Annotated in this window: 43 protein-coding genes (2 of these 43 running past the window's edge); 23 read left to right on the forward strand and 20 right to left on the reverse strand. The window is 67.3% G+C overall.

Features of this window, described 5'->3' with window-relative positions:
- The 5 genes from E8L99_RS00270 to E8L99_RS00290 all read right to left on the reverse strand — a co-directional run.
- Window positions 1-321 carry the beginning of a ribose-phosphate pyrophosphokinase gene (locus tag E8L99_RS00270; RefSeq protein ID WP_137097675.1) on the reverse strand. 630 nt of this gene lie to the left of the window's left edge, so the window shows 321 of its 951 coding nt (coding positions 1-321); its start codon is at window positions 319-321; its stop codon lies off the left edge, out of view.
- Between the two features lie 136 nt (window positions 322-457).
- The gene (locus tag E8L99_RS00275) at window positions 458-1099 is read right to left on the reverse strand and encodes a hypothetical protein (protein WP_137097676.1); all 642 of its coding nucleotides are present in this window, start codon (window positions 1097-1099) and stop codon (window positions 458-460) included.
- A gap of 266 nt (window positions 1100-1365) precedes the next feature.
- On the reverse strand, window positions 1366-2136 hold the full coding sequence (pgeF, locus tag E8L99_RS00280; protein ID WP_137097677.1) for a peptidoglycan editing factor PgeF: 771 nt from the start codon (window positions 2134-2136) through the stop codon (window positions 1366-1368).
- A gap of 78 nt (window positions 2137-2214) precedes the next feature.
- On the reverse strand, window positions 2215-3147 hold the full coding sequence (locus tag E8L99_RS00285) for an N-carbamoyl-D-amino-acid hydrolase (RefSeq protein ID WP_137097678.1): 933 nt from the start codon (window positions 3145-3147) through the stop codon (window positions 2215-2217).
- The gene (locus E8L99_RS00290) at window positions 3144-4292 is read right to left on the reverse strand and encodes a diaminopropionate ammonia-lyase (protein WP_137097679.1); all 1149 of its coding nucleotides are present in this window, start codon (window positions 4290-4292) and stop codon (window positions 3144-3146) included. The genes E8L99_RS00285 and E8L99_RS00290 overlap by 4 nt, the downstream gene beginning before the upstream one ends.
- A 135-nt stretch (window positions 4293-4427) precedes the next feature.
- Between E8L99_RS00290 and E8L99_RS00295 the strand changes: the two genes are divergently transcribed.
- The 6 genes from E8L99_RS00295 to E8L99_RS00320 all read left to right on the forward strand — a co-directional run bounded on the left by E8L99_RS00295 (window position 4428) and on the right by E8L99_RS00320 (window position 10862).
- Window positions 4428-5897 carry a M81 family metallopeptidase gene (locus tag E8L99_RS00295; protein ID WP_137097680.1) on the forward strand — a complete coding sequence of 490 codons (1470 nt, stop codon included), beginning with the start codon at window positions 4428-4430 and terminating at the stop codon, window positions 5895-5897.
- A 172-nt stretch (window positions 5898-6069) separates the two neighbouring features.
- The gene (locus E8L99_RS00300; protein WP_137097681.1) at window positions 6070-7452 is read left to right on the forward strand and encodes a CmpA/NrtA family ABC transporter substrate-binding protein; all 1383 of its coding nucleotides are present in this window, start codon (window positions 6070-6072) and stop codon (window positions 7450-7452) included.
- A gap of 10 nt (window positions 7453-7462) precedes the next feature.
- Window positions 7463-8308, forward strand: a complete 846-nt coding sequence (gene ntrB, locus E8L99_RS00305; RefSeq protein WP_137097682.1) for a nitrate ABC transporter permease — start codon at window positions 7463-7465, stop codon at window positions 8306-8308.
- 4 nt (window positions 8309-8312) lie between these two features.
- The gene (locus tag E8L99_RS00310) at window positions 8313-9200 is read left to right on the forward strand and encodes an ABC transporter ATP-binding protein (RefSeq protein ID WP_137097683.1); all 888 of its coding nucleotides are present in this window, start codon (window positions 8313-8315) and stop codon (window positions 9198-9200) included.
- Window positions 9201-9244: 44 nt separating this feature from the next.
- Window positions 9245-9727, forward strand: coding sequence for a cyanase (cynS, locus tag E8L99_RS00315; RefSeq protein WP_137097684.1), 483 nt, complete (start codon window positions 9245-9247; stop codon window positions 9725-9727).
- 328 nt (window positions 9728-10055) lie between these two features.
- Complete coding sequence (locus E8L99_RS00320; RefSeq protein ID WP_137097685.1) at window positions 10056-10862, forward strand: alpha/beta hydrolase family esterase; 807 nt, start codon at window positions 10056-10058, stop codon at window positions 10860-10862.
- A 2-nt stretch (window positions 10863-10864) separates the two neighbouring features.
- Here the strand turns inward: E8L99_RS00320 and E8L99_RS00325 are convergent, their stop codons facing one another.
- The 7 genes from E8L99_RS00325 to E8L99_RS00355 form a co-directional block, all read right to left on the reverse strand.
- Window positions 10865-11653, reverse strand: coding sequence for an ABC transporter ATP-binding protein (locus tag E8L99_RS00325; protein ID WP_137097686.1), 789 nt, complete (start codon window positions 11651-11653; stop codon window positions 10865-10867).
- Window positions 11650-12423: an ABC transporter permease gene (locus E8L99_RS00330; RefSeq protein ID WP_137097687.1), complete on the reverse strand. Its 774-nt coding sequence runs from the start codon at window positions 12421-12423 to the stop codon at window positions 11650-11652. Before E8L99_RS00330 ends, E8L99_RS00325 begins: the two co-directional genes overlap by 4 nt.
- 153 nt (window positions 12424-12576) lie before the next feature.
- Complete coding sequence (locus tag E8L99_RS00335) at window positions 12577-13539, reverse strand: ABC transporter substrate-binding protein (protein ID WP_137097688.1); 963 nt, start codon at window positions 13537-13539, stop codon at window positions 12577-12579.
- 177 nt (window positions 13540-13716) lie between these two features.
- The gene (gene hydA / locus E8L99_RS00340) at window positions 13717-15141 is read right to left on the reverse strand and encodes a dihydropyrimidinase (RefSeq protein WP_137097689.1); all 1425 of its coding nucleotides are present in this window, start codon (window positions 15139-15141) and stop codon (window positions 13717-13719) included.
- A 78-nt stretch (window positions 15142-15219) separates the two neighbouring features.
- A complete protein-coding gene (locus tag E8L99_RS00345; protein WP_137097690.1) occupies window positions 15220-15531 on the reverse strand; it encodes a Zn-ribbon domain-containing OB-fold protein in 312 nt (103 codons plus the stop codon).
- Entirely contained in the window at window positions 15528-16664 is a 1137-nt protein-coding gene (locus E8L99_RS00350; protein WP_137097691.1) for a thiolase family protein, read from the reverse strand. The genes E8L99_RS00345 and E8L99_RS00350 overlap by 4 nt, the downstream gene beginning before the upstream one ends.
- Window positions 16665-16672: 8 nt before the next feature.
- Window positions 16673-17758, reverse strand: coding sequence for an alcohol dehydrogenase (locus E8L99_RS00355; protein ID WP_137097692.1), 1086 nt, complete (start codon window positions 17756-17758; stop codon window positions 16673-16675).
- A 234-nt stretch (window positions 17759-17992) separates the two neighbouring features.
- Between E8L99_RS00355 and phnX the strand changes: the two genes are divergently transcribed.
- Window positions 17993-18793: a phosphonoacetaldehyde hydrolase gene (gene phnX / locus E8L99_RS00360; protein WP_137097693.1), complete on the forward strand. Its 801-nt coding sequence runs from the start codon at window positions 17993-17995 to the stop codon at window positions 18791-18793.
- A gap of 5 nt (window positions 18794-18798) precedes the next feature.
- Here phnX and hpxZ read toward each other — a convergent pair whose 3' ends face one another.
- The 5 genes from hpxZ to E8L99_RS00385 all read right to left on the reverse strand — a co-directional run bounded on the left by hpxZ (window position 18799) and on the right by E8L99_RS00385 (window position 22776).
- The gene (hpxZ, locus tag E8L99_RS00365; RefSeq protein WP_137097694.1) at window positions 18799-19188 is read right to left on the reverse strand and encodes an oxalurate catabolism protein HpxZ; all 390 of its coding nucleotides are present in this window, start codon (window positions 19186-19188) and stop codon (window positions 18799-18801) included.
- Window positions 19189-19193: 5 nt separating this feature from the next.
- The gene (locus E8L99_RS00370) at window positions 19194-20597 is read right to left on the reverse strand and encodes an AtzE family amidohydrolase (RefSeq protein ID WP_137097695.1); all 1404 of its coding nucleotides are present in this window, start codon (window positions 20595-20597) and stop codon (window positions 19194-19196) included.
- Between the two features lie 2 nt (window positions 20598-20599).
- Window positions 20600-20797 (reverse strand): DUF4089 domain-containing protein, encoded by a 198-nt coding sequence (locus E8L99_RS00375; protein WP_137097696.1) that lies wholly within the window; start codon window positions 20795-20797, stop codon window positions 20600-20602.
- 128 nt (window positions 20798-20925) lie between these two features.
- Window positions 20926-22173 (reverse strand): phosphoglycerate dehydrogenase, encoded by a 1248-nt coding sequence (gene serA / locus E8L99_RS00380; protein WP_137097697.1) that lies wholly within the window; start codon window positions 22171-22173, stop codon window positions 20926-20928.
- A gap of 159 nt (window positions 22174-22332) precedes the next feature.
- On the reverse strand, window positions 22333-22776 hold the full coding sequence (locus E8L99_RS00385) for a MerR family transcriptional regulator (protein ID WP_137097698.1): 444 nt from the start codon (window positions 22774-22776) through the stop codon (window positions 22333-22335).
- 385 nt (window positions 22777-23161) lie between these two features.
- On the opposite strand from E8L99_RS00385, the gene E8L99_RS00390 reads away from it, so the two are divergent.
- The 3 genes from E8L99_RS00390 to E8L99_RS00400 all read left to right on the forward strand — a co-directional run bounded on the left by E8L99_RS00390 (window position 23162) and on the right by E8L99_RS00400 (window position 30627).
- Complete coding sequence (locus tag E8L99_RS00390; protein WP_137097699.1) at window positions 23162-26677, forward strand: tetratricopeptide repeat protein; 3516 nt, start codon at window positions 23162-23164, stop codon at window positions 26675-26677.
- A 101-nt stretch (window positions 26678-26778) separates the two neighbouring features.
- A complete protein-coding gene (locus E8L99_RS00395) occupies window positions 26779-29976 on the forward strand; it encodes a bifunctional cytochrome P450/NADPH--P450 reductase (protein ID WP_137097700.1) in 3198 nt (1065 codons plus the stop codon).
- A gap of 117 nt (window positions 29977-30093) precedes the next feature.
- Complete coding sequence (locus E8L99_RS00400) at window positions 30094-30627, forward strand: GNAT family N-acetyltransferase (protein ID WP_137097701.1); 534 nt, start codon at window positions 30094-30096, stop codon at window positions 30625-30627.
- Window positions 30628-30729: 102 nt separating this feature from the next.
- Here E8L99_RS00400 and E8L99_RS00405 read toward each other — a convergent pair whose 3' ends face one another.
- Window positions 30730-31239, reverse strand: a complete 510-nt coding sequence (locus E8L99_RS00405) for a hypothetical protein (protein WP_137097702.1) — start codon at window positions 31237-31239, stop codon at window positions 30730-30732.
- 258 nt (window positions 31240-31497) lie between these two features.
- Here E8L99_RS00405 and E8L99_RS00410 point away from each other — a divergent pair, with 258 nt between their 5' ends.
- Window positions 31498-32757 carry a DUF445 domain-containing protein gene (locus E8L99_RS00410; RefSeq protein WP_137101873.1) on the forward strand — a complete coding sequence of 420 codons (1260 nt, stop codon included), beginning with the start codon at window positions 31498-31500 and terminating at the stop codon, window positions 32755-32757.
- 83 nt (window positions 32758-32840) lie between these two features.
- Window positions 32841-33263, forward strand: coding sequence for a phasin family protein (locus E8L99_RS00415; RefSeq protein ID WP_137097703.1), 423 nt, complete (start codon window positions 32841-32843; stop codon window positions 33261-33263).
- A gap of 186 nt (window positions 33264-33449) precedes the next feature.
- Here E8L99_RS00415 and E8L99_RS00420 read toward each other — a convergent pair whose 3' ends face one another.
- Complete coding sequence (locus E8L99_RS00420) at window positions 33450-34226, reverse strand: esterase/lipase family protein (RefSeq protein ID WP_137097704.1); 777 nt, start codon at window positions 34224-34226, stop codon at window positions 33450-33452.
- Window positions 34227-34386: 160 nt separating this feature from the next.
- The gene (locus E8L99_RS00425; protein WP_168201511.1) at window positions 34387-36096 is read right to left on the reverse strand and encodes a WS/DGAT/MGAT family O-acyltransferase; all 1710 of its coding nucleotides are present in this window, start codon (window positions 36094-36096) and stop codon (window positions 34387-34389) included.
- A 396-nt stretch (window positions 36097-36492) separates the two neighbouring features.
- Here E8L99_RS00425 and E8L99_RS00430 point away from each other — a divergent pair, with 396 nt between their 5' ends.
- The 11 genes in view from E8L99_RS00430 to E8L99_RS00480 are tightly spaced (at most 7 nt apart) and all read left to right on the forward strand, a layout consistent with a single transcriptional unit that may run on beyond the window.
- Window positions 36493-37695, forward strand: coding sequence for an MFS transporter (locus tag E8L99_RS00430; RefSeq protein ID WP_137101874.1), 1203 nt, complete (start codon window positions 36493-36495; stop codon window positions 37693-37695).
- Window positions 37692-42074, forward strand: coding sequence for a type I polyketide synthase (locus tag E8L99_RS00435; RefSeq protein ID WP_137097706.1), 4383 nt, complete (start codon window positions 37692-37694; stop codon window positions 42072-42074). Before E8L99_RS00430 ends, E8L99_RS00435 begins: the two co-directional genes overlap by 4 nt.
- Entirely contained in the window at window positions 42071-45388 is a 3318-nt protein-coding gene (locus E8L99_RS00440) for a non-ribosomal peptide synthetase (RefSeq protein WP_137097707.1), read from the forward strand. Before E8L99_RS00435 ends, E8L99_RS00440 begins: the two co-directional genes overlap by 4 nt.
- Window positions 45385-49893: a type I polyketide synthase gene (locus E8L99_RS00445; RefSeq protein WP_137097708.1), complete on the forward strand. Its 4509-nt coding sequence runs from the start codon at window positions 45385-45387 to the stop codon at window positions 49891-49893. The genes E8L99_RS00440 and E8L99_RS00445 overlap by 4 nt, the downstream gene beginning before the upstream one ends.
- Window positions 49890-53894 carry a non-ribosomal peptide synthetase gene (locus E8L99_RS00450; RefSeq protein WP_137097709.1) on the forward strand — a complete coding sequence of 1335 codons (4005 nt, stop codon included), beginning with the start codon at window positions 49890-49892 and terminating at the stop codon, window positions 53892-53894. Before E8L99_RS00445 ends, E8L99_RS00450 begins: the two co-directional genes overlap by 4 nt.
- Window positions 53891-54958: a patatin-like phospholipase family protein gene (locus tag E8L99_RS00455; protein WP_137097710.1), complete on the forward strand. Its 1068-nt coding sequence runs from the start codon at window positions 53891-53893 to the stop codon at window positions 54956-54958. The genes E8L99_RS00450 and E8L99_RS00455 overlap by 4 nt, the downstream gene beginning before the upstream one ends.
- Window positions 54955-55773 (forward strand): thioesterase II family protein, encoded by an 819-nt coding sequence (locus E8L99_RS00460; protein ID WP_252511211.1) that lies wholly within the window; start codon window positions 54955-54957, stop codon window positions 55771-55773. Before E8L99_RS00455 ends, E8L99_RS00460 begins: the two co-directional genes overlap by 4 nt.
- A complete protein-coding gene (locus tag E8L99_RS00465) occupies window positions 55770-56993 on the forward strand; it encodes an ArsA family ATPase (protein WP_137097711.1) in 1224 nt (407 codons plus the stop codon). Before E8L99_RS00460 ends, E8L99_RS00465 begins: the two co-directional genes overlap by 4 nt.
- Window positions 56993-57373 (forward strand): hypothetical protein, encoded by a 381-nt coding sequence (locus tag E8L99_RS00470; RefSeq protein ID WP_137097712.1) that lies wholly within the window; start codon window positions 56993-56995, stop codon window positions 57371-57373. Before E8L99_RS00465 ends, E8L99_RS00470 begins: the two co-directional genes overlap by 1 nt.
- Window positions 57373-57663 carry a hypothetical protein gene (locus E8L99_RS00475; protein WP_137097713.1) on the forward strand — a complete coding sequence of 97 codons (291 nt, stop codon included), beginning with the start codon at window positions 57373-57375 and terminating at the stop codon, window positions 57661-57663. The genes E8L99_RS00470 and E8L99_RS00475 overlap by 1 nt, the downstream gene beginning before the upstream one ends.
- A gap of 7 nt (window positions 57664-57670) precedes the next feature.
- Window position 57671: a 1-nt sliver of a non-ribosomal peptide synthetase gene (locus E8L99_RS00480; RefSeq protein ID WP_137097714.1), read on the forward strand. It continues 1823 nt past the right edge of the window; a 1-nt sliver of its 1824-nt coding sequence is all that appears in the window; the start codon is cut by the window's right edge — 1 of its three bases falls inside, at window position 57671; its stop codon lies off the right edge, out of view.

Consider the following 57671-nt stretch of genomic DNA (forward strand, 5'->3'; position numbering starts at 1 on the left):
GCGCGAACCGGAGCGGCGGTCCTGGCGGGCATAGCCGAAATAGGGGATAACCGCCGAGATGCGCTTGGCCGAGGAGCGGCGCAGCGCATCGCAGATGATCAGCAACTCCATCAGGTGGTCATTGGTCGGGAACGAGGTCGACTGGACGATATAGACGTCCTCGCCGCGCACGTTTTCCTGGATTTCGACAAAAATCTCCATATCGGCGAACCGCCTGACTGATGCCTTGGTCAGCGGCGTCTGCAGATAGGCGCCGATCGCTTCGGCGAGCGGTCGGTTGGAGTTGCCGGAAACGATCTTGATCCCGGGTTTTCTCGACATCGACGTAGTCTCGCTCAGGCTGTGGCGCGGAATGGAGGAAGCGCGCGGCCCTCTTAGCAACCGTGCAGGTCCGCCACAATGGCGGTGGCGCCCGCAACACACAGAGATCAAGCGGGTGTGACGGTTGAGTGACTCTTTATTGCCGCGCAGGCAGCGGCTCGAGTGGTCCACCGGTCTGGGCGGTGGTGGCGGGAGGCGCGCCGGCGGGTGCGGCCTGGGGCGAGGCGAAGGTGGATGCGGCGGTCACGACCGGTGCCTGCGCCGTCGGCTCAGCTGCCGGCGGGGCGCTGGCAATTGCTGGGGCGGCGCTCTGCGGCGTCGCCATCCAGGCGGCGATCTGGTCCATGGAGCGGGCGGCGATCCGGCCCGCTGCGGCATCGTCCAGCCCGGTCCAGGCATCGCGTCCCTGAGCTGCCACGCGCTCCTCGCCGGCGATGCGGGTGGAGCGGCGCTGCTGGGGGTCAAACACGTCCCAGACATAGGTGACGGTGGCCGACGCCCCGGAACCGGACGTCGCCATATAGCCGCGCACGCGATAGCGGGGGGCGCCGTCGCGGGCGACGACCTGAATGCGGCGGGAGGCGGCCTCGCCGGTCAGACGGCCGACCAGCCGCTCGTTGACGGTGGAGGGAGCGCCATCAATCGCCTCGAAGGCAATGGCACCCGCTGCGGGCAGCCCCGCCGTGCCGGATGTGGTCGAGCCATCCGCCGTGCAGCCGGCAAGTGCCAGACCGGCGACGGCAAGCGGGGCAAGGGAGCGAAACGAGACACGCGACATGGAACGCCTCCGGTCGCTCTGGATAACCCGGCGCGGCAGGTCGGTCCAGCTGGTGTTCATACTTCGCTAACCATGGTGAACGAGGCGGGGAGTGATGCAGGGACGAGGTCCTTCGAGGCTCGCTGGTGCTCGCACCTCAGGATGAGGGTGGAAAGAGCAGGCCTGCCTCCCGTCGTGCCGCGGGCGGACCCTATCCGTGCCTCATCCTGAGGTGTGGGGCGAAGCCGAGCCTCGAAGGACGCCTAGGTCTCCGCAGAACCCCTCGGCTACCGCGCAGCCAGCGTGATCGCCGCGATATGCCGGCCATAATCCGGCTCGCCGCGATGGGTGGTGCGGCGATAGGAGAAGAATCGGTCGGCGTCCGGATAGGTATCGAGGCCCAGGTCATCCACCGATCCGACGCCGGCCAGCCTCAGCCGATGGGCGATGAAGCCCGGCAGGTCGAACTGGGCATGTCCCGGCTTGCCGGCTGAGAAGAAGCGGACATAGCCGGCATCGGCCGCGACGAACTGGTCGACGAAGCCCTGCCCGACCTCGTAGCTCGGCTGGCGGATCAGCGGGCCGATGGCGGTGCGGATGCGGGTGCGGTCTGCTCCGAGCCCCTCCATGGCGGCAATCGTCGCCTCCAGCACGCCGCCGATGGCGCCTTTCCAGCCGGCATGGGCGGCACCGACGACGCCGGCGGCCTCATCGGCGAACAGAACGGGGCCGCAATCGGCTGAGGCGACGCCACAGGCGATGCCGGGCACCCTGGTCACCACCGCATCGGCGCGCGGGCGGTCGCCACCGTCATGCGGCGTCTCGGCGATCACCACATTCGGCGAATGGATCTGGAAACAGGAGATCAGCCCATCCTCGGCCACGCCGAGGGCTTCCGTCATGCGCCGGCGATTCTCGCGGACATGGGCTGGGTCGTCGTTCGAGCCGAGGCCGGCATTGAGCGAGCCATAGATGCCACCCGACACGCCCCCCTCACGGGTGAAGAAGGCGTGGCGGATGCCGGTGAGGCCTGAGAGATCGGAGGAGGTGACGAACATGAGGCGGAGCCAAGCTGCTTCGCGCCCTGGTGTCAAACGCCTGGCCGCAAGGCTCTCCGACGACAACCTATGTCCCGCTCAATCGGCCGAGGGCCGGATCACGCCCTTCTGCTCGACGATCCGGCGATACTGGTCCGGCTCGCGGTGCAGGTCGAAATTGAAGGTCGTCGCCTTGTAGCTCTTGGTGAGATCGAGATCGCAGCGCGCGATAACGAGTTCATCCTCTTGCGTCAGCGACTGCCCGATGATCTCGCCGGTGGGGGCCACGATGGAGGTGGCCCCGATCATCTCGCAGCCTTCCTCGACGCCGCATTTGCCGACGCCGACCACCCAGGTGCCGTTCTGATAGGCACCGGCCTGCAGCACCAGCTGGTTGTGGAACTCGCTGAGACGGTCGTGATCGGGCGCCGGCGGATTGTGGCGCGGCGTGTTGTAGCCAACGAAGATCATCTCGACGCCCTGCAGCCCCATGACGCGATAGCTCTCCGGCCAGCGCCGGTCATTGCAGATCATCATGCCCGCAAGGCCGCCAAAGGCGTTCCAGACACCCCAGGAGAGATCGCCCACCTCGAAATAGCGCTTCTCCAGATGCTGGAAGGCGCGCCACGGCTCAGGCTCGCGATGGCCCGGCAGATGGATCTTGCGGTATTTCCCAACCTGCCGTCCCGTCTTGTCGACGATCAGTGACGTGTTGAAATGCCGACCCTCAGGCGTCAGCTCGGCATAGCCGAACGAGAACCCGATGCCGAGCCTGGCCGCCTCGTTGAACAGCGGCGCAGTCTCGTTCGACGGCATTTCGCGCTCGAAGAACGTGTCGATCTCGTCCTGGTTTTCCATGAACCAGCGGGGAAAGAACGTGGTCAGCGTCAGTTCGGGATAGACGACGACGTCGCAGCCATGGGCGGCCGCCTGCCGCATCAGTTCGATCATGCGCTTGACGACGGCCGCACGGCTGTCGGCGCGTTGAATGGCGCCCATCTGGGCGGCGCCGACGGTGACGATGCGGCTCATGCGGGGCGTCCTTCAACCTCTGCGGCCTCGCGGCCGACAATGTCGCGATAGATGACGGGGTCGGTTGCACCTTCCGTGCCGAAGCACAGGATGCGCGATGTGGCGTCGATCCCAAGCGCCACGCGGGCGGCTTCATCGCCTGCCAGACTGATGAAGCCGGCAAGGCCGGCGACACCGGATTCACCGGCCGCGATGCCGAGATCGGCGAGACGCCGCATCGTGTCGGCAGCGCGCGCATCGGGGATCGTCTCATAGGCATCGGCGCCGGGCGCCAGCAGCGCCCATGCGAGTTCGGAGGGTTCTCCGCAGGCAAGCCCCGCCATGATCGTGTCGAGATCGCCGCCAACCGTCGTCCACCGCCCGGCTTTGGCGCTGACGAACAGGCAGTCCGCCTTGTCAGGCTCCACCACAACGACCACCGGGCGCCGGGCCCCGCGCGTCTCCCAGTGATAGGAGAGGATACCGGCGGCGAGCCCGCCGACGCCGCCCTGCACGAAGATATGGGTCGGCACCGGCCCCTGGACCTCGGCCTCCAGCGCCAGCACGGCATAGCCCTGCATCACGTCGCGCGGGATGATGTCGTAGCCGGGCCAGGACGTGTCCGAGACGATGGTCCAGCCATTCTCTTCAGCCGCAACGGCAGCGGCCCTGACAGCATCGTCGTAGTTGCCCGGCGCGCGGCGCACCTCGGCCCCGAAAGCGGCAATGGCGTCGGCCCGGCCCTGGCTCACATGTTCATGGACATAGATCACGGCCTTCACGCCCAGCCTGCGCGCGCCCCAGGCCACCGCGCGGCCGTGATTGCCATCGGTGGCGCAGGTGACCGTGAGCCCTTCGGCCGATCCGCGCTGCTCGACGAGACGCTGCACGGCATAGGCGCCGCCCATGGCCTTGAAGCTCTTCAGCTCGAAGCGCTTGCCCTCGTGCTTGTACATGACCTGCGCCACGCCGGTGTCGCGGGCAATCGAGCCGAGGCTCTTGAGCGGCGTCGGCGTGTAGCCGTCCCACGCGCGGATGGTGGCATGGGCCTTCCGGGCGCCGGCCAGTGACAGGATCGCCTGCTCGGCCGGTCCATAGGGCTTCGCCCGGTCGAGAAGCGGGTTCGGCAGCAGGCGTGCGCCGCTTGCGGGAATGTCGATGATCATGTCAGGCCCGTCGCATCAGGTGGCCCGGCGGTTCGGATCCGCCGGTTGTCATGGTTGGCATGTCGCGAACAGCACTTGAGCTTGGGGGCCCGGTCAAGGTGGAATGCGCGACGTCTCAGTCCCAAGGATACAGCCATGCGCCTGTTCGCCGCCAGCCTCGCCACCGAGACGAATACGTTTTCCCCGATACCGACCTCGGAGGAGAGCTATTTCACCTGCTTCACGGCAAGGCCCGGCGAACATCCCGACGAGCCGTCGCTCTGCACGGCACCTCTCTGGGTGGCGCGCCGGCGCGCGCAGCAGGAAGGCTTCACTCTGATCGAGGGCTCATGCTTCTTTGCACAGCCCGCCGGTCCCACCACGAAGCGCGCCTTCGAGACCCTGCGCGACGAGATCCTCGGCCAGTTGAAGGCCGCCATGCCGGTCGATGGCGTGCTGCTCGGCCTGCACGGTGCCATGGTCGCCGACGGCTATGACGATTGCGAGGGTGACCTCCTGGAGCGCGTGCGCGCCATTGTCGGTCCCTCATGCGTGATCGGCGTCGAGCTCGACCCGCACTGCCACCTCACCTTGAAGCGCGTCGGCCTCGCCGACGTCATCGTGCTGTTCAAGGAATATCCGCATGTCGACATAGTGCCGCGCGCGGAGGAGCTGCTGACGCTGGTGCTGAAGACCATCCGCGGCGAGATCAAGCCGACGGTCTCGCTCTATGATTGCCGGCAGATCGCCTTTTATCCGACGACCTCCGAGCCCAACACGTCCTTTGTCACCCGCATGAAGGCGCTGGAAGGCAAGGACGGCGTGCTGTCGGTGTCCTTCGGCCATGGGTTCCCCCATGCCGACGTGCCGGAAATGGGCTCGCGCATGCTGGTCTATACCGACAATGCGAAGGCGGCCGGCGACGCTCTCGCCACGAAGCTCGGCCAGGAGATCATCGCGTTGCGCGGCAAGACCGCGCCGCCCAATCTCGACTTTCTCGATGCGCTGGACCAGGCGCTTGCCACCGACACCTCGAAGGGCCCGGCGATCATCGCCGAACCGGCTGACAATGCCGGTGGTGGCTCGGCTTCCGACAACACGATGTCGCTGAAGGAGCTGATCCGGCGCGACCTGAAGAACGTGGCCGTAGCCCCGATGTGGGATCCGGTTGCCGTGACGTTCTGCCATGCGGTCGGGGTCGGCGGGCGCCTGCGTCTCAGGCTCGGCGGCAAGACATCCGAGCTCTCCGGCGATCCCGTCGATGCCGATTGCGAAGTGCTGGGGATCGCCAAGGACTGCTTCCAGTCCTTCGGCGACGCGCGCGCAGCTGTCGGCGACCTTGCCGCTGTGCGGATCGGCGGCATCGATCTCATCATCAACTCGAACCGCTGCCAGGCCCTGGGACGAGAACTCTTCACGCTCGCCGGCCTCGACCCATCCAAATACGACCTACTGGTCCTGAAGTCGGCTCAGCACTTCCAGGCCGCCTATGGTCCCATCGCGTCGAAGGTCTTCTATTCGGAGACTCAAGGGCCCTCGTCGCAGCGCTACGAGAACCACCCCTATACCCGCGTCCAGCGGCCGCTCTATCCGATGGAGCACACCGAAGGGCGGCTTCTGGTGTGACTCACCAGGACTGGCTCTGACTGCCTTTATTTTAGGCAATCACCGAGAGGGCCGGGGCGCAACATGCCCCGGACGCCTTGAGACAGCTCGTTTTTCGGGATGTATGCAGCTGTGCGCCATCTGGCACGGGGCTTGATTGGATGCTTCGGAAACAATCCGGAGGCAACGCCCCATGGCCCTGTTCAACAATCCCTTCAACGCCGGCACCCGCTTCGGCAAGGGCTGCTCCTGCGGCCGGCATGAGAGCGATAGCGCCCATCAGGCCGCCCTGTCGGCGGAAGCGGTCGCCATCGAGAATGCCGGCGAGGAGAGTCGCTACCGGAACATCGTCGAACAGGCGGTCATGCGCGCCCTGTTTCCGGCCGATCACCAGCGCCGCGCCTTCCTGAAGGCTGTCGGCGCCTCGACAGCGGCGGCAGCGCTCGCCTCGGTCTTCCCGATCGGCCAGGCCACCGAAGCGCTGGCCCAGACCGGCCCGATCGAAAAGAAGGACCTCAAGGTCGGCTTCATCCCGATTACCTGCGCGACGCCCATCATCATGGCCCATCCGCTCGGCTTCTATTCGAAGCACGGGCTGAACGTCGAAGTGGTGCGCACGGCCGGCTGGGCGGTCATCCGCGACAAGACCCTGAACAAGGAATATGACGCCGCCCACATGCTGGCGCCCATGCCGATCGCCATTTCCATGGGCGTCGGCTCGAACCCGATCCCCTATTCGGTCTCGGCGATCGAGAACATCAACGGCCAGGCGATCACGCTCGCCATGAAGCACAAGGACAAGCGCGACCCGAAGGACTGGAAGGGCTTCCGCTTCGCCGTGCCCTTCGACTATTCCATGCACAATTACCTGCTCCGCTACTATCTCGCGGAACACGGCATCGACCCCGACCGCGACGTGCAGATCCGCTCGGTTCCGCCACCGGAAATGGTCGCGAACCTGCGCGCCGACAACATTGACGGCTTCCTCGGGCCCGATCCGTTCAACCAGCGCGCGGTGTTCGACGGGGTCGGCTTCATCCACCTCCTGTCCAAGGAGCTGTGGGACGGCCATCCCTGCTGCGCCTTCGCGGCGAGCCGCGAATTCGTCACCACCATGCCGAACACCTATCGGGCGCTCCTGAAGTCGATCATCGACGCGACCGCTCACGCCCAGAAGGCGGAGAACCGCAAGGCCATCGCCGAGGCCATCGCCGCACCGAACTATCTGAACCAGCCGGTCACCGTGCTGGAGCAGATCCTCACCGGCACCTATGCCGACGGTCTCGGCGGCGTGAAGCGCGATGCCAACCGCATTCAGTTCGACCCGTTCCCGTGGGAGAGCTTCGCGGTGTGGATCCTCACCCAGATGAAGCGCTGGGGCCAGGTGAAGACTGACATCGACTACCAGGCCATCGCCAGGCAGGTGTTCCTGGCAACCGATGCCGGGGCGATGATGAAGGAACTGGGTCTCACGCCGCCGACCGCGACGTCGAAGAGCTTCTCGGTGATGGGCAAGCCCTTCGATCCCGCCAAGCCTGAGGAATACGTCGCCTCCTTCGCGATAAAGCGGACCTGATCGGCCAGTCATGACCCGCTCCGTCGGCGCGCGCGCCCTTGTTCTGTCGCTGGTGATTTTCACCATCTTCGTCGTCGCCTGGCACCTTGCGGTGAAGGGCGGCGGCGCGGGCACTGCGGTGGTCGATCCCGAATATGCCAAGCTCGTCGGACAGGCCGCCTCGACCGGCGGCCAGTCGGCCATGCCCGGCCCGCTCGATGTCGCGAAAACGATCTGGCGTCACCTGTCGGACCCGTTCTATGTCCGCGGCACCAACGACATGGGCATCGGCATCCAGCTCGCCTATTCGCTGGCGCGCGTGCTGATCGGCTTCGGCATCGCCGTGCTGATCGCCGTCCCCTTGGGCTTTCTCATCGGCATGTCACCGATCGTCTATCGCGCACTCGATCCGTTCATCCAGGTGATGAAGCCGATCTCGCCGCTCGCCTGGATGCCGCTCGCGCTCTACACGATCAAGGATTCCACGCTGTCCTCGATCTTCGTCATCTTCATCTGCTCGCTCTGGCCGATGCTGATCAACACCGCCTTCGGCGTCGCCAGCGTCCGCAAGGACTGGCTGAACGTCGCCCGCACCCTGGAGGTCGGGCCAATCCGCAAGGCCTTCACGGTCATTCTGCCGGCGGCCGCACCGACCATTCTCACCGGCATGCGCATCTCGGTCGGCATCGCCTGGCTGGTGATCGTCGCCGCCGAAATGTTGGTCGGCGGCACAGGCATCGGCTATTTCGTCTGGAACCAGTGGAACAACCTGTCGCTCACCGACATCATCACGGCGATCCTGCTGATCGGCCTTGTCGGCATGGCTCTGGACCAGATCCTGGCGCGGCTCACGCGCCTCGTGACCTATCCGGAGTAAGGCCTTGGCCAACGCCTATATTTCCATCGAGGCCATCGCCCGCCGCTTCCCCGCGCCCGACGGCAACCGCACCACCATTTTCGAGGATCTCTGGTTCGCGATGGACCGGGGCGAGTTCGTCTGCGTCATCGGCCATTCCGGCTGCGGCAAGACGACCGTGCTCAACATCCTCGCCGGCCTCGACGAGCCGACCGAGGGCGCCGTCATCATCGACGGCAAGGCGATCGAGGGCCCTAGCCTCGACCGCGCAGTGATCTTCCAGAGCCACGGCCTGCTGCCCTGGCGCACCGTGCTCGGCAATGTCGCCTATGCAGTCGCGTCCAAATGGCGCGACTGGTCGAAGGCGCAAGTCGAGGAGCACGCGAAGAAGTCCATCGCGCTGGTGGGCCTGGCCGGCGCCGAGCACAAGAAGCCGGCGGAACTCTCCGGCGGCATGAAGCAGCGTGTCGGCATCGCCCGCGCGCTTTCCATCGAGCCAAAGATCATGCTCATGGACGAGCCGTTCTCGGCGCTCGATGCGCTCACCCGCGGCACGCTGCAGGACGAGGTGCGCCGCATCTGCCGCGACACAGGCCAGACCGTGTTCATGATCACCCACGATGTCGACGAGGCCATTTATCTCGCCGACAAGATCGTGCTGATGACCAATGGTCCGGATGCCCGGATCGCCGAGATCGTCGCCAATCCCCTGCCCGCTGGTCGCGCCCGCAACGAGGTGCACAAGCACCCCGCCTATTACCCGCTGCGCAGCCACATCATCGACTTCCTCGTGTCGCGCTCCAAGGCCTTCACCGAGGAACTGGCCGTGCCCGGCAAGGTCTGGAACCGCCGCGCCCCACCGGTCGTCAGCCCCGGCGCCGATGTCGCGCCGCCGGCCGCTGTGACCGCCTGACCCAAAGCCTGTTCAACAAGACCTCAGTCCCAAGGAGACGAGACATGATCCGCGAAGAGCTCACCGAGAAGATCCTCGACATCAAGCGCGACAAGGGCTGGAGCTGGAAATACATCACCACCGAAATCGGCGGCATGTCGGAAGTGCTGATCATCGGCGCGCTGATGGGCCAGATGAAGCTGGTGAAGCCGCTGGCCGCCAAGGCCGCCGCCCTGTTCGGCCTGACGCCCTCGGAAGAGAAGATGCTCAACGAGGTGCCCTATCGCGGCACGCAGATGCCGCCGACCGACCCGCTGATCTACCGCTTCTACGAGATGGTGATGGTCAATGGCCCGGCCTGGAAGGCGCTGATCGAGGAGGAATTCGGCGACGGCATCATGTCGGCGATTGACTTCAACATTGCCTTCGAGCGCGAGCCGAACCCCAAGGGCGACCGAGTGAAGATCACAATGTCCGGCAAGTTCCTGCCCTACAAATATTACGGCAACGAGCAGGGCATTCCCGACTACGGCCTGAAGGAAGAGTGAGGGGCTGGCAGCAAGGACGAAGTTGCCCCACCCCAACCCTCCCCGCATGCGGGGAAGGGGCTCGGGCGTGCTCTCGGCGCTGTTTCAATTCACGTCTTGGTCATGGCTCAGCTCATGCCGACGAAGAGCCCGTCTTCGGACATCAAGGCTGGCAGGAGCCGCTGACCGGGAGGGGCCCCCTCCCCGCTTTGCGGGGAGGGTTGGGGTGGGGTTCTCAACCCAAAGCCCGGCCCTCTCCACCAAAAGTGACTTGATCCCGGCCCGCTTCCGGCGACAGTGACGACCCCGCCATGCCGAGGTCGCCGCCCTGCCCTTTGTTCTCGCGCTCATGCTGGCCATCGTGCTGGGCCTCGCTCCCGCTAGCGCCGCGCCCTGCGATCCGACCTCCCCCTGCCCGGTTGCCACCGGCGCCTATGTGCTGCGCGCTCCCGCCGGCTGGGACGGCCGTTCGGCTCTGCCTCTCGTCATGTTCTTTCACGGCTTCGGCAGTTCGCCACAGCAGGATCTTGCCGAGACGGATCTCGGCACTCTGGCCGACACCCGCAACGTCCTGCTGGTCCTCCCCATCGGTCTCGACCGCCGCTGGAACGTCCGGCCGGGCGGCCCCAGGCCGCGTGACGATATCGCCTATGCCCACGAGGTGCTGGACGATGTGTTGAAGCGCTTCCCCATCGATCGCCGCACCATCGTGGCCTCGGGCTTCTCGGCCGGCGCCTTCATCACCTGGAATGTCGCCTGCTATGCGCCCCAGGGCTTCACCGGTTTCCTGCCAGTCGCCGGCGCGTTCTGGGAGCCGGTACCCGAAGGTCCCTGCCCCGGCGGCGCGGTCGACCTGCGCCACATTCACGGGCTCACGGATGAAACCGTTCCGATGCGCGGCCGCGTTGTCGGATCCGGTGCGAAACAGGGCGATATCCGCGCGAGCCTCGCGGCAATGATCCGCACCAATCGCTGCGAGGCCATGCCGGTCGCCACACCAGGACCGGAGGCCGAGACCTGCACCACCTGGCGCGGCTGCGACTCGGGCCGCACGCTCACCTTCTGCAGCCATGGCGGCGGCCATGACATGCGCGCCGCGTTCCTGGCAGAGGGGCTGGACTGGCTCGCCGGGCTGGAGCGCCCCGGCGAGCGGTAAACTCACAACCCGCTCGACACCGCCATCATGGTCTCGCCGCGAATGTCCTCGGTGAGCTTCTCTTCCAGCGCGGCAAATTCCGGCGTCGTCTTGATCTTGTACGAGCGCGGATGGGCGAAGGGCACGGTCACCTCGCTCTTGAACCGGCCAGGACGCGCGCTCATCACCAGCACGCGGTTGGCCATGAACACGGCCTCCTCGATATCGTGGGTGACGAACAGGATCGTCTTGCGGTGTTGCTCCCAGATCGACAGCAGCAATTCCTGCATCAGCGAACGGGTCTGGTGGTCGAGCGCGCCGAAGGGCTCATCGAGAAGAAGCACCTTCGGGTCGTTGGCGAGCGCGCGGGCGAGCGCCGCGCGCTGCTGCATGCCGCCCGACAATTGCTTCGGATAATGGTTGGCGAACTGGGTGAGCCCGACCTGCGCCATCAGCTTCTCGGCGATGGCGCGCCGTGCCGCCGGGGCCATGCCGCTCTCGCGTGGCCCGAACTCGATATTCTCGACGATCGTGAGCCAGGGAAACAGCGTGTAGCTCTGGAACACCATGCCACGGTCGCGGCCGGGCTCGCTGACAGCCTGCCCGTCGAGCGTGATGGTGCCGGTAGTCGGCGTATCGAGGCCGGCGACCGCGCGCAGCAGCGTGGACTTGCCGCAGCCGGAGGGGCCGAGGATCGCCACGAACTCGCCATCGGCAACCGTCAGGTCGACGGGCGCAAGTGCCTGGATCGGCGCCCCGCCATTGACGCCCGGAAAGGTGCGGGAAACGCCTTTGATGACGACGCCGCTCATAGCGCGCTCCACGGGAACAGCCGGGCGTTGATCGCCTTGAACAGGAAGTCGGATATGAGCCCGATCACCCCGATGATGATGATGCCGAAGATCATTTGACCCGTGGCCAGAAGCGCCTGGCTTTCGATGATCATGTGGCCGATGCCCGACGACGAGCCGATGAGCTCGGCAACGATGACATAGGTCCAGGCCCAGCCGAGCACTAGCCGCAGGATCTCGGCGATCTGCGGCGCGGCATAGGGCACCAGCACGCGGCCGACAATGCCCCGGTCGCGTGCGCCGAGCGTCAGCGCCGCTTCCACCAGATCCCGCCGGATCGAGCCGACAGCACCCGCCACCATCAGGATGATCTGGAACACCGAGCCGACGAAGATGACGAGCAGCTTCTGCGTCTCGCCGACGCCGGCCCACAGGATCAGCAGGGGAATGAAGGCGGAAGCCGGCAGGTAGCGGGCAAAGGATACGAAAGGCTCGAAGAAGGCTTCCACCGGCTTGTAGGCGCCCATGGCAAGCCCGATGGGGACAGCCACCAGCGCAGCAACAACGAACCCGCCGACTACACGCCAGACGGTGACGCCGATATCGGCGAGGAACCCGTGCTTGGTGATCAGCTCGATGCCCTCGCGCACCATGGTGATCGGGTCGGCGAGGAAGATCTTCGGCACGAAGCCGCCGAGCGTGAAGAAGGCCCAGACCGCGAAGAACAGCACGAAGAACGATATGCCGAGCACGACCTTGGCAGAGGAGGAGACGGGTTGGAGCGGTCTCATCGGGGGCAAGGGCCTTCCGGGTTCAGGACAAGGTCTCTGAAAGCGTCATGGCCGGGCTTGTCCCGGCCATCCACGTCTTCATGTCGATCAATGCAGAAGCCGTGGATGCCCGGCACGAGGCCGGGCATGACGACGCTCTGCGCAACGGGGCCCTTACTGGATGAACCGCGTGTCGACCATCGTGTCGAAATTCGGCTTCTGCCGGATCACGCCGATCTCCAGCAGCAGGTCGGCGGCCTTCTCGGTGAAGGCGCGCCACTCGCCGGCGAAGAAGGTGCGGTTGGCGGCCTGGTCCTGCCAGCGCAGGTACTGCGCGGAATTGCCGAACTGTTCGGCGGTCTGGCGGACATCGGCGCCCATGATCCGGTAGGCCTCGGCCTGGTTGGTCTTGATCATCTCGAGAGCCTCGAAATAGCTCTTCACGATGGCGCGCACAGCCGCCTCATTGGCCTGGATGAAGGCTGGCGTGCAGCCGAACGTGTCCATCACCATCGGATAGTCGAGCGTGGTCGCGATGATCTTGCCGGCCTGCGGGGCGGCACGCACTGAGGAGAGATAGGGCTCATAGGTCATGGCCGCGTCGTTCTGACCGGCCACGAAGGCCTGGGCCGCCGGACCCGGCTCCATGTTGACGACGGTCACGTCGCGCACCGACAGGCCGTTTTCCTTGAGGAACCAGGCCAGCGCGAAATAGGGCGAGGTGCCCGGCGCCGAGGCGGCCACCGTGCGGCCGCGCAGGTCGCGGATCGAATTGATCGAACCGCGGGTCACCATGCCGTCGGCGCCATAGCTCTTGTCGAGCTGGAACAGCTGGGTGGTGGCGATGCCGCTGGCATTCCACGAGATCCAGGTCTCGACCGTGGTCGCTGCGCACTGGATGTCGCCGGAGGCGATCGCCAGGTGGCGGCTCGCCTGCGGAATCTTGCGGATCGTCACGTCGAGGCCGTTGCGGGCGAAGATGCCGGCTTCCTTGGCGAGTGTGAGCGGCGCAAAGCCGGTCCAGCCGGAAATGCCGATGGCAACCTTGGTCTGGGCCTGGGCGGGAGCGCCGAGGGCAAGGCCGGCCAGCAGGGCGGCGCCGGCAATCAGGCGGCGCGACAGGGTGAGAGACGACATCGAAATTCTCCTCTGGTGGCGACAGTTGGGACGCCGCCTTTAAGGTTTCACTCTAGGGGGGATGAACCGGCGAACGGGATACGGAAATATCCGTAAGCCAGCGGAAAAGGCGGGGATTGCCGCTGGGTTGAGCCAAGAGGTCCTTCGAGGCTCGGGCGAATGCCGAACGTCTCTGCCTCACGCCCCAGCCGGCACGGCATAGGGGCTCTTGTCGCGCTTGAGGAACTGGCCATCGCCGGGCTTGCCCAGCACCTTGCCGTCCTCGACGATCACCCGGCCGCGGGCGATCGTCATGACGGGATAGCCGGTGACAGCGAAGCCCTCCCACGGCGTGTAGTCCGAGCCATGGTGCAGGATCTCCTGGCGCAGCACTTCCTTGCGGTTCGGATCCCACAGCACGATGTCGGCGTCCGAGCCGACCGCGATCGTGCCCTTCTTCGGATAGAGGCCGTAGATCTTGGCGTGATTGGTCGAGGTCAGCGCCACGAACTCGTTCGCAGAGATGCGGCCCTTGGCCACGCCCTCCGACCACAGGATCGGCATGCGCGTCTCGACGCCGGGAATGCCGTTCGGCACGTACTTGAAAGAGGTCTGACCCTTGGGGCTGAGCTTGCCGCGCGGGCTGTCGTAGAAGAACGGGCAATGGTCGGACGAGAAGGTGTGGAACACGCCCTGGCTCAGGCCTTCCCAGATCGCCTTCTGGCTGTCGGTGTCGCGCGGCGGCGGCGAGCAGACATATTTGGCGCCCGACATGTCCATGTTGGCGCCCTTCATGTCGTCGGCGGTCAGCGTGATATATTGCGGGCAGGTCTCGGCATAGACCTTGAGCCCGCGCTGCTTCGCCCAGCGGATCTGCTCCATCGCCTCGCGGCCGGAGACGTGGACGATCATGATCGGCACGTCGATCAGTTCGGCATGGCTGATGGCGCGGTGCGAGGCCTCGCGCTCGATCACCTCGGGGCGCGACACGCCGTGGTAGTAGGGCGCCGTCTTGCCGGCGGCCTCCAGCGTCTCGGTCATGAACTTGATCGTGTCGTAGCCCTCGGCATGGACCATGACGAGCGCCTGCTCGCGCCGGGCGACCGAGAACACTTCCAGGAGCTGACGATCGTTCAGCACCAGATCGTCATAGGTCATGAACACCTTGAACGAGGTGCAGCCATCGGCAAACAGGGCCGGCAGTTCCTGGTTCAGCACGGTCGGCGTCGGGTCCGAGACGATCAGGTGGAAGCCATAGTCGATCAGCGACTTGCCCTCGGCCTTGGCGTGATAGTCGCTGACGCAGCCGCGCAGCGACGAGCCTTTCACCTGTAGTGCGAAGGGAATGATCGTCGTGTTGCCGCCGGCAGCCGCCGACCGCGACCCGGTCTCGAACCCGTCGGCCATGGTGATGTCGGGGCCGGAATCCTGGTCGAGATGGACATGGCTGTCGATGCCGCCCGGCATGACGTAGAGGCCCGATGCATCGATCGTCTTCTTCGCATCGGTGATGGCTTCGGCCAGCAGGGCCACCCGGCCATTGCGGATGCCGACATCGCAGCGGATCGTGTCCGAGGCGGTGATGACGGTGCCACCACGGATGGCGAGATCGAGATCGGACATGGGTCGGCCCTGAGTGAGATTGAGATCACCGCATGCAACCTGCGGGATGGTCTGAGGCACCGCATTTTCGCCTGTGCGTCAAGCCCGCGATGCAAAGAGCAGACCGTCGCGCGCATGGACCAGCACCCGCATGCCGGTCGCAAGCTCGGTCGGCGCCCGCGCCATCACCCGCGCGCCCTCGTCAAGCGTGACCAGAGCGATGCCATAGCCGCTAGGAACGTCGAGCTCCGGCGTCGGCGCACGATGGACCACCGTCACCGACCAGACCGTGCCGTGTCCTTCCGCCTCGACCGGCTCGGGGTCGGCTTCGGCGCAGGCAGGGCAGAGCGCGCGGCGGAACTGCCAGTGATGGCCGCAGGACCTGCAACGGAACAAGGCAACGCCGCTCATGCCACCCGCTCCAGCACGAAGCCCACATGGCTGGAGAGAACCCCGCCATCGGCATGGCAATAGGCGAGCGGCGCATCCGCCACCTGCCGCGATCCGGCCTCGCCGCGCATCTGCCTGACCACCTCGACCACATGCGCCATGAACCCGGCAACGCCCGGATGGCCATAGGAGAGCAGACCGCCATGCAGGTTGAGCGGCAGCGGCCCGTCTTTTGCGAACAGGCCCTCGCGCGCGGCCCTCCCCGCTCCGCCGGGCGCCGCAAAGCCCAGCGCCTCGAGGAAGATCGCCAGCGTCGGCGTGAAACTGTCATAGAGGCCGAGCAGCCGCATATCGGCCGGCGTCCGCCCCGCGATGTCGAAGGCCTGGGCTGCGGCAATCTTCGCGCCGAGGCCGAGATCGTCGGGGATCTCCGACACATGCTGGTGCGTGTGGGCCTCGCCCCAGCCGGCGAGCCGGATCGCCGCCTTCGAAAGCGGCTCGACGGAGACGATCACGGCAGCACCGCCATCGCTGATCGGGCAGCAATCGCCGAACTTGAGCGGCGTCGAGACCGGCTTCGACGCCATCACGTCTTCGACCGTCAGCGGCTTTCTCAACTGCGCGCCAGGATGGTCCATCGCATGGCGGCGCATCAACACCGCAAGTTCCGCCAGTTCGGCTTCGGTCGCCCCGGTCTCGTGCAGATAGCGGGCGGCGAGCAGCGCATAGTAGGCCGGGATCGACGCGCCGAGCGGCACCTCATGCTCGGGATGGCCGACTGTCGCCAGAGCCTTCACGGAATCGTCGCGGCTCTGGCCGGTCAGCCGGTTCTCGCCGCCCAGAACAAGCACATGGCGACAGGCGCCCGCCGCAATCAGATGGCGTGCCAGCACGATGGCCATGGCGCCGGTTGCCCCACCGCATTGCGCCTGATGGGCATGGTGCGGGCGGATGCCGAGCCGCTCGCACATCACGGCCCCCATCATCAGGTGGGGATAGGTCATGGCGTACCCGGAGATCAGCCCGTCGATGGCATCGCGCGGCAGGCCGGAATCGGCGAGCGCATCCAGCGCCGCCTCCTCCATCAGGTCGACCGGCCCCTTGCCCGGATGCTTGCCGAAGGCGGTGAGCCCGACGCCGGTGAGATAGGCCATCGGCTCCGTCAGGCTTCCAACACGATGCGGCCGGCGACCTTGCCGGCGGCGAGATCGTCAAGCGCCTGATTGACCTGGTTCATCGGCCGCTTCTCGATCGGGATCGACGGCAGGTTCACCTTGCGGGCAAGCGCGATGAACTCCTTCAGCTCCTTGAGCGAACCGACATAGGAGCCGCGCACGGTCAGCGCACGCATCGGGAAGAATGGCAGCGCATAGCGCAACTCGCCGCCGTAAAGCCCGACCAGGATCACCACGCCGCCCTTGCGCACGGCATTGATCGCCAGCGCGGAGGTGTCCTCGCTGCCGACGAAATCGAGCGAAGCCGCGAGCTTGCCGTCAGCGAAGGCGGCAAGCTGCTTGGCGGCATCCGGCGCATTCGGATCCAGCGTCGCGGCAACGCCGATGGCCTCCGCCTGCTTGCGCTTCTCCGGCGAGGGATCGACCGCGATCACCGGTCCGACGCCCAGCGCCTTCAGGAGCTGGAGCGCCGTCTGGCCGAGACCGCCGCAGCCGAATACGGCAACCTTCTCGCCGTCACGGTGCGGCAGGATCTTCTGGATGGCCGAATAGATGGTGACGCCCGAACAGGCATAGGTCGCGGCCACCGCCGGATCGAGGCCGTCGACATCGACCAGGAATTTCTCGTCGGGCACCAGCACATGGTCGGCAAAGCCGCCGCGCGCCTGAACGCCGTGAAAGCGCGGTTTGGCGCAGAGGTTCTCATCGCCGGAGGCGCAGAGTTCGCATTCGCCGCAGCCGACCCATGTGTGGACCAGCCGCCGCTGCCCGGCCTTGACCGTCGTGACATCGGGGCCAACCGCCTCAACCGTACCGAGGATCTCATGGCCGAGGGTGAGCGGCAGCTTGAGGCCGCGCTGAACCAGATCGAGGCTCTTGCCACCGCCGATATTGTACTTGCCCTCGCGGATATGCAGGTCGGAATGGCAGACGCCGCAATGGGTCACCTTCATCAGCACTTCCCGGCCCTGCGGCACCGGACGCGCTTCTTCCGTCGGCACCAGCGCCTCGCAGGACACATTGAGACGCCAGGACGAGGTGGTCGCGGACTGGCTCTGGGCGAGGGCGGACATGGCGTTTTCCCTTGAAGGCTTGGTCGTTGATTGGCGGTCGGTTTGCCTGACCAGCCTGCTTGGCGCTGACGCTACCACGCGCCAGACAGCTGTAAACGCCCCGAACGGCCGATGGAGCCTTCCCGCTTAGCCGTCATGAGCGCGTCGCAGACATGGCCGACAGCCGGTGGCGAGATTGGAAGCGACGGGGTGACGGGCTAGGCTTGGCGCAACGCATCGCAATGGACATAGCCCATGCAGCTGAAAGCCGTGGTCTTCGACTGGGCCGGAACCATCATCGATTTCGGCTCAAGGGCGCCGATGGGCGTCTTCGTCGAGGCGTTCCGGCAGTTCGGAGTCGCGATATCGATCGCCGAAGCGCGCGGCCCTATGGGCCGGGCCAAACGCGACCATATCGCCACCCTGATGGCCGAACCGCGCATCGCGGCAGCCTGGCGCGAGACCCATGGCCATCTGCCGACCGAAGCCGATATCGACCGGCTCTATGACGTCTTCATTCCGCTGAATGTGAAGGTCGCGGCCGATTTCGCCGAACTGATCCCCGGCGCCGCCGACATCGTGGCCAAGCTCAGGGCGCGCGGGCTGAAGATCGGCTCGACCACCGGCTATACCCGCGAGATTATGGCGCCGATCCTGCCGCTGGCGGCGGCGCAAGGCTATGCGCCCGACAATCTCGTCTGCGCCGGCGACCTCGCCGAAGGCCGGCCGAGCCCGCTCATGATGTACCGCTGCTTCGCTGATCTCGGCGTCTATCCGCCGGCCTCCGTGGTCAAGGTGGACGATACGGTTCCCGGCATCGAGGAGGGCTTGGCTGCCGGCACCTGGACAGTCGGCATTGCCGCCTCCGGCAACGAGACAGGCCTGTCGCTGGCCGAATGGCAGGCCCTGTCGAAGCCAGAGCGCGAGCGGATCGTGGCCCCTGCCCGCGACAAGCTGGAAGCAGCCGGCGCCCATGTCGTCATCGACACGGTTGCCGATCTCCTGCCGGTCATCGAGAGCATCGACCGCCTGATGGCCGAGGGGGAAGCGCCCTAAGGCACTCAGCCCGTGGGCTGGACCAGGAAGCTGACGTGGGCGGCCACCACCCGCCAGCCCTCGGGCGTTCGCATCCAGGTCTGCATCTGACGACCGACCTTGCCCGGCGCCGACTGGCGGAAGAACAGCGTCGACGCCGTCGCCATGTCCTGCCCATAGGTCGTGATCACCGTGCGGTCGATCGTGCGCATCAATCCGACCGGCGAGCGCCCGGCGCGGAAGGCGGCGATCTCGTCATGGCCGTAGAGGTTCTCGGTAATGCCGTAGCGGATCGTCTGCGGGCTCACCCAGAACAGCGCATCGAGCGTCTCGACATCGTTGGAGGTCAGCGCCGTCTCGTAGCGCTGGAAGGCGGCGGTCACCTCGGCCAGCACGGCGGGGTCGTTGATGATCATGGGGATCAGGCTCCGAGATGGGCGACTTTGGATCGGACGAGGCCCTGGGCTTCGAGATGACCGGCGACACGCACCGCGATGTCCTCGCGCCAGGCGGCTGTGACAACCTGCACGCCGATCGGCAGGGCGGACCCTTCGAGCCAGACCGGCACCGTCATGACCGGGAGGCCAACGAAGGAGAAGGGCTGGGTATAGATGCCGAGATTGGCGCGCACCGGCAAGGTGACGCCATCGAGCTCGAACGTCTTCTGACCGATCAGCGGCGCGACCGTCGGCGTGGCAGGTGCCAGGATCACGTCCACGCCGGAGAACAGGCTCCGCATTGTTCCACGAAAGCTCTGCCTGAACCGCTGCGCCATGTTGACATAGGCTGCCGGCAGAAGGGCCCCGGCGAAGAACCGGTCGCGGGTATCGGGGTCGAAATCCTGCGGACGCTCGCGCAAGCGCTGCAGGTGCAGCGTGGCACCTTCCGAATTGGTGATCACATAGGCTGCGGCCCGGGCGCGGGCGGCATCGGGAATGTCGATCTCGCTTGCCGCCAGCGCCTTGGCGACCAGATCGACCGCCGCCAGCGCCTCGGGGCTCGCCCCCTGCCGGAAATAGCCGACCGCCTTGGCGACCTTCAGCCCACCGATCCCAGCAGAGACCTGGGGTGACAGCGGCTCGGCGGGGCGGTCCTGACAGGCGGGATCGTCGGCGTCGTAGCCCGACATCGCGTCATAGAAGGCCGCGCAATCGGCGGTGGAGCGGGCGAGCGGGCCCAGATGGTCGAAACTCGTCACAAACGGAAAGCTGCGCGCCCGCGACAGCCGGCCGAAGGTCGGCTTCAGACCGAACAGGCCGCAGAGCGAGGACGGCACCCGGATCGAACCATTGGTATCGGAGCCAAGCGTGACCGCGGCAAAGCCCGCGGCGGTCGCAGTCCCTGACCCGCCTGACGACCCCCCAGACATGCGCGAGGAATCATGCGGGTTGCGGGAGGGACCAAAATGGGCGTTTTCACCTGTGAAATCATAGGCATATTCGCCCATGTTGAGCGCCCCGAGCAGCACCGCGTCGGCGCTCGTCAGTCGCTCCACCAGAGTTGCATCCCGCGCGGCGGGCGGATCGTCGGCATTGATCTTCGAGCCGGCGAGCGTGGCGACCCCGGCAACGTCGAACAGGTTCTTCACCGCATAGGGCACACCGGCAAGCGGGCCGAGCGCCTCGCCAGCCGCACGTCTGGCATCGATGGCATCGGCCTGTTTCAGGGCGCGCGCCCGGGTGACCGACGTAAAGGCGCCCAGCATCAGATCGTGGCTGGCGATCCTGGCGAGATGCGCCTCGGTGACAGCCCGTGCCGTGAAGCGTCCGGAGCGGACGCCCTCGGCGATATCGGTGGCGGAGAGGCCGGCAAGCTGATCGGCCATGGTCACGCCTCGAACACGGGAGCAGCTTCGAGATGATCGGCGAGCCCTTCGCCCTCGCAGAGCCGCGCCAGGCGGATCGCGACCTGCAGGTTGAACACGACGGCAGGGCGCTGTTCGGGAAGGATCGTCAGACCCATGACCGGCGCCAGAGCATCGATCAGCCGTTCGGCATCGTCAGGTGAAACATCCGGCAGGGTCATGGCAGCTCCTGATCAGGTCTCCGCTCCAATCGTCATGCACATTTTTCCAGCACAATCGACGATAGTTTGCGGAATTGCATACGATCAGGCAAGTTCGAGGCCAGTCCGAAGACCCACCCTGATACCTCTCAGCCTCCACGATAGAGCAAACGGGCGCGAATCGTTCCGGGCAGATCCCGGATGTGATCGAGCAGTCCTTCGGCGTCCTCCACCGATCCGTCGGCGTCGAGGACGACATAACCGACATCGCCATCGGTCTGATAATATTGCGCGGCGATGTTGATGCTGCGGGCGGCGAACACGTCGTTCAGGCGCCGGAGTTCGCCCGGCAGATTGCGCTGCACCTGGATGAAGCGCGTGCCCGCGGGCCTGACCGGCAGCTGCACCTGCGGGAAGTTGACCGCGCCGGTCGTCGAACCTACGTCCGAATAATCGATGAACTTACGCGCGACCTCGGCACCGATGCGCTCCTGCGCCTCCTCGGTCGAGCCGCCGACATGCGGAGTGAGGATGACGTTGTCGAGGCCCTGCAGCGGGGTCACGAAGCGGTCGGCATTGGACGACGGCTCGACCGGGAAGACGTCGACGGCGGCGCCGCCGAGATGGCCGGCCTTCAGGGCGTCGGCGAGCGCGTCGAGGTCAAGGATGGTGCCGCGCGCATTGTTGATGAGATAGGCGCCCTTCTTCATGGCGGCGATCTGGGCGCGGCCAATCATGCCCTGCGTGCCCGGGGTCTCCGGCAGATGCAGCGAGACGACATCGGAGCGCGCGAGCAGGTCCGTCAGGTCGGCGGCCGGTTCGACATTGCCATGGCGCAGCTTGTCGGTGTGGTCGAAATAGATCACCCGCATGCCCATCGCTTCCGCGAGGACGGCGAGTTGGGATCCGATATTGCCATAGCCGACAATGCCCAGCGTCTTGCCGCGCAGTTCGAATGAGGCAACGGCCGACTTGTCCCAGGCGCCGTCATGCGCCTTGACGGATTTCGGGAAGATGCGGCGGAACAGCATGACGATCTCGGCGATCGTGAGCTCGGCCACACTGCGCGTGTTGGAGAAGGGCGCGTTGAAAACCGGGATTCCCGCGCGGTTTGCCGCCACCAGATCCACCTGATTGGTGCCGACCGAGAAACAGCCGATGGCGATCAACCGGTCGCTGGCTGCCAGAATCTCGGGCGTGATCTGCGACCGCGAGCGTATCCCAAGCAGGTGGACACCCCGCACAGCCTTGGCGAGCGAGGCTCCGTCCAGCGCCTTCGGCACCCGCTCGATCGACGTGTATCCGGCATGCTCCAGGATGCTCACTGCCGTGTCGGAAATGCCTTCCAGCAGGAGAATCTTGATGCGGTCTTTGGGGAGCGACAACGCGACGGACATGGCAGCCTCGAAAGGGCGGGAAAGCAGGACCCCGGCAATCGCAGGAACCGGCGTGCGCCGCAAGGGTTCGCATGACGGTCAGGCCGAGGCTGCCCGAAACGGAAAGCGCCGCACCCTGTAAGGGCGCGGCGCGCTATTGCTATCAGCCTGTCCGGAGGATCAGACCGAGCGATCGATCATCGCCGAGAGGGTCTCGTGCGTCCGCTTGAGCTCGAGGATCGCGTCCTCGATCTCGCGCCGCTGCTGTTCGAGATGGGCGATCTGCTCGATGCATTTCTCGCGCGAGAGCTTGAGCTGCTGGTCGGCGCCGGCGTCCTGACGCTCGTGAGCCTCCACCATCTCGGCGATCTCGGCGAGCGTGAAGCCCAGGCGCTTGCCCTTGAGAATCAGCTGCAGGCGAACCCGGTCAGCCGCGCTGTAAAGCCGGGCGAGGCCCTCGCGGCGCGGCGACAGCAGACCCTTGTCCTCGTAGAACCGCAGCGCGCGGAGCGTCACGTCGAACTCGCGCGCCAGATCCCCAATCGTGTAGACAGTCGGGCCGGTCTTGGCGGCTTCGACGTCGTCCTCGATCCAATAGACCTCGTTGTCGTTGTTCCGCGTCATCAACGTCTTCCGTTCCATACCTTGCTCCAGCCTCGCTCGCTGTGCGAACCCCGGCACCTGATCAAGCGCCTCATATAGACCATTCCGCCTTAAAATGGCAGTCCTACCTGCCCTTAGGGTACGTTACATGCCGTTAAGAACGCCCGAAACGTGCACGAGTGCAAGGATGATGCCCCGGCCGCAGGGATTCTGGCAACGCATTTCACCGCACTGCAGTTAACAAAAATCAAAGGCGTTAACCGTCCCTTTACCATGACGGCCAAGATTGCTGGCTGGACGATCGGCAAGGCTTGGATTCGCCTTGGGTGGGTCGAGCCGGGCGCCAGGTCTTCGCGAATTCGTCGTTGAGATCTCGTCCTGACAACCGCCAAGCGGATGGACCGTGATGCGACATACCGTTCCCTGGAGTGTGAAAGGCGTTGATCACGACGCCCGGGAGGCAGCCAAGGAGGCTGCCCGCCGCTCCGGAATGTCGCTTGGCGAATGGCTGAACACCATGATCGTCGATCGTGCCGATAGTGTGGACGCACCCGCAGACCTGTCGGCTGTGGCTCGCCGCCTCGACGGCCTCACCCAAAAGCTGGATGCCGTGACCCGGCGTGGCTCGGAGACGGCGATCCCTCGCGGTCATGCCGGCGGCGACACCAGCGAGATTGTCCGTGCCCTCGACGCCGTCGCGCGATTGGCCGAACTGTCGGAAAGGCGCTCGGCTGCTGCGATCGAGGCCATCGAACGCATGTCCGCGAGCAGCCCCACCGATACGCGCTCTCCCCTGCAGACGCGCCTTTCGTCGCCGCCACTGGCCCCCTCGATCGTCGCGGATCCAGGCCGTTCATCGACCCAGGCTCAGCTTGAGGAGATCGCCCGGTCCATCCGCGGCATCAATGATGGGCCGTTGTCCCCGCACGATGCGCCTGTCGCCCCGCGCCGCAAAGGCTTCAACCGGGACATCGAATCCGCTGTCGCCGAAATCGCCGCGCGTCAGCGCGCCCTTGACCTGCCCCGCGCCGAGGCTCCTGCAGCTGCGATGTCCGCGCCGGTCCGTCAGGCCGACTTCGGTCCCCTGGAGGAGCGCCTCGACTCGCTCAGCCGGCGGATGGACGCGATCCTCAATTCACAACTTCCTCGCGAAACGGTTCGCGACAGCGCGAATATTGCAGCCGAGATCGGACGGCTGTCGCAGCAGATCGACGCCATCGCCCGCCCCTCCGGCGACGGACTGGAGCGGGAAATCCGCACCCTCGCCACACGCATCGAAGCCATGCGCGCAGAGCTTGGCCAGCGCGAGCACGTCTCGGCCGGCCGGGCGATCGCCGAAGTGCGCGCCGACCTTGCCGAGATCAACCAGCGCATCGGCAGCCTTGCACCCCGTCAGTCGGTCGAGACGCTGGAATTCGAGATCCATTCGCTGGGCGAGCGGTTGGCCGATGTGCGCGCTCAAGGGATCCCGGCCGAAGGTCTGGAATGGCTGGTCGCCGAATTCGAGCGCACCGTCGCCGGACTGACGCCGGCTGAGGGCATTGCCGAGGAAGTCCGCGCGCTGTCGCGCAAGCTCGACTCCGCCGGCCGCTACGGCCTCGATGCAGCCGATGCCGGCGAGTTGATCGCAGAGACCCGCGCCATTCGCGGCATGCTGTCCGAGACGGCAAGCCGCAAGTCGGTGGAGGCGCTTGCCGATCAGGTCGCCATGCTTGGCGAGCGCATGGATGCGCTGGCCGCTGACCGGCCGGCCCCGCAGGGCGAACAATTGGCGGCAGCCCTCGAGGCCCGGATCGAACAGATCACGGCGCGCATCGAGAATGCTGCCCGCCAGGCAGCTCCCCCCGCCACCGTTGCCAGCAATCCGGAACTGGAAGACGCGCTCCGCCGTCTTGCCGACAAGCTGGACGGCTCGTCGAGCAGCGCCAGCGATCCCAAGGCACTGGCCGAGATCGAACGCCACATCGTGTCGCTGGCCGCCAAGATCGATGCCACCGACCAGCGCTTCACCCAGCTCGGCACGATCGAGCGGGGGCTGTCCGACCTGTTCGTGCAGATGGAAGAGATGCGCGCCAGCGCCATCGAGGCGGCTGAGCGCGCCGCGCGTGGCGCCGTGGCTGGTCGCGGCTCGCCCGATGTCGATGCACTGAAGCGCGAGATCGAGGATCTGCGTCACGGCCAGGCTGCCACTGAGCAAAGGGCCCAGGGCGCCGTCGATGCCGTTCAGGAAACGCTGGAGCGCGTCGCCAAGCGCATTGCAGAGATCGAAACGGCGCCTGTAGCCGCACAGGCTTCGATGGCAGCGCCTGTTTCCATGGTCGAGGCCGAGCCCGTCGTCGCCAGAACCGTGCGCATCGCACCGCGCGCCGAGGACCGCGTCCAGGCCCCAGCGCCTGCTCAGAAGTCCGCGGCGGAGGCTTCGGCCCCTCAGCGCGTTCCTGCGGCAGCCGCACCGCCACGCCCCACCGGGCAGGTCGATCAGCCACTGGAACCGGGCTCGGGCGCTCCGCGTCTTCGTCCGCCGGCGCCGGGTGCCGGCCAGGCGACGAGCAAGGGCGATTTCATCGCAGCCGCCCGCCGGGCTGCCCAGGCGGCGGCCGAGGCCAGCCAGTCGACACGTCCGGCCGGCAAGGACGGCGCCGACCAGTCTCCAAAAGCTTCGCTGTTCTCCCGCCTGCGTGGCGCCGGCAAGGCTCAGGCTGTTGAGCCGACCGTCGAGATCGAACCCGCTCCGCCGAAGGCCAGAAAGGCCCGCGAGGCGGCACCGGCCATCGTTGCCGGACCGGCGATCATCAGCCATGTCGCGGACGAAGCCGAGGCAGGCCCGTCACTTGGCGAGAAGCTTGCCGCCAACCGCAAGACCATCGTGATGGGGATCGGCGCGGCCTTGCTGGTGGTTGCCGCTGGCGCGTCGACGCTGTCCACCCTGCGCAACAATGCCAATCCGGCCAACCCGGAGATGCGCGTCCCGAGCGCGCCCCCCGAGGTGAGCGAGCCCCCGGCCGCCCCGCCTGCACCCGAAGTTCCGGCCCCCAGCGCCGCACCATCCTCCGCGCCTTCCAGCGCCACCCCGGATGCACCTCCGCAGCCGCCGGCACCGGGCTCGTCGCAGACCGATGACCAGGCGCCGCTGACCACCGGCTCGCTCCCGGGCGCAGCCCGTCCGATCGCCGCCGTGCCTCCGGGCACGACCGTCTCGCCGACAGGCTGGCAATCCGCCGCAGGCCGCCCCGCCGAACGGCCGCAGACGATCCCTCCTGCCCTTCGCGCAGCGGCCGACTCTGGCAATCCGGTCGCAGCCTATGACCTCGCGACCCGCTATCTCGAAGGGCGCGGCGTTCCCGTCAGCGCCACGGAAGCCGCGCGCTGGTACCAGCGCGCCGCCGATGCCGGCATCGCTCCCGCTCAATATCGCCTCGGCAGCCTTTACGAGAAGGGCACCGGCGTCGTCCGCGACCTCAACCGCGCCCGCACGCTCTATGAGCGCGCGGCGGAAGCCGGCAATGGCAAGGCCATGCACAATCTCGCGGTGATCTTCGCTCAGGGGCAGCAGGGTGACCGGCCGGATTATCGCACGGCCGCCAACTGGTTCCGCCGGGCCGCCAATCACGGCGTCACCGACAGCCAGTTCAACCTTGGCATCCTCTATGCCCGCGGCCTCGGCGTCGATCAGTCGCTGGCCGAGAGCTACAAGTGGTTCGCACTTGCCGCCAATGGCGGCGACCAGGATGCGGCCAAGAAGCGCGACGAAGTGGCGGGCCGCCTGGACGCGCAGACCATGGTCGCGGCCCGTCTTGCGGTGCAGACCTTCACCGCCCGGCCCGAGCCGGAAGCCGCCGTTCGGGTGGCCATGCCGGCCGATGGATGGGGCGAGCCGACCGCCCAGTCCACCCCGCGCCGCGCCCAGGCGACGCAGCGCTAACGCCGTCCGACCTCGCGGCGTCGCGACGGGCGGCGCTTGTCGGTTGACACCTTCCCCAGCGGACCCCTCAATGCCTCAAAAGCATTCTGGGGAAACGTCTGATGGCATCCGGCAATCCGCTCGCGCCTATCCCGCATCCGCCGAAGAAGCCGGTGATCGGCAACATGCTGACGGTGGACAGCGACATGCCGCTGCAAAGCCTGATGCAGCTCACCCGCGAGCAGGGCCCGATCTTCTGGCTCGACATGATGGGCACGCCGCTGGTGGTGGCCTCGGGCGCAGCCCTGGTGGACGAACTCTGCGACGAGAAGCGCTTCGACAAGGCGGTGCGCGGCTCGCTGCGCCGCATTCGCGCCATTGGCGGCGACGGGCTGTTCACCGGCGACACCCAGGAGGCCAACTGGTCGAAGGCCCACAACATCCTGCTGCCCACCTTCTCGCAGCGTGCCATGGTCAATTACCTGCCCATGATGCTGGATGTCGCCTCCCAGCTCTGCCTCAAATGGGAGCGCATGAACGCCGACGACGAGATCGATGTCGTCCACGACATGACCGCGCTGGCCCTCGATACGATCGGGCTCTGTGGCTTCGACTACCGGTTCAACTCGTTCTACCGGCGCGACTACCACCCCTTCATCGACGCGCTCACCCGGACGCTCGAGACCTGCATGATGCAGCGCGGCCTGCCGTTCGAGAGCGTCCTGCTGCGCAGCCGTCTGGCGCAGATGAAGGACGATGTCGACTTCATGAACAAGCTGGTCGACGACATCATCCGCGAGCGGCGGCGCGGCGGCCACGGCACCGAGCAGAACGACCTCTTGAACTACATGCTGGCCGGCGTCGACAAGCAGACCGGCGAGAGCCTGTCGGATGAGAACATCCGCTACCAGATCAACACGTTCCTGATCGCCGGCCACGAGACGACATCGGGGCTGCTCTCGTTCACGCTCTATTTCCTGCTGAACCATCCAGACGTGCTGGCCAAGGCGACCGAAGAGGTCGACCGGGTGCTTGGCAACGACATCAACCTCCAGCCGACCTATGCCCAGGTGAATCAGCTCACCTACGTTTCACAGGTTCTGAAGGAGGCGCTACGCCTCTGGCCGACCGCGCCCGCCTTCGGACTTTATCCCTACAAGGACGAGGTGATTGGCGGGCAATATCCGCTGAAGTCGAAGACCTTCGTCACCGCGCTGACGCTGATGCTGCACCGCGACCCCTCTGTCTGGGGCTCCGACCCCGAGGCCTTCAATCCCGATCACTTCTCCCGCGAGGCGGAAGCCGAGCGGCCGGTCAACGCCTACAAGCCGTTCGGCAACGGCCAGCGGGCCTGCATCGGGCGGCAATTCGCGATGCAGGAGGCCGTCCTGGTGCTCGGCATGATCCTGCAGCGTTTCCAGCTCTTCGACCACACGAAGTACCAGCTGAAGATCAAGGAGACGCTGTCGATCAAGCCTGACGGCTTCAAGATCAAGGCCCGGCCGCGGCCAGGCCGCACGCGCGGTACCATGATCGCAGCCGCCGGCGCGCCCGGTGCGGCCAGCGCGGTTGCAGCGTCGACGACGCCGAAGCACGGCACGAAATTGGCAGTCCTCTACGGCTCCAACCTCGGCGCCACGGAGGAAATCGCCCGCGCCATCGCGGAAGCGGGCGAGCGCAACGGTTTCGACGTGACCCTGGCCGATCTCGACGACTTTGCCGGCAGGCTGCCGCGCGACGGCGCCGTTGTCATCGCCTGCGCGTCCTACAACGGCAGCGCACCCGACAATGCCGCCCGCTTCGTGCAATGGCTGAACGAGGCCGGTGGCTCAGATCTGCTCGCAGGTGTGAACTATGCCGTGTTCGGCTGCGGCAATCGCGACTGGGCCTCGACCTATCAGGTCGTTCCGCGCCAGATCGACGAGCGGCTAGCAGCACTTGGCGCCCGCCGCATCATCGAGCGCGCCGAGGGCGATGCGCGCGAGGATATGGACAGTCAGTTCCAGGACTGGCTTGGCAAACTCTATCCAGCCGTCGTCACGGCGCTCAACCTCGACATCGACCTCTCGGGTGCCGACAGGGCCGAGCCGCTCTATGCGGTCGAGACGATCGAGCCGGCGGCCACCAATGCGGCTGCGGCCGGCACCCACACGCTTGCGATCACCGCAAACCGCGAGCTTCAGACCTCGCCCGAGCGCTCAACCCGCCATATCGAGGTCAGTTTGCCGGCCGGCGTCACCTATCGCCCCGGCGACCATCTGAGCGTCGTGCCATCGAACGGCGAGGCACTGGTTGGCCGGGTGATCCGGCATTTCGGCTTCAGGGCCGACGCCCACATTCGCCTGTCGGCCCAGGGTGGTCGCCGGGCCGCACTGCCGGTCGACCAGCCGATCGCGCTCGCCGACTTGCTCGCCCATCACGTGGAGCTTCAGGCGGTTGCCACCCGCAAGCAGGTGCAGACGCTGGCCGAACACACGCGCTGCCCGATGACGCGGCCGAAACTCCAGGCGCTGGCGAGCGAAGCCGAACCTGGTGGCTATCGCAGCGAGATCTGGCTGAAACGCCGATCCGTTCTGGACCTTCTGGAAGCTCACCCCGCCTGTGAGCTGCCCTTCGCGGTGTTCATCGAGATGATGCCGCTGATGGCACCACGCTACTATTCGATCTCATCCTCACCGCTCGCATCGCCGGACAAGGCCAGCATCACCGTTGGCGTCGTTCGGGGCCCGGCCCGCTCGGGCCAGGGCGAGTTTGCGGGCACCTGCTCGACCTATCTCGCTGGCCAAACTGTCGGCGGGACCATCCAGGCCGCTATTCGCGAAACCAAGGCGGGCTTCCACCTGCCCGAAAGCCCGGCAACCCCCATCATCATGATCGGTCCCGGCACGGGCTTGGCCCCGTTCCGGGGCTTCTGCCTCGAGCGGCAGGCCCTCAAGGCACAAGGTGAAACGCTCGGGCCAGCCATGCTGTTCTTCGGCTGCCGCCATCCCGACCAGGACTTCATCTATCGCTCCGAACTGGAAGGCTTCGCCCGCGACGGCATCGCTGACCTGAAAGTCGCCTTCTCCCGTGACGGGGCCACCCGCACCTATGTACAGGATCTGGTGCGAGCCGAACGCGCCAGGGTCTGGGCGATGATCGAGGCCGGCGCGGTGATCTTCGTCTGCGGCGATGGCAGCCGGATGGAACCCGACGTCAAGCGTGCTCTCGTCGATCTCTATTGCGACGAGAAGGAGGTGTCGCTGGAGGAGGGCGAGGCCTGGATCGAGCGCATGGGCCGGGACAACCGCTATGTCCTCGATGTCTGGGCATCCAGTTGAGCCATCAGCCCTTAACGTTGATGCTGCACTGCGGTTGACATTCATGCTGCAACGCACAATATCTCGTGTCTAGGGAATCGACGCCCTCGGGGAAACTTGTCCACGAGGAGACCGACCATGGCACGAGCCACCAATGCGCTCGGCACCTTCCGCGAGCTGTCCCCCGAGGACCAGCTTCTGTACCGCGATCATCTGATCCGGCTCGATGCCGAAACGCGCCGCGACCGCTTCAACGGTATCGCCGACGACGCGTTCATCGAGCGCTATTCCGCGCGCTGCTTCACCGGCCGCACGCGCCTCTTCGCCTATGTCGACGGGAGCGGCCAGATCCGCGGCTGCGCCGAGATCCATCCGCCGAGCCGTACGACACCCGCCGACATCGCCTTCTCTGTCGAGCCTGAATTCCGGCGCCGGGGGATCGCGTCTGAGCTGTTCGAGGCGATCATCGTGGCCGCCGGTGCCCAGCGCATCCGCACGCTCAGGATCACCTCCGGCGCGCAGAACGCCGCGATGCGGGCGCTCGCCCGCAAGTTTGGCGCGAGCTTCACCTATGATGCCGGAGAGGCAACCGGCTTGCTGTCGGTGCCCGCCTCAAGCGCGAAACCGCGCCGCTTCCCGGCAGATCAGGTTCAACGTCTCACGGCAGCCTGATCAGCCTGCAGCGGCGACCATCACGCCGCCCCACCATACAAGAAGGCCCGCCATGATGGCGGGCCTTCTGCATTGTGGGGAACGGTGGTCAGGCCTGGTGGATCAGGCGGCCTTGCCGAACGAGCCGAACTTGCCGACCTCGGCCTGAAGCGACTTCGCACCGTCGGTCGCGACCTGGCGGACGGTGTTGAAAGCGTCCTGCGCGCGGGTCAGGTTCGTCTGGCCGAGTTCGCGGAGATAGGCGACGTAGCGCTCGCCGGCATCCTTCGGGCTGGACGCATCGGCGATCGACTGGACGGCGCCGAGCGTCAGGGTGACATTGGCAATGGTCGCATCGATGAGGCCGCGCGACACGCTGGCGCCGGCGCCGACGACGGCAACCAGGGCCTTCTCGACGGTGGCGGTGGCATTCAGAACGCTGGTCTCGGCATCGGCAACACGGACCTTGGCGGTCTCGGCATTGCGCTTGACGAAGTCACGGGCGGCGGTCGGAACCTGCAGCTTCTCCTGAGCGCCCTTCAGCGTCTCGAGAATCTGGGCAACCGGCGCGAAAGCGGTGGTCTCGGCCTTCGGGGCCTCGGCGGCTTTGGTCTTGGCGGTCTTCTCGGTCATTGTCGTCTCCATCCTCTTGAGAGCTATGGTTCGCCACGTCCAATAGCGGCCCGCGGCGAGCAGGGCCTTTATGGCACAGATTATTGTGCAGTGCAACATATTTGATTTGTGCGACGCACAATAACGCACGGCGAGCGCTTGCGGCCTTTTTGTTCGGCCCCGGCGGTCTTATGTCAGCCGCCAGACATTCTGCGGACAGGACCCATGACCCATCAGGATCAGCGACCGCCGTCATTCGCACGTCACGATGGCGGCACGATGACCGACCGAGACCGCGACAAGTTGGCCGGCCTGCGCAAGGCCAAGGTCGTGGCGACCAGCCTGCTGGTCGGGTCTGTATCGCTGATGGTGGTCTCCAAGCTGCTCGAGGCGCGCTATCCCGCCTTCGGCTATGTCGCCGCATTCGCGGAAGCCGCAACGATCGGCGGCCTTGCCGACTGGTACGCGGTGGTCGCACTGTTCAAGCGGCCGATGGGCCTGCCGATCCCGCACACCGCGATCATCCAGCAGAACCAGGGCCGCATTGCCGACAGCCTCGGCGAGTTCGTCGAGACGAACTTCCTCGCACCGGAGCCGGTGGCCGCCAAGCTGCGCGAAGTCGACTTTGCGAGCCTCATCTCGGAATGGCTCTCGGACCCCGCCAAGAGCGGCTCGCTCTCCCGCTTCGTGCTGAAGCTGGTACCGCAAGCCATGGCGAGCATGGACAATTCCCGCCTCAAGGACTTCGTCTCCGAGCGCCTGATGGAGCAGGTTGGCGGTCTGAAGATCGCGCCCATCGCCGCCCAGCTCCTGTCGGCGGTTACCGCCGACGGGCGCCACCAGAAGCTGCTCGACCAGTTGCTCGGCGCCATCGAGACCATCCTGACCGACCAGGCGGCGCTCGATGGCATCCGCGACAAGATCCGCCAGGAACTGCCCTCGCTGTTCAAGCTGTTCCAGGCCGATGCCTATCTCCTGAAGAAGATCATCGCCTCCACAGGCTCATTCCTCGACGACGTGCGCGGCGATCCCGACCATGCGCTGCGCCGCGAGTTCGACCGGTTCGTCCAGGCCTTCATCATCAATCTGCGCGACAGCCCCGACTATGCCGAGCGCGCCGAGAAGCTGAAGCGCGACCTGCTGGGCCGCCAGGAGGTGCGCGGGCTTGCCCAGGAGATGTGGAAGAGCCTCACGGCCTTCCTGGAACGGGATGCCCAGTCGCCGGAATCCCGCATCGAGGCGCATCTCGCCGGCCTGCTCACCGATATCGGCCGCAAGCTCGCCACCGACGAGCGCATGAGCCGCGAGATCAACCAGGGCTTCGTCGTGGCACTCTCCGCCTTCGTCGAGCAGCAGAAGAGCAGCGCCTCCACCTTCATCGCTGACCAGGTCAAGTCCTGGGACATGCAGCAGATGATCCGCCTGATGGAGCTCAACATCGGCCGCGACCTGCAATACATCCGGCTGAACGGCACCCTGATCGGTGGCCTCGCCGGCCTCGTCCTTCACGTGATCGAGGTGCTCTTTCGGCTCGCTTGAAACAATCCTGTCGTCTGAATAGGGTTGAACAGGGCACGGCGGGGCGCGTGGGCTCCCCGGCCGGTCCGCGCGGAGAAGCGACAATGACGCAGACGCCTCAATCGATCATCGACATGTTCACCAAGATGGGCCAGGACCTGAAGATTCCCAGCGTCGATCTTGAGAAGATCGTCTCGCACCACCGCAAGAACCTGGAGGCGCTCAGCGCCTCGACCAAGGCGGCAGCCGAGGGCGCGACCGCCTTCGCATCCAAGCAGCGCGAGCTGATCGAGGCCGCGATGAAGGACATCCAGGCCGCGGCCCAGGGCTTCAAGATGCCGGGCAGCCCGCAGGAAGCCATGCAGGCCCAGGCCGAATTCGCCAAGAAGGCGATGGAAGCCGCGATCAAGAACACCAAGGACATGGCCGAGCTGGTGCAGAAGTCCAACCAGGACGCCATGAAGATCATCCAGGACCGGATGAAGGAAAGCTTCGAGGAGATCCGCGCCAGCTTCACCAAGAAGTAGGCGCAAAGGGCCGATTGCCCACACGCCAGCACCGCAATCGACGTCATGGCCGGGCTTGTCCCGGCCATCCACGTCTTGAGGGTGCCAAGGCGGTGCAGAAGGCAAGTCGTGGATGCTCGCCACAAGGGCGGGCATGACGAACTGTCGAAGGCCGGCTCGTCACGACCGCCAGTATCGAACCGATCGTCACACCGGCCTGGCGGGATCCGGATAGACCAGCTTGCGCCAGCCGGTGCGGTCGAACGGCGTGAACGAGCCCTCGGGCTGCGCCAGCCGGTCGGCGACCGCATAGACGGCCGACGGGTTATGACCCAGCCCGCAATGGCTGCCCTTGACCTCGATGTTCTCGGCAAGCGGGCCCGGCTCTTCCATGCAGCATTGCCAGGCGCAGACGCCATCGGTGCGGCTGTAGATCGCCGTCGTCGGCATGGGGGGCGTAGCGGCAATGTCGCCGCCCATATGGTTGTCGCGGGCATCCACCTTGTGCCCGGACGTGAACTCGTAGACGCGCCAGGCATTGGTCGCCCGCGGGTCGCCGGCGAACGGACTGCCAAGCGTGATCACCGAGCGCACCAGATCCGGCAGCGCCTTGGCAAGCTGGCGCGCATAGATGCCGCCGAGGCTCCAGCCGACGAGGCTCACCTTGCGGCCATGCTTGTCGGCCAGTTCCTTGACGCGATCGACCATCCGCCGCTCGAAGCCCGGCAGAAGCCCGTAATTGCGGCCAAGGTCCCAGCCATAGGCCTCGTAGCCCTGCCCCGACAGGAAGGTCCGCAAGGGTCCGGTCGACCGGTCCGAGGTGATGAGGCCGGGCAGGACCAGAACCGGATGGCCGTCGCCGCGCGGTGCGGTCGACATCAGCGGATAGGCCGCGACAAAGGCGGCGAGTTCAGGGATCGCGCGGCCCTCGAGGAGCAGCAGGGTCTTGGAAGGGGGCGGCAATGTCGCCGATGCCGATGCCATGCTGTTTCCTCTCGTCTGGTGCCGGTAACCTCGGGGGTCCCGGCTTGGCGCAGCTCTGAATCAAGAGCTGGCGCACACAGGAGAACACCGAAGGCCGATCTTCACAAGCCTGCGCAACGCCTCAACAGATGGGGATGTTCCAGGCGCGGCGCCATTTGCCTCATCTCGCAGCGGCTTTCGGCGCACGGGTCTTGACCGATGCCGCCTTGGCCGATGCCGCCTTGGCTGAGGCGGGTTTGGCCGCCGGTGCCGTCGCCACACGGGCCTTGGCCGCTCCGGCCTTCGGTTTGGCTGAGGGCTTGGCAGCCTTGGCCGCAACCGGCTTCTGCGCGGCCTTGCCATCCGCGGCCGTAGCAGCCCTGTCCTTTGCCGGCTCTTGACTTGGAGCCGGAGAGGCCTCCACATTTTTGTGTGGCGCAGCGGCCGCCATTTTGGCCACCACCGCCGTCTTCAACTCGGCCAGCGCCTCGGCCAGATGATCGGCGAGCCGCCCCATATCGGGCACGGCCTTGGCGCAGCCGGTCAGCCCGAAATCGAGATGATCCAGATAGCTCTGGACCGTGAAGTTCAGCCCCACGCCATGGGTCGGGATCGACACCGGATAGAGCGCCGATATTTTAGCACCAGCGCAGTAGAGGGGGAAATTCGGTCCGGCCGTGTTGGAAATCACCACGTTGACACCCATCGGCACGAGGTCGGCGAGCCCCGACTTGCCGAACAGTTTCATTAGCCCCGGCAGCAGCAGAGGCGCGCCGATCATCGTGAAGTCCTTGGGCGCGGCACTCTTGGCGGTGCCGGCGATCGACTTCGATGTGTTCGATGTCCTGCGGATCGAGGCCAGCCGTTCCAGCGGATCGGCAATATCGGTCGCCAGCGGGCAGTTCATGCCGAAGACCTGATTGTTGATCTCGGTATTACCGGCTTCCCGGAGCGAGATCGGCACGAAGGCGATGAGCGGCGTCTTCGGCAGTTTCTTGCGGGCGAGGAGATAACGACGGAGCGCGCCCGAACATATCCCCATCACCACGTCGTTGATCTTGGCGCCCGTCGCCTTGGCGATGAGCTTGGCATCCGCCAGCGGCAGCGACCGCGCGGCATAGGCGCGCTGGCCCGTGATGGTGACGTTGAAGGGCGTCTTCGGCGGCACGAAGGACGGCAATTGAGCACCGCCAGACGTCGTCTTGGGCTCATCCGCAGCAGGAGCTTTCCCGGAACCAGCCGGAGACAGGGCTCCGGCGACCGAGGTGATCAGCTCAGCGCCGGCCGCCAGCATGTTGAGATGCTGACGCATCAGATTGCCGACGAGATCGTTCAATCCGGTCAGCGCCCGCTCGGCCTGGCTCGGCTTCGGCGGCAGGGCCCTGGGCTCCGGCGGCTCGACGACCCGTGGCACCTCGGTGACATCATAAAGCGCCTTTGTGATGACCATGCCGGCTCCGCCATCGACCGCGGCATGGTGCACCTTGGAATAGAGCGCGAGGCGCCCATCGGCGAGGCCTTCGATCACGGTGAACTGCCAGAGCGGCTTGGACCGGTCGAGCAGGACCGAATGCAGCTCGCCGACCTTGGCCTCGAGCTGGTCGAACGAGCCCGGCCCATCCAGCACCACCTGGCGCACGTGATAGGCGAAATCGACGTCGGCGGTATCGACCCAGCCGGGATGGTCGAGATCGAGGAGCGTGCGGGCGAGCTTCTTGGAGAAGATCGGAATGAGATGGATGCGCGTCTTCAGGAAGGCGGTGAAATGGTCGTGAAACGACCCCGTCATGCCCTTCGGACGGTCATAGAGCGTCAGCCCCGCCACATGCATGGGGGTCTCGGGCGTCTCCATGTAGAGAAAGGTCGCGTCGATGCCGCTGAGCTGCTTCATGCACGCCTCCCTGGAGACGATCCTCTCGCGCCCTGGGCAAGGCGGGGGATCCTTGGACGACATTGAACGCTCTCGCGACCAGATCTGGCAAGCCCTGGGCTGCAGCGGGCTTTCGCATCGGAGCGGGGACTGAACCCTCTCCCCGCACGCGGGGAGAGGGCAAGGGTGAGGGGCTCGTGCGGCCTGGATGAGGGCTGGGGCCGACGGCGACGGCCAGGCGGACGCAGCGCAGCATTTGGCTGGGGACTGGTCCCATGACAGGGCCGTCTTCAATCGACACATCGGGCAAAGTCTGATTGGAATCTCACAGGACAAAGTCGGAATCGGTTCTGGCCGAACTGTATCTGCGTGCCGCGCGTCCTTGAGCCTCCCCGACGGTGCCGCACCTTGACCACCATGCACGTCCGCCTCATTCCCAGCATTGCCGGCGCGGTGATCGTCGTGTCGCAGCTCTCGAATTTCGTGTTCGCGCCGGCATTGCCCGAGATCAGCCGCCATTTCACCATCGCGCCCGGCACGGCGCAGCTTCTGATGACCGTCTTCCTCGCGGGCTATGCCGCCGTGCAGATCGTCGTCGGGCCGCTCGCCGACAGCCTCGGCCGCCGCCCGGTCCTGATCGCAGGCGTGCTGCTCCTTGCACTCGGCTGCGCGGTTTCCGGTCTGGCACCGACCATGGCCCTGCTCTTTGCCGGCATCATCCTCCAGTCACTTGGCGCGGGCATCCTGCCGACCATCGGCCAGGCCATGATCCGCGACAGCCAGACCCAGCAGCGCACGATGACCATCCTCACGCGGCTCGGCATGGCACTGGCGCTCGCCTCCGCCGTGACGCCGATGATAGGCACGACGCTGGTCGGCGGCCTCGGCTGGCGCGGCCTGTTCCTTGCCATGGCTGTCGCCGCGCTGGCCCTCCTGCCCTTCTCCTGGATCTCGCCCGAGACGCTCTCAGCCCCCCAGCTTGCGGCGGCCCGCGCCTCCTCGCCGATGGAAATCGCGCTGTCCGGCTATCGCGCGGCGCTCGGCCAGCGGCGGCTGGTGCTCTACGCGATCATGATCGGCTGCCTCACCGGTGCGATGACGGTGTTCTTCACCGGCGCGCCCTTCCTGTTCATCCACACCCTCAAGGTCTCGGTCCATGCCTATGGATTGTGGGCCTTCGCGGCCTTCCTGCCCTTCATCGCCGGCGCCATGGCGGTGCCGGTCCTCTTGAAGCGGAAGTGGCTGTCGCTTGAGGACAATATCCTGCTCGGCTGCGGCCTGGCGGTTGCGGGCACGGGCTTCGGCTGGTTCGCCAGCGACTGGGATCCGACACCGGTCCTGGTGCTGATCGGCGCCGGCCTGTTCACCTTCGGCCTCGGCATTGCCGTCGTGCTCGGCAAGCCGGCGGCGCTTCTCGGGATCACAGACAGGATCGCAGCCTCGACCGCGCTCATCACCTTCCTGATGACCGTGCTGGCCGCCGCCATCTCGGCCGTCGCCGGCGTGGTCGAGGCGGTGGCGCATGTGGCGATCTTCGGCATCATGTTCGCCAGCACCGCGGTCGCCTTCGCCGCAGCGCTTGCGGCCGGACGGCCGGCGCGGCAGGCGGTCGCGGCATGAGCACAGAGACAGCCCCGGCCGGTGGCATCGCCATTGTCGGCATGGCCGGGCGCTTTCCGGGCGCCGATGACATCGACGCCTTCTGGCGCCTGCTGCGCGAAGGCCGCGACGGCATCAGCCGATTCTCCCGCGACGAGCTTCTGGCCGCCGGCCATTCCGCCGCGACTATCGACCATCCCGACTATGTGCCCGCCAAGGGCATGATCGCCGATGGCGATTGCTTCGACGCGGCCTTCTTCGGCATCCCGCCCCGTGAGGCCGCCTATCTCGACCCCCAGCACCGCCTGTTCCTGGAGACCTGCTGGCACGCGCTGGAACATGCCGGCTACGACCCCGCGACCTTTCCGGGCTGGATCGGCGTCTATGCCGGCGAAGCCGAACAGAGCCATCAGGCGGCCCTCCTGGCGCGCCAGCGAGACGTGGCGGAAGCCGCCCGCTCCAACCCGGTCTTCTTCGGCAACAGCCCGGATTTCCTGGCCTCCCGCGTCGCCTACAAGTTCGATCTGCGCGGACCCGCCCTGACGCTGCAGACGGCCTGTTCCACGTCGCTGGTCGCCGTCCACCTCGCCTGCCAGTCGCTGCTCACCTTCGAGAGCGATCTGGCGCTGGCCGGTGGCGTCTCGGTCAGCACGCCGAATGTCGAGGGCTACCTCTTCGCCCATGGATCGGTGGAGGCGCCCGACGGAATCTGCCGGCCTTTCGATGCCGGTGCCGCAGGCACGCTGCCCTCCAACGGCGTCGGTGTCGTCGCGCTGAAGCGCGTCGAGGATGCACTGGAGGCCGGCGACACGATCCATGCGGTGATCCTGGGCAGCGCGATCAACAATGATGGCGCGCGCAAGGTGGGCTTCACCGCGCCGAGCCTGGACGGCCAGGCCGATGCCATCGCACTCGCTCACCGGATCGCCGGAGTTGCACCGGACGCCATCGGCTATGTCGAGGCGCACGGCACCGGCACAGTCATGGGCGACCCGATCGAGGTGGCGGCGCTGAGCCGCGCCTTTGGCGATGAACCGGCTCCGGCCGCCCGGACCATTCTCGGTTCGCTCAAGGGCAATGTCGGGCATCTCAAGGCCGCCGCCGGCATTGCCGGGCTGATCAAGGCGGCGCTGACGCTGAAGCACCGCGAGATCCCGCCAACCCTGCATTTCCAGGCGGCCAATCCAAATCTGGGGCTGGACATTTCGCGCTTCTCGGTGGCGCCGGGCCTGCTCCCCTGGACCTCGGACCGGCCGCGCCATGCCGCCGTCAGTTCCTTCGGCATTGGCGGCACCAATGCCCATCTGGTGCTTCAGGAAGCACCACCTGCGCTCGCGGCAAGCCCCATCACGCGCCCCCTGATCCTGCCGGTCTCGGCCCATGACGATCAGACGCTCGACCGGATGGTCGCCCGCCTCGGCGATGCCCTGGCCGAAGCCAGCGGAGCGGTGGCACTTCCCGATGCGGCGCAGACGCTGCAGCTGGGTCGCCGCCATTTTCCCCGCCGGCGCGCCGTGGTCGCCGCCACCCTGGACGAGGCCATAGACGGTTGCCGCGGCCGCGGCACGGTGCTGTCCGGCCGCATCGGCGCTGGCCCGCGCCCGATCTGCTTCCTGCTGCAGGGACAGGGCAGCGAATTCATCGGCATGGGGTCCGCGCTCCAGGCCCAGGAGCCGGTCTATCGCGAGGCCATGGACCGCTGCGCCGCCGAAATCCTGCGCCTGACCGGCACGGACATCCGCAGCGTGATCGCAACCGGAGCCCATGGCGCGGCGCGCCTTGGCGACACCCGCTGGACCCAGCCGGCCCTGTTCGCGGCGCAATATGCGCTCGCACGCCTGCTCGGGAGCTGGGGGATCAAGCCCGACCGGCTGATCGGCCACAGCGTGGGCGAGATCAGTGCGGCCTGCCTTGCAGGCGTGATGGAGCTCGAGACCGCCATCGCGTTGGTGGTGGCGCGGGCTGAGGCCATGCAGCAGAGCCCCGAGGGCGCCATGCTGGCGGTGGCTCTGTCCGAGACAGCGCTCGGTCCGCTCGATCCCGATCTCGAGATCGCCGCGATCAATGCGCCAGGGCAGTGCGTCGTCTCCGGCTCGACCGAGGCCATCGCCCGCGCCGAAGCGGACTGGCGCGCCGCCAGCGTCCAGACCCGCCGCCTGCCGGCCAAACGCGCTTTCCATTCCCGCCGGCTCGATGCCGCTCTCGAAGGGTTTCGCGCGTCGATTGCCCGCCTGCCGCTGTCGCCGCCGCGCATTCCGATCGTCTCGAACCTCCATGGCGGCCTTCTCTCCGACCGCGACGCCGTCGACCCGGCCTATTGGGTGAACCAGGCGCGCCGTCCCGTGCGCTTCCTGGACGGGCTCCACAGCGTGCTCTCCGAGGGGCCGCAGATCCTGCTCGAAGTCGGCCCTGGCCGCACGCTCTCGACCTTCGCCCGGCGCCATCCCAGGCGCACGCCCGAGACCGAGATCATCGCAATGATGCCGGCGCCCGAGCCGGGCCAGGCCAGCGACGGACGCGAGACCTATGCGGCGCTGGCGGATGCCTTCGTCCAAGGCTGCGAGATCGACTGGCAGGGCGTCAATGCCGGCCGGCCCATCCGACGCGTGCCTCTGCCGCTCTATCCGTTCCAGCGCACCCGCTATCGCGTCCAGGACTTGCCACTCGACGGCCTGCCGGACGAGACAGCACCGGTCAGCAAGGCCTCGGGGGCGCGCGGCGATTTGGTCTTCCTGCCCACGTGGCAGCGCAGCGGCAGAGCAAGCCCCGCGCCCCTGGCGGGCACCACCTGGCTGTTCGGGGACGCGCGGACGCCGGTCGCCCATGCCATCGCATCAGCGGTCGGCAAGGCAGGCGGCAGGCTCGCCGCCGTGCCCGCGGACAGCACCGCCGCCGGCCTGGCGGAACGGCTCGGCACCGATCCGCCGCAGCGGATCATCCACCTCGCCGGGCTGGAACCAGGTCCCGGCCGCGCCGGCTACGACACGCTGCTCACCCTCGCCCATGCGCTCGATGTAGCGCGCGTCACCGCGCCTGTGGCGCTGGTTGTCGCCGCCCGCAGCCTGTTCGCCGTGGAAAGCCGGGACGACCCAGATCCGGAGGCCGCCCTGGCGCTCGGGCCGTGCCTGGTTCTCGGCCAGGAAATGCCCAATGTCGCGGTCTGGGTCATCGATGCCGATGCGGACACGCCGGCGGCGCTGATTGCCGCCCATTGCCTGTCCGAGGGCCCGCCGGTCGCCGCCCTGCGCGGTGGCCGCCTGCTTGCCCGCGCCTTCCATCCGCTGCCGGAGACCGGTGCGCCCAGCGCGTTCCGGCAAGGCGGCCATTATCTGGTCACGGGCGGGCTCGGCCGCCTGGGGCTGGCGGTCGCCCGCGAATTGGCGGAGCGCCACGGCGCGAAGCTGACGTTGATCGGCCGCTCGATGCCAGCGAATGCCGCTTCCGGCCTTTCGGCCATCGAGGCGGCGGGCGGCCAGGCTTTCGCCGCGCTTGGCGACATCACCGATGCCGCGGCGCTCGCCGCGATCGTGGCTGCGGCCGAGGACCGGTTCGGCCCGCTCGACGGCATCCTGCACATGGCGGCGGAGACGCGCGCCTTCACGCCGCTGGCTGCCACCGGTCCGGCCGAGACCTCCGCCATGCTGACGGCCAAGGTCGGAGGGCTGAAGGCGCTCGAACAGGTCCTCGGCGGCCGCGATCTCGCAGTCCGGGTGCTGATGTCGTCGCTCGCCTCCGTGATGGGCGGCCTCGGCTTTGCCGCCTATGCCGCCGCCAATGCCTGGCTCGATACCTATGCCGAGCGTTCGCGACGCTGGACCGCGATCTCGTGGGACGCCTGGGCCGAAGGCCTGGCGGCGGGCGCGGATGTCGCGGCGGCCCGCTATGCGCTCGCAACCAGGGACGCCGTCGATGCGATGGAGCACCTGCTCGCGGCCGGGATATCCGGCCATGCCCTTGTCTGCGGCGGCAACCTCGAGCAGCGGCTGACCGCCTGGACGGGCGCCCGGAGCCAGGCATCGCTGCCGGCTGCCGCCGCGCAAACCCAGGCCGGCGGCGCGGCCGCACTCGCGGCCATCTTCTCCGAGGTGCTCGGCCATGCCGACCTCGCCGAGGACGACGACTTCTTCGACCGCGGCGGCGATTCCCTGCAGGCGATCCAGGTGATCTCGCGGTTGCGCCAGCGCCTGGCCTTGCCGGTCACGGCGGCGCTGTTCTTCGACAACACCACGCCGCGCAAGCTCGCCGAAGCCGTCGCCGGCATGACACGCGACACCGGGGCGCTCGCCCCGGCGCTCGATGCGCCGGTCAGCGACGAGGCGCGCCGCTCGGTCGAGGTCATGTCCGGCGAGGAGGTCAACCGGCTGCTGGAGCGGCTGCTGGCCGAGGGGGCGAGCCCGTGAGCCAACCTCTCGCCCAGGCCGATCTCGGCGCGCTTTCGCCCGACGAGCGCCGCCAATTGCTCGCCCGCTTGCTGAGCCGCCGGTCCGATCAGGAGCAGAGCTATCCGCTGTCCTTTGCGCAGCAGCGCCTCTGGTTTCTCGACCGCCTGCACCCTCTCAGCCCGGCCTACAACATTCCCGGCGCCTTCCTGCTGGAAGGCGCACTCGATGTCGCCGCGCTCGCCGCAGCGCTCGGCGATGTCGTGCAGCGCCATGCCACCTTGCGCACGACCTTCACCGAGGAGGCCGGCCGTCCCCGCCAGACCGTCAGGCCGGTGAGCGATATTCGCCTGCCCGTCACCGATGTGGCCGGCGCGACCCTGGACGACCGCAAGGGGGCGGCCCGGCATCTGGTCGATGCCGAGGTCGCCCTGCCCTTCGACCTCTCGACCGGTCCGGTGTTCCGCGCAAGCCTGCTGCGGCTCGACGCCGAGTGCCATGTCCTCGTGGTGGTCATCCACCATATCTCTGCCGATGGCTGGTCGCTCGGCCTGTTCAACCGCGATCTCGCCGCCGCCTACCGCGCCCGCCTGTCTGGATCACCCTCACCGTTCGGACCGCTTGCCAGCGACTACATCCGCTTCTCGGCCTGGCAGAAGGCTGATCTGGCCGGCGATAAACTGAGCCGGCTCCTGACTTTCTGGACCAACACGCTGGCAGGCCTCCCGGCGCTCGACCTGCCTGTCGACCGGCCAAGGCCGGCGCTTGCCCGGCAGCGCGGTGATAGCCTGGACATCAGCCTGTCCGCGCCGCTGGTGGCCGCCGCGACAGCCTTTGCCCGGGCCCAGGGCACGACGCTCTATTGCGTGCTGCTCGCCGCGTTCCACGTCGTTCTCGGCCGGCTCTCGGCGCAATCCGACTTTGCCATCGGCACGCCGGTGGCCAATCGCGGCAGGCTCGATGTCGAGGACCAGATCGGCTTTTTCGTCAACACCTTGCCCATGCGCATCGACACGAGCCGCGCTGGCAGTTTCGCGGCCGTGGTCGACATTGTGACGGCGGCCTCGCGGGCCGCGCAGCAGCACCAGGATCTGCCCTTCGAGAAGCTGGTCGAGGATCTCAATGTGCCGCGCGACACCAGCCGCAATCCGCTGGTGCAGGTGCTGTTCGCCCTCCAGAACGCGCCCATGCAGCCGCTGCAGCTCGACAGCCTGGCCATCACGCCCTTCCCCTACACGCTCGCGGCCACACGCTTCGACCTCGAACTGCATCTCTGGGATGGCCGGCAGACCTGGACCGGCGCGCGCGACACCGAGGCCGGACTGACCGGTTCGATCTTCTACAACAGCGACCTGTTCGAGCCTGCAACGGTCGCTGGCATGGCCGACATGGTGGCAACCCTGCTGGCGGCAGCCCTGGCCGCGCCCAACGGCGCGCTCGCCGACCTGCCGCTGCTCTCGGACCAGGCCCTCCGCCGGGTTCTCGCCGCCGGACAAGGGCCGGACATCGCCCCGGCATCCGTTCCCGACCTGCTGCGACAGGCCCGCGCGGCCTTTGCCAGCCAGCCGGCCCATGTCGAAGCCAAGGGCGAGGCCGTGACCTATGCGGCCCTGTTCGAGCGCGCCGAGCGCCTCGCGGCGGCGCTGAAACTGAGCGGCGTCGGACCGGGAGCCGTTGTCGCCCTGCTCATGCCGCGCGGCCGCGATCTCGTCACAGCCATGCTGGCCGCGAGCCTTGGCGGCCTGACTTTCGCGCCCATCGATCCGCGCCAGCCAGCAGCGCGCATTGCCCAGCAGCTTCGGCTCGCCGGTGCGCGCTTCGTGCTGCACGAAGCCCGCCATGCGGATGTGGCGGCCGCCCAGCCTGTGCCCGGTGCGACGGTCGAGGCTCTCCTCGGCGGTGCCGATGGCGCGATAGCGGAAGCAGAGCCGCCCGAAACCGCGCCGCTCTACATCGTCTTCACCTCCGGCTCGACCGGCACGCCGAAGGGCGTCGTCATGTCCAGACGCGGTTTTGCCAATCTGATGGCGGCGCAGGTCCGGACCCATCCCGAGCCGAAGCGGACGCTGCAGGCCTCGGCTGTCGGCTTCGATGTCGCCATCCAGGAGGTGCTGTTCACGCTGATCACCGGCGGCACGCTGGTGACCGCGACCGACGACGACCGGCTCGATCCGCATCGCCTCGCCGATCTGATCGATCGCGAGGGCGTCGAGCGGGCGTTCCTGCCCTATGCCCTGGTCAATCTGCTGGTCGGTGGCCTGGACGGCTCGCAGCGGGTGCTGGCCTCGCTTGGGGAGATCATCACCGCCGGCGAACAGCCGCGGCTGACGGCGCAGGCGCGCCAGGTTTTTGCCCGGCACCGGGGCCTCCGGCTGATCAATCAATATGGCCCGGCCGAGGCCCATGTGGTCAGCGAGATGGTGCTCGACGGCGATCCGATGGGTTGGCCCGATCTGCCAGCCGCCGGCCGCCCGGTCGCCGGCAATCGCCTCCATGTCCTCGATGCCAAGGGCCAGCCGGTGCCGTTCGGCGTGGCCGGCGAACTGCATATCGGCGGCGCGCAGGTGGCCGACGGCTATGCCGGCCTGGCCGCCGAGACGGCGGAGCGGTTCAGGCCCGACCCGTTCTCGGATGAGCCCGAGGCCCGGCTTTACCGGACCGGCGATCTCGCGACATTCGACCATGCGGGCCTGCTGCATCTGCTTGGCCGCACCGACAGCCAGGTCAAGATACGCGGCTATCGCGTCGAGCCGGCCGAGATCGAGATCCTGCTGGCCAGCCACCCCCAGGTGGCAGCCTGCGCGGTCATTGCCGAAGCCACCGGCCTGTCTGCCTTCATCGTACCCAAGGGCACCATGCCGACCGCGTCGGCGCTGCGCGACTGGCTGAGGCCGCAACTGCCGGACTACATGATCCCGGCGCGCTTTGCCGCCGTCGACGCCATTCCGCTCTCGGCCAACGGCAAGGTCGATGCCGCCGCGCTCAGCGCCAGGAGCCAGCCGCTTGTCCAGGCAACAGCGCATCGCCGCCTGCCGCAGAGCGAGACCGAGCGCCTGATCGCCACCATCTGGTGCAAGGTGCTGCAACAGGCGAGCGTCGATTGTGAAACGACCTTCTTCGATCTCGGCGGCAATTCGCTGCTGATCGTCGAGGTCTGCGAGCGCCTGCGCCAGGCGGTCGATCCGGCGCCCAGCCTGTCCGACCTGTTCCAGTTTCCGACCATCGAGGCGCTGGCCCGCCATGTCGCGTCCCTGCGGGCGGCGCCCGCTGGCGTGAGGGCGGCCGCCACCATCATGGGGCGGGCACAGCGCATGCGGGGCGGGTCGTCGTCATGACAACATCCGGCACAGACCCGATCGAAGCCGTCGCCGTGATCGGCATGGCCGGCCGTTTTCCCGGAGCCGGCGACGTCGAGAGCTTCTGGCGCAATCTCCAGGCCGGCCATGAGGCGGTCAGCCGTTTCACCATCGCCGAACTGGAGGCAGCAGGCGTGCCCCGTGCGATGGCGGAGCGGCCGGACTATGTGCCGGCCAGGGGCGTGCTGGACGGCGCCGACTGCTTCGACCACGAGGCCTTCGGCTACAGCCCGCGCGAGGCCATGCTGATGGACCCGCAGCACCGCCTGATGCTCGAGACGAGCCATGCGGCTCTCGAAAGTGCGGGCTATGGCAACGGCCAGGGCGAGGGCTGGACCGGGGTCTTCGTCGGCGCCGCGCGCGCCAGCTACTGGCTCGGCAATCTCGCCGACAATCCCGCCGCAGCCGACGGCGACGACCAGATCTTCATCGGCAACGAGAAGGACTTCCTGGCCACCCGGGTCGCCTTCAAGCTCGATCTTCACGGACCCGCCGTCGATGTCCAGACGGGATGCTCGACCTCCCTGGTGGCCATTCACCTCGCCTGCCGGTCGCTCCTCTCGTTCGAATGCGACATGGCGCTGGCCGGCGGCGTCACCGTCGCGCTGCCGCTCGCCGGCGGCTATCTCCACCAAGAGGGATCGGTTCTGGCGAGCGACGGCCATTGCCGGCCCTTCGATGCCGCTGGCGACGGCATCGTGCCGGGCAATGCCGCCGCCGTCGTGGTGCTGAAGCGCCTCTCGGAAGCGCTTGCCGACGGCGACAAGGTGCACGCGGTGATCCGCGGCAGCGCGATCAACAACGACGGCGCCCGCAAGATGAGCTTCACCGCGCCGAGCGTCGAGGGCCAGGCGCAGGCGATCCTGCTGGCCCAGCAGGTGGCAGGCGTGACGGCGGATCAGATCGGCCTGATCGAGGCCCATGGCACCGGAACGCGGCTTGGCGACCCGATCGAGGTCAGCGCGCTGACCCAGGCCTTCCGCGAGACCACGGGGCGCATGGGCTTTTGCGCACTCGGCAGCCTGAAGGGCAATGTCGGCCATCTTGATGCTGCCGCCGGCGTCGCCGGCCTGATCAAGGCGGTCTGCGCGGTGCGCGACGCCGTGGTTCCGCCGACCATCAACGTCACCGCGCCCAACCCGGCGATCGATTTCGCCGCCACCCCCTTCTATCTGGCGACGACGGCCACGCCCTGGGACGAACCCGTCCGGCGGGCCGGAATCAGCGCCTTCGGCATCGGCGGCACCAATGCCCATGTGATCGTCGAAAGCCTGGATCAGCCGCGGCCTGAGGCAAGCGACGACCGGTGGCGCCTCATGCCGATATCGGCCCGCAGCGAGGCGGCGCGCGACCGCCTGTGCTCCGCGACCGCCACGGCGCTGGCCGCCGGTGGACTGTCGCTCGCCGACGCAGCCTTCACCCTGCAGACCGGTCGCCGGCATCGCGAACACCGGGCCATCGTCGTCGCGCGGACCGCCGAGGAGGCCGCGAGCGCCCTGCGGAGCGAACCCGCGCAAGGGCGGTTCATGGCAGGCGGCGCGCCGGCCAGCCGGCCGAAAGTGGCGTTCCTGTTTCCCGGCGGCGGGGTGAACTATCCGCGGATGGCGCTGGGCCTGATCGACCGGGAGCCCGCATTCAAAGAGGCGCTGACCGCGATGGCCAGCCATCTCGCGGCTGAGGGCGTCGACATCTGGCCCGAGATCAGGGGCGAGGCCATGGCACCATCCGGCGTGGCGACCGCTCTGCCGGCGATCTTCGCCATCTCCTACGCCCTGGCGCGGCTGTGGCAGGCGCGCGGCGTCATGCCGAACATGATGCTCGGCCACAGCCTCGGCGAATATGCGGCGGCAACCGTCGCGGGCATCTTCACCCCGGCGGAAGCCGCGCGGCTGGTGGCCAGGCGGTCGTCGCTGCAGGAGCGCAGCGCGGGCGGCGCCATGCTGTCGGTGATGACCTCCGCCGAGATTACCCTGGCGCTGGCCGACCCCAGTATCGACATTGCCGCCATCAATGGACCCGGCCTCTGCACGGCATCCGGCCCGGAAACCGCGATCCAGGCTCTCGAAGAAGCGCTCGACCGGGCCGGTCACCGGTCCATGCGGCTCGCCATCGCCATCGGCGCACATGCGCGGGGCGTCGATCAGATCCTTGGCGAATTCCGCGCCGCCTTCGACGGTATGTCACCGCGCAAGCCCACCCTTCCGGTCCTGTCGAGCCTGACCGGCGACTGGCTGGAGGCCACAGACGCCGACTACTGGGCGGCCCATCTACGCCACACCGTGCGGTTCGACCTCGCATTGGCCCGCCTGCTTGAGGAACCGGACCTCGTCCTGATCGAATGCGGCCCCGGCGACGTCTGCGGCGCGCTGGCCGAACAGCATCCAGCCTATCGGCCCGGTCACAGCCGGGTCGCCTCGCTGCGCAAGGAGCAGATCGCCGCCGACGACCACGCGGTTCTGCTCACCGCCATTGGCCAGGCCTGGCTTGCCGGTGTGCCGGTCGAGATGAGCGCGACGCCCGGCATCCCCGACGGCGTCCGCCAGCCGCTGCCGACCTATCCCTTCGAACGCAACCGCCTGTGGATCGACCCACCGGCCGCGGATCGGCGCCGCGCCGTCGCACCTGCCGACAAGCCGATCGACGACTGGTTCCACATTCCCTCCTGGACGAGGGCGCTGCCGCCCGCGCCCCGCAGCGAGCCGGGTTCCGGCGCTGCGCTGGTCTTCACCGACGAGGGGCCGCTTGGCGACGCCGTGATGAGCGCGCTCACGGCGGCCGGCTATGGCCCGGTCGTGACACTGCGCGCTGGTGACGAACTCGCGCTCGACAGCGAGATCTCGTTCCAGATGCGTCCGGGCTCGGCCGATGACCTCGCCATGGTGCTGACGGCTTCAGGCGTAACACCGGCGCTCGCGGTCCATCTCTGGTCGGCGGGCGATGAGGCGAGCGACGAGGTCGCGCGCGGTTTCCACACGCTCGTCGCGCTGGTCCAGGCCTGTGCCGCCGCGCGGATCGACCTGCCGGCGCGGGTCGTCGTCGGGACGCGGCACGCGCAGCTGGCCGCCGCCACGGATGCAGTCTTCGCCGCGCGGGCGACTTTGCTGGGGGCGGCGCAGGTCATGCCGCAGGAAGTCCCTGGCCTGTCGGTCAGCGTCATCGACATGGGCTGCGAGATCACCCCCGAAACCGCAGCGCAGAGCCTCGTGCGCGAGGCGCTTGCGGCCGATCCCCAGCCAGTCGTCGCCCTGCGCGGACGCCAGCGCATGCTCCGCGCCTTCGAGCCGGTGCGGCTTGCGTCGGGCGCGCCAGCCCGCCGCACGATCCAGCCAGGCGATGTGATCGTGATCACCGGCGGGCTCGGCCGCGTCGGCCTGCTGCTCGCCCGGCACCTGACAGCGCGCTACAGCGCGAAGGTCGCGCTGATCGCCCGCCCCGGTTTCCCCGAGGAAGCGGACTGGAGCCTGGTGGATGCCGGGATCGACCCGCGGACAGCCTCCCGGATCGCCGCGCTTCGATCGCTGAGGGCCAGCGGGGCTGATGTCACCCTCTTCGGCGCCGATGTCGCCGATCCCAGCGTCATGGCTGAGGCCTTCGCCGCGATCGAACGCCAACTCGGTCCCGTCCGGGGCATCATCCACGCAGCTGCTGTCACGCGCGGCTCGGCCCTGATCAGCCCGATCCTGCAGCTCTCGCCGGACCTTGCTGCCGAGCAGCTGGCGCCGAAACTCGGCGGTCTTGCCGGACTGGATGCCGCGATCGCCGCCTGCCGCGCACCGCCGGCCTTCGTGGTGATGCTGTCCTCCAATGCCTCCATCCTCGGCGGGCTGGGCTTTGCCGCCTATTCCGCCGCCAACCACGTGCTCGACCTCGCGGCAGCCGATCGCAGCCGGACCGGCGCGACCGACTGGATCAGCACCAACTGGGACCGCTGGCTGCTCGACGATGACGACCTGGCGGCAGGCGCCGGCACGAGCATGGATTCCTTTGCCATGCGGCCGGCCGAGAGCCTCGATGCCTTCATGCGCATCGTGCTCGCAGGCGAGGCCGAACAGTTTGTGGTCACCCGTGGTGATTTGGAGGCGCGCCGGCGCATCTGGATCGACGGCGAGGCCGAGGCACCCAAAGCCGCCGGCAGCGAGCGGCCCCGCTCATCGCGTACCGCCTACCGGGCGCCGACCGGCGAGGCGGAGGCCGCGCTTTGCGGTCTATGGGGCACGCTTCTCGGCATCGACGGGATCGGCATCGACGACAATTTCTTCGAGCTTGGCGGCCATTCGCTGAGGGTCATCCAGCTCCTCGCCCGCGTTTCCGACATGTTCGGGGTCAGGCTGCCGCTGAAGAGTTTCTTCGCCGCCCCGACCATTGCCGGCCTTGCCGAGCTGATCCTTCAGGCCCTGGAGGCCGGCGGCGACAGGCAGCCGGACAGCCTGCTCGACGGCCTCGGCACACTTGGCGGCGAGACCAGCCAGGTGGCCGCCCAATGACCCGGTCCGCCACAGACCATCGGCCAAGACCCCTGTCCGGCGAGCAACAGGCCATGCTCGCCGGGCGGCTTGTCGCCATGCAATCCACCAGCCGGCCGGCGGGCGAGGCCTCGATCCGGCGTGTCATGAGCGATGCCGGCGGTAGCGCGCCGCTGACCACGGCCCAGCGCCGGCTGTGGTTCCTCGATCGCCTGTCGCCTGGCCATTTCGCCTATAATTCGCCGCTGCCGCTGCGCCTCACCGGCGCGGTCGATTCAGACCAGCTGGAGACGGCCTTTCGCCGATTGATCGCCCGCCACGCCGTGCTCCGCACCCGGTTCAGCGACCAGGGGCCCGAGCCGATCCAGATCGTCGAGCCGGCCATCGCCTTCGACCTCTCTCGGACCGATCTGAGTGATCTGCCAGAGGCAGAGCGCACGGCCCGGCTCGGCGAATGTCTGGTCCGTCATGCCCAGATCCGCTTCGATCTCGCCCATGCGCCGCTGATCGCGGCCGAGTTGGTGCGGCTTGGCCCCGATGACCACGCGCTTCTGATCAACATCCACCATATCGTCACCGATGGCTGGAGCACCGGCGTGCTGCTCGCCGATCTCGACGCGCTCTATCGCAGTGAGGACCCGGCGCCGCTCCAGATCCACTATGCCGATCTCGCCCACCACGAGGCCGGTCTGCCGCCAGAGGCGGGCCAGGCGGCGCTTGACTGGTGGCGGAAGGCGCTGGCCGACCTTCCGCTAACCGAGATCGCGGCCGATCGTCCAAGGCCGCCCCAGCAGAGCCACGAGGGCGAAGCGGTCACGCTGGCGATCGCGCCGATGCAGGGGCGCCTCGTCGAAGCCCTGGCGCGCCAGCACGGCACATCGTCCTTCGTGGTGTTCCTAGCTGCCTTCTTTGCGCTCTTGCGGACCTATACCGGCCAGGCCGACCTCGCGGTCGGCTCGGCTGCGGCCAACCGCACGCGCCGCGAAACCGAACCGCTGATCGGCTTCTTCGTCAACACGCTGGTGATGCGCCAGACCGTCGAGCCGGGACGGAGCTTTGCCGACCTTGTGACCGCCGTGCATCGCACCGCCATGGCCGCCCTCGATCACTCGGAAACGCCGTTCGATCGCCTGGTCGAAACTGTCAATCCGGCCCGTGACCCGTCGCGCAATCCGCTGGTGCAGGTCGCGCTCGCCGTCCAGCCCGACCTGCCCGCCAGGGCAAGGTTTGGCGATGCCGAAGCCAGCATCATGTCGGCCGATTACAAGGCGACCCGCTTCGACATCGAGCTGCATCTCTATCCCGATGGCCGCGGCGGCTGGCAGGGTGCGCTGACCTATGCGAGCGCCTTGTTCGAGCGCGCCGGCATGGAGCGGCTCGCCGCGCGGTTCACCCTGTTGCTAGCCAATGCCGTGATGCGCCCGCAGGCGCCTGTCGGCACCCTGGCCATGATCGGGCCCAGGGAGGCAGCCGAGCTCGCCGCGTCGTCCGCTGGTCCGGAATCCAGGCCCTATCGCAGCCTGCCGGATCGCTTCGCCACATGGGCGGCCGAGACACCCCATGCGACGGCCCTCGAGCACGGCCAGACCCGGATCACCTATGGCGAGCTCGCACGCCGCGTCGAGGCCATGGCCGGCGCGCTTGCGAGCGCAACGCCCCCCGGGGCCATCGTCGCGGTTCTCGGGGGACCATCACTCGAGCAGATCACCGCCGTCCTGGCATTGTGGCGGGCTGGCCGGGCCTTCCTGCCGCTGGTCCCGGACCTGCCAGAGGCGCGCCTCCGCGCCATGGTGGACGATGCCCGGCCGGCACTGATCCTGTCGGTCGGCGATCATCCGCTGCCCGCCGATATCGGCCAGGCCATCGTCGATCTCGAAAGCTTGCTTGGCGCGCATGAGGGCAAGGCCGCGACCTCGCCGGCATCGCCGGCCAGCACTGATCTCGCCTATGTCATCTTCACTTCGGGCACCAGCGGCCGCCCCAAGGGCGTCATGATCGAGCATGGCGGGCTCGCCAATCTCTGCGATGCCCAGCAGGACGAGCTGATCGGGCCGACCGGCGCGCGCGTCCTGCAATTCGCCTCGCCCGGCTTCGATGCCTTCATCTTTGAGCTGGCCATGGCCTTCGCCAATGGCGGCGCTCTGGTTCTGCCGGAGACCGGCGGCCTGACCGACCGTCTCCAAGCCTCCGAGCGCATCCGCGCCGGCGCGATCACCCATGTGACGCTGCCGCCCTCGATGCTGACGCTTCTGCGGCCGCAGGAACATCCGAGCCTTCAAACGGTGGTCGTCGCAGGCGAAGCCTGCCCCGCCGGGCTCGACGACTGGGCCAGCACCGTCCGGCTGTTCAACGCCTATGGCCCAACGGAGGCCACCGTCTGGAGCACGGTGGAGCGCGTGACGGACGGCGCGGCCCGTCCGCCGATCGGCCGGCCGATCCGCGGCACCAGCGTCACCAGCGTGGACGATAGCGGGGCGCCGCTGCCCTCGGGCATTGCCGGCGAGATCGCCATTGGCGGCGTGGGGCTGGCGCGCGGTTATGTCGGCCTGACGGATCTGACGGCCGAACGGTTCCAGACCGATCCGACGGGCAACAGGATTTACCGAACCGGCGATCGCGGACGGCGTCTGCCCGACGGACGCATCGTCTATCTCGGGCGCACGGACCGGCAGCTGAAGCGCCGCGGGCACCGCATCGAGCCGGCCGAAATCGAGACCCTGCTCGAGCGCCACGCCACCATCGCCGAAGCCGCGGTCATGCTGGAGGGCGACCAGCTCGTCGCCTATGTGATGGCCCGCGCCAGGGCCGTCATCGAGCCGGACAATGTCCGGGCCTATCTCAGGGCGCATCTGCCTGCCGCCATGATGCCGGACCAGATCCGCCAGGTCACGCACATGCCGCGCAACCTGAGCGGCAAGCGCGATCCGGCCGCGCTTCGGGCCATGGCGCCGGATGCCGGTCAGATTGCCACGCTGGCCGGCGGACTGCCTCAGGGCGAGACCGAGCAGCGGATCGCGGCGATCATGGCCGAACTCCTCGGAGGGAACGCGGCGCCGGCCATCGGCCGCACGGACGATTTCTTCGCGCTCGGCGGCCATTCGCTGCTGCTGCTGCAATTGCGCAATCGCCTCTCGGCGGAATTCGGCCGCGACCTGCCGCTGGCCGGCCTGTTCGCAGCGCCTGACGTCGCCGGCATTACCACCCTGCTGCAGCGAGGCGATGGCGGCGAGGCAGCCGACGACCTCCTGTGGTTCCGGGCCCACGGCAGCGCGCCGCCGCTCTTCCTGGTCCATCCGGCCATCGGCACATCGCTCTGCTATGCCGGATTGGCACGGGCGCTTCCGGCGGAGCGGCCGGTCTACGGGCTGGAGGCACCGGCGGCCTTCGACACGATTGCGGACCTTGCGGCCCGCTATGCCGCGGCGATCAAGGCGCGCTCTCCGGGCGGCCCCTACCGCATCGGCGGCTGGTCGCTTGGTGGGACCATCGCCTTCGAGATGGCCCGGCAGATGGAGGAGGCCGGCGACAAGGTCCAGCTGATCATGATCGATGCGGGACTGCCGTGGCAGGCGGACGGGCGCGGCAGCAGCGGCGGCGGTTATGTTGCGATGGTTCTCGGCCTCGGCCGGGAAATCGTCAGAAGCTTTCCGCGCTCGCGGGCGGACCTCCAGGACATGGCGGCCCTGACCGGCGCGAGCGCAACCGGCGGCCTGCGCGCCATTGCCGCCACCTCAATCGAACTGGTGCGCCGCTGGTCGTGCTTTTCGGCCCTCAGCCGCGCCTGGTTCGGTTATCGTCCGCAGGCTTATCGCGGTCCCGTGCTGATTCTCCGCGCAAGCGCCGATGGGGCGGCCAGCGCCAACGATCCGCTGACCGCAACATTGACGCCCTATCTCTCCGGCCCTGTCATCTCGAAGACGGTGCGGGCTGCCCATCTCACCCTGCTTGGCCGCAAGTCGGTCCAGGCCCTCGCGGAAGCCCTGGAACAGGGGCTTTCCGAACTGGACCGGAGGATGTCATGACCACACAGCGCATCCTCTCCATGGACGGCGGCATCAGCGGTCACATCACCACGGAAGTGTTGCGTCGCGCATCCCATCGCATCGGCCAGGAGGGCGGCCACTTCCTCGACCATGCCGACATCCTGGCGGGCACCTCGGCCGGCGGACTGAACGCGCTGTTCCTCGCCGCCCATGACGATCTGGACGTGGCGATCGACGACGCCCAGGACTTCTGGCAGCACATCCTGGAATCGACCCGCGCCACCAATCCCGGCCGTTTGATCGCCGGCCTGCTAGGCGCCAAGGCGCTGGACCAGCGCGAGCCGATGATCCGGTTCCTGGTCGACTATTTCGGCGAGGACACGCGTCTCGGCGATCTCAAGCGCAAGGTCATCGTTCCCGCCTTCCAGCTGCATCACGAAAACGGCGGCGAGCGCGACCGGCAATGGCGCCCGCGCCTGTTCCACAACATTCCCGGCATCACCGACTATTCGCCCGACGAGCGGGTCGTCGATGTCGCGCTGCGCACCAGCAATATCCCGGTCGTCAGCCCGATCTTCGCGGGCATCAAGGGCGGCGATATCGGCTATCTCGACGGCGGCCTGGTGGCCAACAATCCCTCGATGTGCGCGATTTCCGCAGTGTTGGAACAGCGCCGGTCGCTCGGCCAGCCGCTCGATATCGGGTCGATCAACGTGCTGTCGGTCGGCTGCGGTCGCAAGCCCCTCTCGGTCAAGCCGGAGATTGTCGATGGCATTGCCGACTGGGGCTATGGCCAGTGGATGCTGTCGCCCAGGGAACCGATGCTGCTGGTGCGCCTTGCCATCCGCGGCGGCGGCGCGATCATCGAATATCAGTGCGCGCAACTGCTCGGGCAGAACTTCAAGCGGATCGATCCCTATATCGAGGCCAACCCGAACCCATTCGACCTGGTCGGAACCCGCAAGGCCATCCTCGATGCGCTCGACCATGTCGATGTCGCGACCGCCGCCGACGAGATCTGCGCCTGGATCCATGAGACGCAGTGGCTGCAGGGACCTTCGGGCAACACCGCGCAATCCGCCGACGCCGGAGCGCATCCGTGACCAGCGCCATGGCAGCCTCATCGCCGCTTCGCCCGGTCCCACCCGCCAGCCGCGCCTGGATCGGCGGCGAGCCTGACGCCGCTCAGCCCTTGCGGCTGTTCACCCTGCCCTTTGCGGGTGGCAGCGCATCGAGCTTTGCCAGCTGGCGAGCGAAGCTGCCGCCCTCCATGGCGCTCACGCCGGTCCATCTGCCCGGTCGCGAACGCCGGCTGTTCGAAACCCCGATCGACGCCATGCCGGCGATGATCGCCGCCCTCGCCACCGCCATCCAGCCCTGGCTCGACCGGCCCTATATCCTGTTCGGCCACAGCATGGGGGCCGTCATGGCCTATGAACTGGCGGCAGCGCTCGCCGATCTCGGCGCACCGCCGCCCGATCTGCTGGTCGTCTCCGGCCATGGCGCGCCGATCCTGCCGCGTACCTTCCGGCAGATCAGCGCCCTCGATGACAAGGCCTTCCTCGCCGCCGTGACCGAGCTCGGCGGCCTGCCCCGGCAATTGCTCGACGAGCCCGAACTGCTGGAACTGGTCCTGCCGGCGCTGCGGGCCGATTTCCGGCTGTGCGAGACCTATGCCTGGGGCGCCCGTGACCCTCTCTCGTGTCCGGTCCTTGCTCTCGGCGGCAGGTCCGACCCCATTGCCGGACAGGCTGAACTGGAAAGCTGGCAGCACATGACAACCCGCCCTCTTCGCAGCCGCATGTTCGACGGCAATCACTTCTTCCTCAGCACCGCGACCGACGCGATCATTTGCAGCATCGCAGAGACATTGGCCGCCCTGCGCGGTCAGGCAGCCATTGGACGGGCCTTCGCATGAACCAGCCGACCGAGCGCAGCAAGAAGCCGCGCATCATCATGGTCTCGGGCAAGGGCGGCGTCGGCAAGACGACGGTCGCCGCCTCGACAGCGGTCGCGCTCGCCAATCGCGGGCAGAAGACGATCGTCATGTCGTTCGATCTCGCCCACAGCCTGTCCGACAGCTTCAACATCTCGGAGGAGCTGTTCAGCACCGCCAAGGGCCGCCCGGTCCGGATCAACGACAATCTCGATTTCCAGGAGATCGACGTCCAGGAGGAGCTCCAGCGCAACTGGGGCGAGGTCTATCGCTACATTGCCTACCTGCTGGTCGGCGGCGGGCTCGACGGGATCGTGGCGGAAGAAGCGGCGGTCATGCCGGGCATGGAGGACATCATCGCCCTCCTCCACATCAACCAATATGCCCGCGAGGGCATCTACGACACGATCGTGGTCGATTGCCCACCCACCAGCGAGTCGCTGCGCTTCGTCTCGATCATCGGCTCCATCGACTGGTATGTCCGCAAGCGCCTGAAGCTCGACCGGCGCGTCGCCAGCGTTCTCCGCCCGCTCGCCAAGCGGTTCGGCGGCGAGTCCATGATGCTGCCCGAGGACGGCTATTTCGCCGCGCTCCAGAAGCTGTTCGAGCGGCTGGATGGCGTGGAGGCCATGCTCCACGATCCCACCATCACGTCGCTGCGGCTGGTCACGGTTGCCGATCGCATGGTGGTGCGCGAGACCCAGCGCGCCTTCATGTATTTCAACCTCTACGGCATCACGGTCGATGGCGTGGTGGTCAACCGCATGCTGCCCAAGGACGACGCCTATTTCGCCCGCTGGGTGGAAAGCCAGGCTCAGATGCTGGAGACAGTCCACAGCTTCTTCGATCCCGTGCCGATTTCGACCGTTCCCTTCCAGCAAAGTGAGGTCGTGGGGCTTGAGCGCCTGGAGGAATTCGCCGATCATCTGTTCGGTGACAGCGACCCTGCCGCCGTCAACACATCCGGTGCACCGTTCACCTTCACGAAAGTGTCGGAAGACGAGCACCTCTTGTCGATACGCCTGAGATTCGCGCCCAAGGACGAGATCGAGATTTCCCGCAGCAACGAGGATCTCTTCGTCCGGATCGGAACGTTCAAGCGTGTCATCCTGCTGCCACGGGCTCTTGTATCCATGGCGACGGCAGGCGCGAAGATGAATGGCGACTGGCTCGAGATCCGGTTCAGAAAGGACCACGTGTGATGACAGGCAAGCTGGAAGATCATCCGCTGGTCCAGGGACTGAAGCATCAGTCCGAAAAGCTCGGCAGCGGCATCAAGGACGCTGCCGCCACACATAATTCCGCCATGACCACGCTGGTGGAACATGTGCTGAAGGCCCAGGCCGAGCTCTACAAGGGCCAGCTGGCTATTCTGGAGAACATGATCGGCAAGCTGTCCGGCACGGCACCGGCAAAGGCCGAGGCCGCGCCGGAGCGCACGCGCCCGGCCTCGCCCCTGGCGTCGCGCGCCGGCTCGGGCGGATTGCCGCTGTCCGAGCGCATACGCCAGGCCACGTCCGGCTCCGACGAAGGCGCAAGCAGCGTCAAGATTGCCCCGGTTTCGAGTAAGGGAGGCGAGTGATGAGCAGCGGTCCGCACAGGGACGACGACAGGCACGCGAATGCGGGCCTCAATTTCCAGCCGATCGATCTGGGTCCCCTGCTCCAGGCGGCCCAGGTGGCCATCGGCCAGTTCCTGGCACCGCTGATCGCCGGCCGCGAGGAAAGCGCGCAGATCATGCGCAAGCACATCCTGCGGAGCGAAGCCGAGCTGCTGCGCGGGCTCCTGGCTGTCGTCGAGAAGGAAGAGCAGAAGGCCGAGACCACGACCGCCGCGCGCGACCGCCGCCCTCAGAGAGTTCCTGTCGAGTGACGCTGGAA

Source organism: Phreatobacter aquaticus, from assembly GCF_005160265.1.
GTDB lineage: Bacteria > Pseudomonadota > Alphaproteobacteria > Rhizobiales > Phreatobacteraceae > Phreatobacter > Phreatobacter aquaticus.

Coding starts and splice junctions, on each gene's coding strand:
- E8L99_RS00275 (WP_137097676.1), bottom strand. CDS start 1,099: ATGTCGCGTGTCTCGTTTCGCTCCCTTGCCCCGCTTGCCGTCGCCGGT.
- pgeF (WP_137097677.1), bottom strand. CDS start 2,136: ATGTTCGTCACCTCCTCCGATCTCTCAGGCCTCACCGGCATCCGCCAC.
- E8L99_RS00285 (WP_137097678.1), bottom strand. CDS start 3,147: ATGAGCCGCATCGTCACCGTCGGCGCCGCCCAGATGGGCGCCATTCAA.
- E8L99_RS00290 (WP_137097679.1), bottom strand. CDS start 4,292: ATGATCATCGACATTCCCGCAAGCGGCGCACGCCTGCTGCCGAACCCG.
- E8L99_RS00295 (WP_137097680.1), top strand. CDS start 4,428: ATGCGCCTGTTCGCCGCCAGCCTCGCCACCGAGACGAATACGTTTTCC.
- E8L99_RS00300 (WP_137097681.1), top strand. CDS start 6,070: ATGGCCCTGTTCAACAATCCCTTCAACGCCGGCACCCGCTTCGGCAAG.
- ntrB (WP_137097682.1), top strand. CDS start 7,463: ATGACCCGCTCCGTCGGCGCGCGCGCCCTTGTTCTGTCGCTGGTGATT.
- cynS (WP_137097684.1), top strand. CDS start 9,245: ATGATCCGCGAAGAGCTCACCGAGAAGATCCTCGACATCAAGCGCGAC.
- E8L99_RS00320 (WP_137097685.1), top strand. CDS start 10,056: ATGCTGGCCATCGTGCTGGGCCTCGCTCCCGCTAGCGCCGCGCCCTGC.
- E8L99_RS00325 (WP_137097686.1), bottom strand. CDS start 11,653: ATGAGCGGCGTCGTCATCAAAGGCGTTTCCCGCACCTTTCCGGGCGTC.
- E8L99_RS00330 (WP_137097687.1), bottom strand. CDS start 12,423: ATGAGACCGCTCCAACCCGTCTCCTCCTCTGCCAAGGTCGTGCTCGGC.
- E8L99_RS00335 (WP_137097688.1), bottom strand. CDS start 13,539: ATGTCGTCTCTCACCCTGTCGCGCCGCCTGATTGCCGGCGCCGCCCTG.
- hydA (WP_137097689.1), bottom strand. CDS start 15,141: ATGTCCGATCTCGATCTCGCCATCCGTGGTGGCACCGTCATCACCGCC.
- E8L99_RS00345 (WP_137097690.1), bottom strand. CDS start 15,531: ATGAGCGGCGTTGCCTTGTTCCGTTGCAGGTCCTGCGGCCATCACTGG.
- E8L99_RS00350 (WP_137097691.1), bottom strand. CDS start 16,664: ATGGCCTATCTCACCGGCGTCGGGCTCACCGCCTTCGGCAAGCATCCG.
- E8L99_RS00355 (WP_137097692.1), bottom strand. CDS start 17,758: ATGTCCGCCCTCGCCCAGAGCCAGTCCGCGACCACCTCGTCCTGGCGT.
- phnX (WP_137097693.1), top strand. CDS start 17,993: ATGCAGCTGAAAGCCGTGGTCTTCGACTGGGCCGGAACCATCATCGAT.
- hpxZ (WP_137097694.1), bottom strand. CDS start 19,188: ATGATCATCAACGACCCCGCCGTGCTGGCCGAGGTGACCGCCGCCTTC.
- E8L99_RS00370 (WP_137097695.1), bottom strand. CDS start 20,597: ATGGCCGATCAGCTTGCCGGCCTCTCCGCCACCGATATCGCCGAGGGC.
- E8L99_RS00375 (WP_137097696.1), bottom strand. CDS start 20,797: ATGACCCTGCCGGATGTTTCACCTGACGATGCCGAACGGCTGATCGAT.
- serA (WP_137097697.1), bottom strand. CDS start 22,173: ATGTCCGTCGCGTTGTCGCTCCCCAAAGACCGCATCAAGATTCTCCTG.
- E8L99_RS00385 (WP_137097698.1), bottom strand. CDS start 22,776: ATGACGCGGAACAACGACAACGAGGTCTATTGGATCGAGGACGACGTC.
- E8L99_RS00390 (WP_137097699.1), top strand. CDS start 23,162: ATGCGACATACCGTTCCCTGGAGTGTGAAAGGCGTTGATCACGACGCC.
- E8L99_RS00395 (WP_137097700.1), top strand. CDS start 26,779: ATGGCATCCGGCAATCCGCTCGCGCCTATCCCGCATCCGCCGAAGAAG.
- E8L99_RS00400 (WP_137097701.1), top strand. CDS start 30,094: ATGGCACGAGCCACCAATGCGCTCGGCACCTTCCGCGAGCTGTCCCCC.
- E8L99_RS00405 (WP_137097702.1), bottom strand. CDS start 31,239: ATGACCGAGAAGACCGCCAAGACCAAAGCCGCCGAGGCCCCGAAGGCC.
- E8L99_RS00410 (WP_137101873.1), top strand. CDS start 31,498: ATGACCGACCGAGACCGCGACAAGTTGGCCGGCCTGCGCAAGGCCAAG.
- E8L99_RS00415 (WP_137097703.1), top strand. CDS start 32,841: ATGACGCAGACGCCTCAATCGATCATCGACATGTTCACCAAGATGGGC.
- E8L99_RS00420 (WP_137097704.1), bottom strand. CDS start 34,226: ATGGCATCGGCATCGGCGACATTGCCGCCCCCTTCCAAGACCCTGCTG.
- E8L99_RS00425 (WP_168201511.1), bottom strand. CDS start 36,096: ATGAAGCAGCTCAGCGGCATCGACGCGACCTTTCTCTACATGGAGACG.
- E8L99_RS00430 (WP_137101874.1), top strand. CDS start 36,493: ATGCACGTCCGCCTCATTCCCAGCATTGCCGGCGCGGTGATCGTCGTG.
- E8L99_RS00435 (WP_137097706.1), top strand. CDS start 37,692: ATGAGCACAGAGACAGCCCCGGCCGGTGGCATCGCCATTGTCGGCATG.
- E8L99_RS00445 (WP_137097708.1), top strand. CDS start 45,385: ATGACAACATCCGGCACAGACCCGATCGAAGCCGTCGCCGTGATCGGC.
- E8L99_RS00450 (WP_137097709.1), top strand. CDS start 49,890: ATGACCCGGTCCGCCACAGACCATCGGCCAAGACCCCTGTCCGGCGAG.
- E8L99_RS00455 (WP_137097710.1), top strand. CDS start 53,891: ATGACCACACAGCGCATCCTCTCCATGGACGGCGGCATCAGCGGTCAC.
- E8L99_RS00465 (WP_137097711.1), top strand. CDS start 55,770: ATGAACCAGCCGACCGAGCGCAGCAAGAAGCCGCGCATCATCATGGTC.
- E8L99_RS00470 (WP_137097712.1), top strand. CDS start 56,993: ATGACAGGCAAGCTGGAAGATCATCCGCTGGTCCAGGGACTGAAGCAT.
- E8L99_RS00475 (WP_137097713.1), top strand. CDS start 57,373: ATGAGCAGCGGTCCGCACAGGGACGACGACAGGCACGCGAATGCGGGC.